The 57671-nt window shown below is 53.3% G+C and carries 47 protein-coding genes (1 of these 47 running past the window's edge); 20 read left to right on the plus strand and 27 right to left on the minus strand.

From position 1 onward, the window contains the following. Positions 1-116: 116 nt before the first annotated feature. The 3 genes from ACKC9G_RS16615 to ACKC9G_RS16625 all read right to left on the minus strand — a co-directional run bounded on the left by ACKC9G_RS16615 (position 117) and on the right by ACKC9G_RS16625 (position 3541). Entirely contained in the window at positions 117-1514 is a 1398-nt protein-coding gene (locus tag ACKC9G_RS16615; protein ID WP_411407451.1) for a GntP family permease, read from the minus strand. Between the two features lie 260 nt (positions 1515-1774). Continuing rightward, positions 1775-2887: an alanine dehydrogenase gene (gene ald / locus ACKC9G_RS16620; protein WP_411407453.1), complete on the minus strand. Its 1113-nt coding sequence runs from the start codon at positions 2885-2887 to the stop codon at positions 1775-1777. A 174-nt stretch (positions 2888-3061) separates the two neighbouring features. Continuing rightward, entirely contained in the window at positions 3062-3541 is a 480-nt protein-coding gene (locus ACKC9G_RS16625; protein WP_411407455.1) for a thioesterase family protein, read from the minus strand. Between the two features lie 164 nt (positions 3542-3705). Here ACKC9G_RS16625 and ACKC9G_RS16630 point away from each other — a divergent pair, with 164 nt between their 5' ends. The 5 genes from ACKC9G_RS16630 (at position 3706) to ACKC9G_RS16650 (ending at position 7687) form a co-directional block, all read left to right on the plus strand. Further along, positions 3706-4662, plus strand: coding sequence for a GlxA family transcriptional regulator (locus ACKC9G_RS16630; RefSeq protein ID WP_411407457.1), 957 nt, complete (start codon positions 3706-3708; stop codon positions 4660-4662). A gap of 27 nt (positions 4663-4689) precedes the next feature. Continuing rightward, entirely contained in the window at positions 4690-5064 is a 375-nt protein-coding gene (locus ACKC9G_RS16635) for a hypothetical protein (RefSeq protein ID WP_411407459.1), read from the plus strand. Between the two features lie 178 nt (positions 5065-5242). Beyond that, the gene (locus ACKC9G_RS16640; protein ID WP_411407461.1) at positions 5243-6142 is read left to right on the plus strand and encodes a 3-keto-5-aminohexanoate cleavage protein; all 900 of its coding nucleotides are present in this window, start codon (positions 5243-5245) and stop codon (positions 6140-6142) included. Beyond that, the gene (locus ACKC9G_RS16645; RefSeq protein ID WP_411407463.1) at positions 6142-7110 is read left to right on the plus strand and encodes a 3-hydroxyacyl-CoA dehydrogenase NAD-binding domain-containing protein; all 969 of its coding nucleotides are present in this window, start codon (positions 6142-6144) and stop codon (positions 7108-7110) included. Before ACKC9G_RS16640 ends, ACKC9G_RS16645 begins: the two co-directional genes overlap by 1 nt. A gap of 115 nt (positions 7111-7225) precedes the next feature. Continuing rightward, entirely contained in the window at positions 7226-7687 is a 462-nt protein-coding gene (locus tag ACKC9G_RS16650) for a hypothetical protein (protein WP_411407465.1), read from the plus strand. A 74-nt stretch (positions 7688-7761) separates the two neighbouring features. Here the strand turns inward: ACKC9G_RS16650 and ACKC9G_RS16655 are convergent, their stop codons facing one another. The 17 genes from ACKC9G_RS16655 to tagH all read right to left on the minus strand — a co-directional run bounded on the left by ACKC9G_RS16655 (position 7762) and on the right by tagH (position 30320). Beyond that, positions 7762-8241: an Hcp family type VI secretion system effector gene (locus ACKC9G_RS16655; RefSeq protein WP_411407467.1), complete on the minus strand. Its 480-nt coding sequence runs from the start codon at positions 8239-8241 to the stop codon at positions 7762-7764. 372 nt (positions 8242-8613) lie between these two features. Beyond that, positions 8614-11229: a type VI secretion system ATPase TssH gene (tssH, locus tag ACKC9G_RS16660; RefSeq protein WP_411407469.1), complete on the minus strand. Its 2616-nt coding sequence runs from the start codon at positions 11227-11229 to the stop codon at positions 8614-8616. Between the two features lie 60 nt (positions 11230-11289). Continuing rightward, the gene (gene tssG / locus ACKC9G_RS16665) at positions 11290-12354 is read right to left on the minus strand and encodes a type VI secretion system baseplate subunit TssG (RefSeq protein WP_411407471.1); all 1065 of its coding nucleotides are present in this window, start codon (positions 12352-12354) and stop codon (positions 11290-11292) included. Next, positions 12351-14180: a type VI secretion system baseplate subunit TssF gene (tssF, locus tag ACKC9G_RS16670; protein ID WP_411407473.1), complete on the minus strand. Its 1830-nt coding sequence runs from the start codon at positions 14178-14180 to the stop codon at positions 12351-12353. Before tssF ends, tssG begins: the two co-directional genes overlap by 4 nt. Positions 14181-14183: 3 nt before the next feature. Beyond that, positions 14184-14672, minus strand: coding sequence for a type VI secretion system baseplate subunit TssE (gene tssE, locus ACKC9G_RS16675; RefSeq protein WP_411407475.1), 489 nt, complete (start codon positions 14670-14672; stop codon positions 14184-14186). Between the two features lie 14 nt (positions 14673-14686). Continuing rightward, on the minus strand, positions 14687-15499 hold the full coding sequence (locus tag ACKC9G_RS16680; RefSeq protein WP_411407477.1) for a type VI secretion system accessory protein TagJ: 813 nt from the start codon (positions 15497-15499) through the stop codon (positions 14687-14689). Positions 15500-15559: 60 nt separating this feature from the next. Beyond that, positions 15560-17107, minus strand: coding sequence for a type VI secretion system contractile sheath large subunit (gene tssC / locus ACKC9G_RS16685; RefSeq protein WP_411407479.1), 1548 nt, complete (start codon positions 17105-17107; stop codon positions 15560-15562). Between the two features lie 113 nt (positions 17108-17220). Continuing rightward, positions 17221-18720, minus strand: coding sequence for a type VI secretion system contractile sheath large subunit (gene tssC / locus ACKC9G_RS16690; RefSeq protein WP_411407481.1), 1500 nt, complete (start codon positions 18718-18720; stop codon positions 17221-17223). Next, entirely contained in the window at positions 18717-19229 is a 513-nt protein-coding gene (gene tssB, locus ACKC9G_RS16695) for a type VI secretion system contractile sheath small subunit (protein ID WP_411407483.1), read from the minus strand. Before tssB ends, tssC (ACKC9G_RS16690) begins: the two co-directional genes overlap by 4 nt. 75 nt (positions 19230-19304) lie before the next feature. Continuing rightward, positions 19305-20399, minus strand: coding sequence for a type VI secretion system protein TssA (gene tssA, locus ACKC9G_RS16700; RefSeq protein ID WP_411407485.1), 1095 nt, complete (start codon positions 20397-20399; stop codon positions 19305-19307). Positions 20400-20429: 30 nt separating this feature from the next. Next, the gene (locus ACKC9G_RS16705) at positions 20430-21188 is read right to left on the minus strand and encodes a Stp1/IreP family PP2C-type Ser/Thr phosphatase (RefSeq protein WP_411407487.1); all 759 of its coding nucleotides are present in this window, start codon (positions 21186-21188) and stop codon (positions 20430-20432) included. 40 nt (positions 21189-21228) lie between these two features. Continuing rightward, complete coding sequence (gene tagF / locus ACKC9G_RS16710; protein WP_411407489.1) at positions 21229-21915, minus strand: type VI secretion system-associated protein TagF; 687 nt, start codon at positions 21913-21915, stop codon at positions 21229-21231. Beyond that, on the minus strand, positions 21897-25451 hold the full coding sequence (tssM, locus tag ACKC9G_RS16715) for a type VI secretion system membrane subunit TssM (protein WP_411407491.1): 3555 nt from the start codon (positions 25449-25451) through the stop codon (positions 21897-21899). The genes tagF and tssM overlap by 19 nt, the downstream gene beginning before the upstream one ends. A gap of 32 nt (positions 25452-25483) precedes the next feature. Next, on the minus strand, positions 25484-26815 hold the full coding sequence (gene tssL, locus ACKC9G_RS16720) for a type VI secretion system protein TssL, long form (RefSeq protein ID WP_411407493.1): 1332 nt from the start codon (positions 26813-26815) through the stop codon (positions 25484-25486). 30 nt (positions 26816-26845) lie between these two features. After that, the gene (gene tssK, locus ACKC9G_RS16725) at positions 26846-28177 is read right to left on the minus strand and encodes a type VI secretion system baseplate subunit TssK (RefSeq protein ID WP_411407495.1); all 1332 of its coding nucleotides are present in this window, start codon (positions 28175-28177) and stop codon (positions 26846-26848) included. 51 nt (positions 28178-28228) lie between these two features. Then, positions 28229-28690 carry a type VI secretion system lipoprotein TssJ gene (gene tssJ / locus ACKC9G_RS16730; RefSeq protein ID WP_411407497.1) on the minus strand — a complete coding sequence of 154 codons (462 nt, stop codon included), beginning with the start codon at positions 28688-28690 and terminating at the stop codon, positions 28229-28231. Positions 28691-28748: 58 nt separating this feature from the next. After that, positions 28749-30320: a type VI secretion system-associated FHA domain protein TagH gene (gene tagH, locus ACKC9G_RS16735; protein ID WP_411407499.1), complete on the minus strand. Its 1572-nt coding sequence runs from the start codon at positions 30318-30320 to the stop codon at positions 28749-28751. Positions 30321-30686: 366 nt separating this feature from the next. Between tagH and ACKC9G_RS16740 the strand changes: the two genes are divergently transcribed. The 11 genes from ACKC9G_RS16740 to ACKC9G_RS16790 all read left to right on the plus strand — a co-directional run bounded on the left by ACKC9G_RS16740 (position 30687) and on the right by ACKC9G_RS16790 (position 45466). Continuing rightward, a complete protein-coding gene (locus tag ACKC9G_RS16740) occupies positions 30687-32849 on the plus strand; it encodes a serine/threonine-protein kinase (protein ID WP_411407501.1) in 2163 nt (720 codons plus the stop codon). 61 nt (positions 32850-32910) lie between these two features. Beyond that, entirely contained in the window at positions 32911-34719 is a 1809-nt protein-coding gene (locus tag ACKC9G_RS16745) for a type VI secretion system Vgr family protein (RefSeq protein ID WP_411407503.1), read from the plus strand. Beyond that, a complete protein-coding gene (locus ACKC9G_RS16750; protein WP_411407505.1) occupies positions 34719-35831 on the plus strand; it encodes a hypothetical protein in 1113 nt (370 codons plus the stop codon). Before ACKC9G_RS16745 ends, ACKC9G_RS16750 begins: the two co-directional genes overlap by 1 nt. Next, a complete protein-coding gene (locus ACKC9G_RS16755) occupies positions 35824-36798 on the plus strand; it encodes a hypothetical protein (protein WP_411407507.1) in 975 nt (324 codons plus the stop codon). The genes ACKC9G_RS16750 and ACKC9G_RS16755 overlap by 8 nt, the downstream gene beginning before the upstream one ends. Further along, complete coding sequence (locus ACKC9G_RS16760) at positions 36791-37225, plus strand: PAAR domain-containing protein (RefSeq protein ID WP_411407509.1); 435 nt, start codon at positions 36791-36793, stop codon at positions 37223-37225. The genes ACKC9G_RS16755 and ACKC9G_RS16760 overlap by 8 nt, the downstream gene beginning before the upstream one ends. 7 nt (positions 37226-37232) lie before the next feature. Then, positions 37233-37850 (plus strand): DUF4123 domain-containing protein, encoded by a 618-nt coding sequence (locus tag ACKC9G_RS16765; RefSeq protein WP_411407511.1) that lies wholly within the window; start codon positions 37233-37235, stop codon positions 37848-37850. Continuing rightward, on the plus strand, positions 37850-41941 hold the full coding sequence (locus tag ACKC9G_RS16770) for a hypothetical protein (RefSeq protein WP_411407513.1): 4092 nt from the start codon (positions 37850-37852) through the stop codon (positions 41939-41941). The genes ACKC9G_RS16765 and ACKC9G_RS16770 overlap by 1 nt, the downstream gene beginning before the upstream one ends. Further along, positions 41932-42954 carry a hypothetical protein gene (locus ACKC9G_RS16775; protein ID WP_411407515.1) on the plus strand — a complete coding sequence of 341 codons (1023 nt, stop codon included), beginning with the start codon at positions 41932-41934 and terminating at the stop codon, positions 42952-42954. Before ACKC9G_RS16770 ends, ACKC9G_RS16775 begins: the two co-directional genes overlap by 10 nt. A 73-nt stretch (positions 42955-43027) precedes the next feature. Further along, positions 43028-44059, plus strand: coding sequence for a hypothetical protein (locus tag ACKC9G_RS16780; RefSeq protein WP_411407517.1), 1032 nt, complete (start codon positions 43028-43030; stop codon positions 44057-44059). A 110-nt stretch (positions 44060-44169) separates the two neighbouring features. Beyond that, positions 44170-45372 (plus strand): MFS transporter, encoded by a 1203-nt coding sequence (locus ACKC9G_RS16785; protein ID WP_411407519.1) that lies wholly within the window; start codon positions 44170-44172, stop codon positions 45370-45372. Beyond that, positions 45335-45466 (plus strand): hypothetical protein, encoded by a 132-nt coding sequence (locus tag ACKC9G_RS16790; protein ID WP_411407521.1) that lies wholly within the window; start codon positions 45335-45337, stop codon positions 45464-45466. The genes ACKC9G_RS16785 and ACKC9G_RS16790 overlap by 38 nt, the downstream gene beginning before the upstream one ends. Positions 45467-45505: 39 nt before the next feature. On the opposite strand, the gene ACKC9G_RS16795 is transcribed toward ACKC9G_RS16790, so the two are convergent. The 7 genes from ACKC9G_RS16795 to ACKC9G_RS16825 all read right to left on the minus strand — a co-directional run bounded on the left by ACKC9G_RS16795 (position 45506) and on the right by ACKC9G_RS16825 (position 53743). Further along, positions 45506-46954 carry an ATP-binding protein gene (locus ACKC9G_RS16795; protein WP_411407524.1) on the minus strand — a complete coding sequence of 483 codons (1449 nt, stop codon included), beginning with the start codon at positions 46952-46954 and terminating at the stop codon, positions 45506-45508. Next, positions 46951-47619, minus strand: coding sequence for a response regulator (locus ACKC9G_RS16800; protein ID WP_411407526.1), 669 nt, complete (start codon positions 47617-47619; stop codon positions 46951-46953). Before ACKC9G_RS16800 ends, ACKC9G_RS16795 begins: the two co-directional genes overlap by 4 nt. Before the next feature lie 236 nt (positions 47620-47855). Next, the gene (locus tag ACKC9G_RS16805; protein WP_411407528.1) at positions 47856-49241 is read right to left on the minus strand and encodes a hypothetical protein; all 1386 of its coding nucleotides are present in this window, start codon (positions 49239-49241) and stop codon (positions 47856-47858) included. A gap of 355 nt (positions 49242-49596) precedes the next feature. Next, complete coding sequence (locus ACKC9G_RS16810) at positions 49597-51141, minus strand: thaumatin family protein (RefSeq protein WP_411407530.1); 1545 nt, start codon at positions 51139-51141, stop codon at positions 49597-49599. 15 nt (positions 51142-51156) lie between these two features. Beyond that, a complete protein-coding gene (locus tag ACKC9G_RS16815; protein WP_411407532.1) occupies positions 51157-51699 on the minus strand; it encodes a hypothetical protein in 543 nt (180 codons plus the stop codon). 236 nt (positions 51700-51935) lie between these two features. Further along, the gene (locus tag ACKC9G_RS16820) at positions 51936-52850 is read right to left on the minus strand and encodes a DMT family transporter (protein ID WP_411407534.1); all 915 of its coding nucleotides are present in this window, start codon (positions 52848-52850) and stop codon (positions 51936-51938) included. A 245-nt stretch (positions 52851-53095) separates the two neighbouring features. Next, the gene (locus ACKC9G_RS16825; protein WP_411407536.1) at positions 53096-53743 is read right to left on the minus strand and encodes a pyridoxamine 5'-phosphate oxidase family protein; all 648 of its coding nucleotides are present in this window, start codon (positions 53741-53743) and stop codon (positions 53096-53098) included. 166 nt (positions 53744-53909) lie between these two features. Between ACKC9G_RS16825 and ACKC9G_RS16830 the strand changes: the two genes are divergently transcribed. From ACKC9G_RS16830 to ACKC9G_RS16845, 4 genes are all read left to right on the plus strand, one after another. Then, on the plus strand, positions 53910-55355 hold the full coding sequence (locus tag ACKC9G_RS16830) for a PLP-dependent aminotransferase family protein (RefSeq protein ID WP_411407538.1): 1446 nt from the start codon (positions 53910-53912) through the stop codon (positions 55353-55355). 246 nt (positions 55356-55601) lie between these two features. Continuing rightward, on the plus strand, positions 55602-55874 hold the full coding sequence (locus ACKC9G_RS16835; RefSeq protein ID WP_411407540.1) for a hypothetical protein: 273 nt from the start codon (positions 55602-55604) through the stop codon (positions 55872-55874). A gap of 336 nt (positions 55875-56210) precedes the next feature. Continuing rightward, on the plus strand, positions 56211-56978 hold the full coding sequence (locus tag ACKC9G_RS16840; protein ID WP_411407542.1) for an amino acid ABC transporter substrate-binding protein: 768 nt from the start codon (positions 56211-56213) through the stop codon (positions 56976-56978). A gap of 105 nt (positions 56979-57083) precedes the next feature. After that, positions 57084-57671, plus strand: the 5' portion of a protein-coding gene (locus ACKC9G_RS16845) for an amino acid ABC transporter permease (protein ID WP_411407544.1). 93 nt of this gene lie beyond the right edge of the window; 588 of the gene's 681 nt are visible here — the first part of the coding sequence; the start codon lies at positions 57084-57086; its stop codon lies off the right edge, out of view.

The raw sequence follows: 57671 nt of genomic DNA on the forward strand, positions 1-57671 counted from the left end.
GAGTGTTTGGTCGCACTCTCATTTTACTCACTTGGACTCAGGCTTTTTCATTGACTGCCATTTATGGGACAGCAGTGCCCCTGGAGGCGCTTTTTTACTCACCGAGACACAGTGCCTTACAGCAGCACCAGACTCATCAGCCAGATCAGCACAATACCGACAATCCCCTGACAAAGGGTCGCCAACGTCTGCGCCCGATAGGCCAGGCCAACGCTCATGCGGCTGAACTGGGACACCACCCAGAAGAAGCTGTCATTGGCATGGGATACCGTCATGGCACCGGCGCCAATCGCCATGACCGTCAGCGCCCGACCCATTTCTGAGTCCAGCCCAAGATCACCCAGCAAAGGGGCGACCAGGGCAGATGTGGTCACCAGAGCCACTGTTGAAGACCCCTGCGCAGACTTCAGTGCCGCTGCCACAATAAAGGGCATCCAGATACCAATCCCCAGTGATGACAGGCTACTGCCGAGAAACTCGCCAATAGGCGTGGCTTTCAGTACCGCCCCAAAGGCACCACCGGCACCGGTGATCAGCAGAATGGGCGCCGCCGCGACGATACCGTCCGAGATACGTGTGCCCAGAGACTCTATCCGCTTGCCCGCAGGCAGCAGTGGCAATGCACTTAAAAGGCCAATCATCAGCGCATTCAGCGGCTGACCCAGAAAGTTAAGCGCGGCGGCCAGCGCGCCTTCACCCAATGGATGGGTGGGGAATGACGCCACCGATCCAAGACAGATCAGGATGATCGGCACCAGAATCGGCGCAAAAGCCGCCAGTGGAGAAGGCAAAGTGCCATAGGCATCGCGCATCTTTTTCCACTGCGCTTCAGGCTCCAGATGCTGTTCATCAGCCCTCAGGTTTTCATCAAGACCGGCACCCGGGACATCACGCTGACTGTCCGGCTCGACGTTATAAAAACGGCGCGCCCAGAACGTTCCTGCCAGTGCGGTGACTGCCGCGACAATCAGCCCCAGTCCCATCACCAGCCCCAGGTTCGACTCAAGACCAAGATTCCCCGCCGCCGCAATCGGGCCGGGAGTGGGTGGCACAAAGGTATGGGTCGCATACAGCCCGGTCGCCAGCGCCACCGACATCGCCACACTGGACACCGCCATACGTTTCGCCATCGACTCCTTCAGGGCATTCAGGATGACAAAGCCGGAATCACAGAACACCGGAATCGACACCAGATAGCCGATGATGGTCATGGTCAGCGTCGGGAAGCGCTTGCCGAGCAGCTTCACCAGCGTATCGGCCAGAGTAATCGCCGCCCCGCTTTTCTCCAGAATGACGCCAATAATGGTGCCGAGCACAATCACCAGACCGATATAACCGAGAATGCCGCCAAAGCCGGTCGAGATGGTCTTGGCGAGGGTATCGAAGGGTAACCCGCACGCCACTGCGGTAATGTAGGCCGCCAGCAGCAGGGTTAAAAAGGGATGGAGCTTGAACCACGTCGTCGCGACCACGATAAACGCGATCACCGCCAGCAGGATCAGTACAAAGGTCATCGTCTTTCCTCTCACTCTGAGGTGATGCCGGACACTGGCAGCGCCAGATAACCGACCAGGCTGTTGTTGTTATGGTGGGGTTCAGCCAGAGCACCTTTCATCAGAAAGGCCATCATCAGGGAAAGGCAATGACACGGCCGAGTCCCTGGCCAACCGTTAAGCCTTATGAGGGTAACACCGGCAGGGCGCAATAGCTGCCAGCCAGTGCTCTTATCCTGCTCTTAGTTACGGCAACGCGTTGATGCGCTCTTCATAACGTCTTACAGCACATTATTCGGGTTTTGAAAGCCGTACCCCAAGGCGCGTGCCACCGCCTGATGGGCCACTTCACCGCGGTGAATATTCAGGCCATTACGTAAATGCGCATCGTCCTGCATGGCCTGTCGATAGCCTTTATTGGCCAGCGCCAGCACAAAGGGCAAAGTGGCGTTGGTGAGCGCCTGAGTAGAGGTTTTCGCCACCGCTCCCGGCATATTCGCTACGCAGTAATGCAGAATGCCTTCTTCCACATAGGTCGGATTGGCATGGGTGGTGGGCCGCGAAGACTCAAAGCACCCGCCCTGATCAATGGCCACATCAACCAGCACGGCGCCGGATTTTAGCGCAGCAAGATGAGCACGTTTCACCAGTTTTGGTGCTGCCGCACCGGGAATCAGGACGGCGCCGATAATCAGATCCGCCCGCGCAAGCTCCTCCTCGAGAATGTCCTGTGTGGAGAAAAGCGCCGGGACCCGCGCACCGAAGCGATCATTGAGGTAGCGAATACGTGACAAGGAAGCATCCAGAATGCGGACTTCGGCGCCAAGGCCCGCCGCCATTTGCGCGGCCTGAGTTCCCACCACACCGCCACCGATAATCAGCACCCGTCCCGGTGCTACGCCCGGCACACCACCAAGCAAAATACCTTCGCCGCCCTGCGCCTTTTCAAGGCAATGGGCACCGGCCTGAATGGATAGCCTGCCCGCGACTTCACTCATTGGTGCCAGTAACGGCAAACCACCGTGGGCATCGGTGACGGTTTCATAGGCAATGGCGACGACACCGGAACGGAGTAATGCCTCGGCCTGTTCGGGGTCTGGCGCCAGATGCAGGTAGGTAAACAGCACCTGTCCTTCGCGCAGCTGCGCGCATTCCTCCGGCTGCGGCTCCTTCACCTTGACGATCATGTCACCGCGAGCGTAAACCTCAGCGGCATCTGCAGCGATGGTGGCGCCTGCTTGCTGATACAGCTCATCACGATAGCCAATGGCCTCGCCCGCGCAGGTTTGTAGCAGCACCTGATGCCCGGCTTGTACCAGCTCACGCACACCAGCCGGAGTCATCCCAACACGATACTCATGGTTTTTGATTTCTTTCGGCACGGCGATCAACATGCAACACCTCCATTGGCAGCGCGATGTGCGCCGCATGCTTGGCAAGACAGTGACTCATCCATAAAAAATCCCTGCATTGAGCCTAGCAGTGAGACTCGCCACAGGGATTCTGTATTTCATCGCCAAACCGAGGTTTTTCCTGTGCGCCTGCAACATGCCGACGCCAGCCATCCTCTACGTCGGCCGCTTCAGCGCAATGCTGCGCCCTGCCAATGCAGGCCACGTCAGCGACTGATGAGACAGCGCCAGTTGTTCCACCTTCTGTTGCACCGCCGGTAAGAAGGGCGCAGCCCGATGAGCCGCCATATCCATGTGCAGCAACAGGGTTTCCATGGCCGCCAGGGTGTCACCTGAATCGCCATGCACCATGGTGAAGAACACCCGCAGTTTTTTGCCGTCATGCTCCAGCAACTGAGCCTCCACCCGCAGTGGTTCGGCCGCCGTTACTTCCTGCAGATAGTGCACCATGCTTTGCAGGGTGTAGATGGACACCTGTTCTTTATCACGGGTCACCGCATCAATGCCCAGATGGTCCATCAAAAGGTCGATTGCCTGACTGAACACCACCACATAGCAGGCATCATTCATATGGCCGTTATAATCGATCCACTGATCCTTTACCGGCCCCTGATACAAACATAGGGTCTCGCTCATGGCTGCCTCCTGTCGGTCAATTCAGCAACAGCGCTGGCAGGGAATCACCAGCAAACAAGGCATTGATGGTAGAGCACTGGTATTCGCGGCTTTGCGCCGATACGCTGATTACTACGCAAAATACGACAGAATGGTCATCTGATAACAGCACCTGAGGACTGCACATGTTTGGCGAGCGTCCGGATACCCTGCCCCAGCGCCTGAGCTTTTTATTGCTGCCGGGCTTTTCCCTCTTTGGCCTCACTGCCATGCTGAACCCGCTTCGTCATGCCAACCGCTATGCCGAGCGTGAGCTTTATCAGTTTGAGCTACTGAGTGAGTCCGGCGGGCTGGTCGCCAGTAGCGACGGGCTGGAAGTCACCACTGCCACCAGCCTTCGACAAGCCAGAACCTGCGAGACCCTAATTATCGTCGCGGGCGCGCATCCCCAGCGGCAGATCACCCCGACAGTACTGGCGTTTATCCGTAAGCAGGCAAGCCTGGGGGCGGATATCGGCAGTCAGGACACTGCCGCCTTTATCACCGCCAGCGCCGGTGTGCTTAATGGCTATCGCAGTACCGTGCACTGGGAGCATCTTGAGAGCACCCGCCAGCAGTTTCCCGAGGTCAGCTGGGTGCAGGAAGTGGTGGTGGTTGACCGCAGCCGCTTCTCCTGCGCAGGCGGGCTCGCCGGGTTGGATCTGATGCTGCATCTGATTGCCAGTCAGCATGGCCAGACCCTGGCCGCCAATGTCGCCGATGAGTTGATCTATACCCAGTTGCGCGCCCAGCACGAACCCCAGCGCCCGACCCTGAACAAGCGTCTGGACAGCCGTAACCCAGCATTGCAGGAAGCCGTTCTGCTGATGGAACGAAACCTTGAAGAGCCGCTTAAAGTCGCGGAAATCGCCCGGCAGGTAGGCATCTCCACCCGTGAGCTGGAGCGGCTGTTCCGCCATTACCAGCACACCAGCCCAGCCCGTTACTACCGCGACTTACGGCTTGATCAGGCGCGCTGGATGCTGCAGCAAACCGCTCACAGTATTACCACCATTGCTGATGCCTGCGGCTTTCCCTCACTGTCGCACTTCAGCCGTTGTTATCAGCAACGCTTCCTGAAATCGCCCAGTAAGGAACGTTAAGGCCTAACACCCAGTCAGGGAGACAGGATGGGAATTATTGATCGCATTAACCAAGCAATCGTGAAGCGTGCAGACCTGAAGACGTGGCGGCTCGAGGCCAACGCGGGCGATCTTGTTATTGAACGAAAAGACGAATCACGTCGTTTAAATGACCTTACCCTGACTAGCGCAGTCTTGGCGTTTCGCGATATCTATGTCGCCGAAACAGTCTGCCTCAGGTTGCAGTTCGCGAGCGGCGAAAACGTCGACGTCTTCGAGGACTCTCCCTTCTGGCCAGCCTTACTGGATTGGTTGACACAAAACCATGCCCTGAGTCAGCCGGCACAGCAGTCCCAGATTGAGCTCATGGCCGAAGGCCCGGACGCTGCACCACGAGAGCTGCTCACCATGACGGCCGGTTAACAGGTCGCTTCTGCCTACGTCATACCCAAAACCGCCATCGCTCATACCATGACGCAAAATCAATAATACCCATCGCAAATACGCAAAATCTCACCTCACTGATCGGTACTGTGGACAGTATTGATCAGCGGCTATCGCTGCTCTTCCATCTTCACTGACTTTGACAGGGGAACACCGGATGAACCGAGACGTCATCATTACCTGCGCCGTAACCGGTGCGGGCGACACCGCAGACCGAAGCCCTCATGTACCCGTCACACCGCGGCAAATCGCCGATGCGGCCATTGAGGCCTGGAATGCCGGCGCGGCCATTGCCCACATGCATGTACGTGATCCCGAAACCAAACAGGGCAGTCGCAGACTTGAGCTTTATGCAGAAGTGGTTGAACACATTCGCGCGGCCAAGTGTGATGTCATCATCAACCTGACCGCTGGCATGGGCGGCGATCTTTACATCGGCCCGGATGACAACCCCACTGACTTTGCCGCAGAAACGGATCTGGTCGGTGCCATGACTCGCCTTGAGCACATCGAGGCGCTGCGCCCGGATATCTGCACCCTCGATTGCGGTTCACTGAACTTTGGCGACCAGAATCTTGTGTACGTCTCCACCCCGGAAATGCTGCGTAAGGGTGCGGCGCGTATTAAAGAGCTGGGCGTTACCGTTGAGCTGGAAATCTTCGATACCGGCAATCTCTGGTTTGCCCTGCAAATGAAGAAAGAAGGCCTGCTGGCTGACAACGCCATGTTTCAGCTCTGCCATGGCATTCCCTGGGGAGCACCGCCCAACCTTGGCGTCATGAAAGGGATGGTCGATATGCTGCCAGAAGGCCATCAGTGGGCGGCATTTGCCCTCGGTCGGGATCAGCTGCCCTTCGCGGCGCAGTCAGTGCTGATGGGCGGCCATATCCGCGTCGGTCTGGAAGACAATCTCTATCTTCGCAAAGGCGTCCTCGCCACCAATGGTCAGCTGGTCGAGAAAGCGACAACTCTGGTCGACACCCTGGGCGGCCGTGTGCTCTCCCCCACCGAAGCCCGCGCCACACTGCAACTTAAACCTGCCGGAGGTAATGCCTGATGAGCCGTCCTGCTGCTACTCACGTTTCCCGCGTCGGTGTGCTCGGTACCGGCACTATTGGCGGTGCCTGGGCGCTGCATTTTCTGCGCATGGGTATGGATGTGGTCGCTTATGACCCCGGCCCCCAGTCCAAAGAAAAGCTGCTCGCCATGGTCGATCATATCTGGCCTACCATGGAGAAGCTGGGGCTGCGCCCCGGTGCCTCCCGTGATCGCCTGAGCTTTGTCGACTCACTGGAAGCGCTGGCGACTCAGGTCGAAGTGATTCAGGAAAGCACGCCCGAAGTACTGGATGCCAAACGTGCGCTGTTCGCCCAACTGGACAAGCTTGCGCCTGCTGAGGTGGTCATCATTTCCAGCACCTCCGGCTTTGCCATGAGCGATATGACCACCGACGTCAGCGGGCATCCCGAGCGTTTTGTGGTGGGGCATCCTTTTAACCCGCCCTACCTTGTGCCCTTCTGTGAAGTATGCGGCGGTAAGCAGACCTCGCAGGACGTGGTGGACTGGACCACTGATTTTTACGAAGCAGTGGAAAAGAAAGTCGCCAAGATGACGCAGGAGCTGCCGGGCTTTATCGGCAACCGCCTGCAGGAAGCCCTCTGGCGCGAAGCCCTGCACATGGTGAAGAACAAGGAATGCTCCGTTGAGGATATCGACAAGGCGATTGCCTACGGCCCCGGCCTGCGCTGGGCGATTATGGGCCACTGCCTGACCTATCATCTGGGCGGCGGTCAGGGCGGCATGGCGCATTTACTTGATCACTTTGAGGAGTCACTGGAAGCCCCCTGGACCCGACTCAAAGCGCCCAAACTCACCCCCGAGCTGAAAAAGGACATGGTCGATGGCTGCCTGAGTCAGGCCAATGGCGCCAGCATTAATGATCTGATTCAGGAGCGCGATGACTGCCTGATCCGCATCATGCAGACGCTGGAAGAGTACCGTCAGGAGCATGGTATCAAGCGTTAGCACCATGACCCCAGAGTCATATCGCCAGCATTGCGATGAAGTGAAGAGTTACGTATAAACACCGCTCTTCTCACCCGCTCAGAATACCTTTCTGCAGCATCGCAAGGATGGCGATATGACCGACTCAAACAGTTCATTCCTGGTCCGGGCGGCTTGCCACACCTTGCTGGGAATGAGCCTTGCCATAACGTCCACTGCCACGCTTGCCGCTAATGGCTGCGTACCCGCTGACTTTCTCGAGCGACCCATTCTTGAAGGAACGGAACTGGCCTCCGGAACGCCCAAACCCGCCTCTGGCTTGAGGGCGGATTATGTGGCTGAGCTGGGAGGGGCTTCCTTGCGTCTGCATCTGGATGTTAACCAACGTGCCATCGAGCGCTCCTATGCCGAGCCGGGCACAGCTTCGTTAAAACACCGTTATTCATTGAACTGCGTGGATGATAGAAGCTTCAGTGGTAATGGCATCCGCGCAAAGCTGACTGAGGAAGGACTGGTCGTAGAGGAACAGCGCATTCAGGATTCGGGTATTCCCCAAGCCATGGGTATTCTGTATCAACCATCGCCCGAGTCAGAGTAACTATCCAGGCAAGAAAAAAATCCAGGCAACAAAAAAGGCTCCCGAGGGAGCCTTTTCTTGTGGCAAATGCCAACTTACAGCTGCTGACCTTTCAGGCCGCTGTAACCGTATACCAGAGGAGCAACAACGTTGTTGTCGTCGTCGGTAGGAGTTACGGTCATCATCATCTCGGTGTAGGAGATGCGGATGGTTTCAACTGGACGGTCGTTCTGGATAGAAACGCTGTAGTGAGAGATCATGGCGTCGGTCAGTTCGATCTTCATGATTTCTTCGATTTTTTCACCCTGCTTGGTGACGTGGAATACAGCAGTTTTACCTTTACCGATGGTCGCTTCTTTGAACAGGTCAGGAGAAGCACGGTCCTGCAGTTTGGTGATAGTGATGTCGCCCAGGCGAGTTGCGCTGGCTTCACGATCCATTGCAGTACCGGTGTGAGCGGTAACAGTACGGTCGATAGACCAGTCCATGGACAGAACGGTGATCAGGTCCTTGAACTGTTCAGCGGTAGTTTCGCCTTTGATACCTTCGTAATTCAGGTAAGTATTAGCTTGCATGCTTTTCTCCTAAGCATCTAGGTTGATAATCGCTTTGATAAGCGAACTTCCTTGATCGACGGAAGGCGTTGAACTTGCCACAGCCAACTGCCAGATAGCAGCCCGTCTTATTATCGCCCTTCCAAGAAAAAACTTACCTTGTATGCCACAAGTGCCTGACCTCTCAGGATCAGGACGCATTCCCTGCGACACTCAGGAGCCTGGCTCCCAGCTGGCAACTTTCACCTTCCTTGGAAGGGGTGAGCACACCCCTCGTGTAGCGCGCCCTAAAGTAAAACTTTTACGACGAAATGTAAATTAATTTAATGCCAGGTAACTTTGCATTACTTGACTTCAAGTACGGAAATACTTGTTACCTGGCTTTTATACGACCTACACCACCTTAACGGTGAAGGCACCTTCGTCGATATCAACCTCCACACGGCCCAGCGCACGACGCTCGGCCACTGCATTCAGCACCTCTACAGACATCTGTGGCAGCAGCTGGTTATGCAGCATGTTGTGGATAGTTCGGGCGCCGGACTGAACTTCCTGACAACCCGCAACGATGTGCGAAAGCACCTCATCGCTATAATTCAGTTCGGCCTGATGATGCTGCGCCAGACGCTTCTGGATACGACCCAGTTGCAGGCGGGCAATCTCACGGATCATGTCTTCATCCAGAGGCACATAAGGCGTGATATTCAGTCGGCCAAGGAAAGCCGGCTTGAACACGGCCAGCAGATCCGGCATCAGCGCCTTGCGCAGGCCTTCAAAGCTTGGTGCAGTATCAGGGTCTTCAAACAGCTGCAGCGTGGTGTCGCTACCGACGTTACAGGTCATGATGATGACGGTGTTTTTGAAGTCGATGTCACGACCTTCACCATCCTTGATCGTGCCCTTGTCAAAGACCTGATAGAAAATGTCCTGTACACCGGGATGGGCTTTTTCCATTTCATCAAGCAGGATGACGCTATAAGGCTTGCGACGGACAGCCTCGGTCAGCACACCACCTTCACCGTAACCCACATAACCGGGAGGAGAGCCCAGCAGCATGCTGACTTTATGCTCTTCCTTGAACTCGGACATGTTAATGACAGTGATTTTGTCCTCACTGCCAAAGACCTGTTCAGCCAGCGCCATGGCCGTTTCTGTTTTACCAACACCACTGGGGCCGGTCAGCAGGAAAATACCGTGGGGACGGTTTTCATCCGCCAGCTGCGCACGGGCAGTCTGTACCGTCTGACTGATCAGACGCAGTGCGTTGGGCTGACCAATAACCCGCTCACCTAAACGATCCTCCAGGCTCAGAATACTGGCCACTTCATCGGCCTGCATGCGGCCCAGAGGAATACCGGTCCAGTCAGAAACAACGGACGCGACCAGCTGCTCATCGACCTGCCAGTGCACCATCGGCTCTTTGGTGTCTTCGTAGTGTGTAAGGAAAGAGCGGAAGGCCTCTTTCTCCTGCGCTTTATCCTCTTCCGACAACGTCTCATCGAAAAGACGCTGATAGTGGCCCATACCCGCTTTCACGGCTTCCTGCTCGGCATTCCAGAGTGAGCGCTCCGTTTCCAGCTGTGCAGAAACCTCATCCAGCCTGGTGTCCAGACCCGCCAGTGCCGCTTCATGCTGGCCTGCCGCCTGATGCTCTTCCAATAGCTGGGTCTGCTCGGCTTTGAGGGCTTCCAGCTGGCGTTGCAGTGACTCAACACGGGAAGGCACGGTTGCCTGGCTCATCGCCACGCGGGCACAGGCCGTATCCAGCAGAGCCACCGCTTTGTCAGGCAGCTGACGACCATTAATGTAACGTTGTGACAGCAGCACGGAGGCTTTGAGCGCCGCATCAGAAATACTGACATGGTGGTGGCGCTGCATGACCGGAAGCAGGCCGCGCAGCATGACGATCGCTTTCTCGGCGCTGGGTTCTTCAACCTTGATCACCTGGAAGCGACGCGTCAGCGCTGCATCTTTCTCGAAGAACTTCTTGTATTCCGCCCAGGTCGTTGCCGCGATGGTACGCAGCTCGCCACGGGCCAGTGCAGGCTTCAGCAGGTTGGCCGCATCATTCTGACCCGCCGCGCCACCACTGCCGATCAGCGTATGGGCTTCGTCAATAAAGAGAATAATCGGTGTCGCGGAAGCCTTAACTTCGCTGATCACACCTTTAAGGCGGTTTTCGAACTCACCCTTCATCCCGGCGCCCGCTTGCAGCAGTGCCAGATCCAGCGTGCGCAGGCTGACGTTTTTCAGCACATCCGGGACATCGCCATTCACGATACGCTGCGCCAGGCCTTCAACCACGGCCGTTTTACCGACACCGGCTTCACCGGTCAGAATCGGGTTGTTTTGGCGACGACGGGTCAGGATGTCAATCATCTGACGGATTTCATCATCACGTCCCAGAATCGGGTCCAGACGGCCTTCACGAGCCTGTCCGGTCAGGTCCTGAGTAAACTGATCCAGCGAAGGAGTCTTGCTGATCTTGGCAGGCTCTCCAGAGCGTGCCGCTTGTGCGCCGGCACCTTCCGTTTCACCCGACTCATTTTTCAGTTCAGGCCAGGCATGCAGCAATTGCGCCGCCTCAATCCGCGACAAAGAGGGCATCTGGCTCTGCCAGATCAGCGCCAGACCTTCGGCGTTGATCAGCGCATAAAGGAGATGCGCAGAGCGGATCTGGTTGTCCTGGAACTCGATGCTGCACGCCACCCAGCTTTCCTGCAGCAGGGTGACCAGCTGTGCAGAAAGACCGGGGACGGAATCATTACCGGTACGCATGCGCTCCAGCGACTGCTGCAGCTCGGCAGCAAACTGGTCCGGATTGATGTCAAAGCTGCGCAGCAGCAGATGCACATCAGACTGCTCATTGTTGACCAGCGGCGTCAGCCAGTGCTGCACTTCAACGCTGAAGTGGCTGCGTGACTGACACAGGGAGGCGGCAGCTTCAAGGGCGCTACGACAGGTGGGGTTCAGCTTCTCCACCAAGTGCTTCAAGCTCATTGAAGACATGTGATGAGATTCCTTTCATTTAATGATTCAAACACACTGAAGACGCTCCCTGTGTTCAGGTTAAAAGCGCAGATCCAGCAATCGGTTACGTTTATTGCGCGGGATAAACAAACAGCCACCCTGCGCCAGGCCCATCGAGGACTTACCCAGCTCCACCATGCTGACATGGTGTGCCGGAATCCTGAGGTGCCAGCGAACACGTGTCGGCGAACCGACATATTCTTGTACCAGCTTGGTCAGACGCTGGTTCAGCGGCCCGGCGGGCATCATTGAACGGCTCAGCGACTGACTGCGAGACTCCATTTCAATCAACACCGTTGAATTGACATCCCAGAAGCGGCTGCCAATGGAGGCATTCACACCCAGTTGAGTGAACTGCCCCTCAAGCCCCTGACGTGATGCCAGTCGGGTCTGCTCTTCCGACGCCAGATTCAACCAGCGACCGGTAAACTGTTTCACCCGCACGGGCACACCTGTGATGCTCGACAGCATTTGCTCAAGGCCGGTCGCCGAGCGGGGTAAAGTGGCAAACAGCCCAGCGTGATAAAGACTCAGCGGCTGCATTGAGCCGGTGGCCGCACCCAGAATATGGCTAAAGGCATCAGTCTTGCGCCGGGCAGGCAAATGCTCGCTTTTACCCGGCATCGGACGGATCTGCTCGGCGATCCTGTACTTCTCCCAGGAGCGGTAATACAGCGAAATCAGGCGATGATTGAAGATATCCAAGAAATCCTTCATCGCATGATCGCGGTTCTTGACGCGACTCATCACCAATTCGGTGTAATGCTGCGGCAAGGTGGCTGAGAGCCCTGTCAGCCCTGCAAACGTCACATGCATAGTGACCTTCACCGGCTTATCCGGCTCCATCGTGACCGGATCAATCTTCTGAATTGCCCGACCGGCAAAACCCAGATGCTGCACCGAGCTAAAACGAACCAACTCACGCTCAGGCCGACCGTCATGACCGATACGCCCCTGATAATCACTGCGCTCCAGCTGCAGCTGAATCAGACGTACCGCCTGATAGAAACTGTGCAGATCCGGCTGGTCGATAACCCGGTAAATCGCGCCTTTCGGAATTCGCCCCTTGCGAACCGCGCGCTCTTTTTTACTCAGCGCGCTCATACCAACGGCACGCCTCCGGCCCGCGCAGGCCACTGATGTACCGGACGCGCCTCATCCAGGATGCTGATGGATAGGCGAGTGAAGCTGTTGACGGAGGCAAACTGCGAGAAGAAATAGTCCAGTACTGAACCCAGGAAGAAGAGGCTGCTACCAGCGGCATCATGCTGGGTAAAAACCAGCTGAATATCGTTGCCATGAGCAAAGGCCACGCGACCATTGCGAATCAAGCGAGATGTCGCCGCCGTGATTTTCACATCGTAAATCGCTTGCAGCAGCACCTTGGTTTCCGGGCTGGCACGGAAGTCATACAGCTTCAACACCTCGCGAACCCGCTGCGCGGCGCCCTCACCGGAGAAGTGATTCAGGGTCAGGTGACTCACCAGTTGCCAGCGGGTGTCTTCGCCCAGAGAAGGACGCACCACGGTGGTCGGCGGAGTCAGGCAACGAATCTCTTCCACAACATCAGCATGGGTGCTGGTTTGCATGAATGGCTGGCCACCACCGTAGGGCAGACGTGCAGGAACATTGCGATTTGAGCAAAGCGCCTTGACCCCAAGCATCCAGCCATCATTCTGCTCAAAGGCAGCGCCGTAGGCCTGACGGTCGACAATGCTTAATACCGCCTCCGTGCCAGGCTCGGCATTACCTCTCGCCCACTGACCGGGTTCACGGCGAACCGTCCAGAACACATCGTCATCATCCAGATAGGCAGGATGCCCTTCGGCATAATAAGGCCGCACATTGCGACGCTGACGGCTGTGGTTAAAGACTTCCACGTCCGTCGGCCGAATAATTTCCCGCGTGTCCGCTTTGGCAAAAGAAGCGGTCAGGCGATACTCATGCTCTGCGGTTTCAAGGCGGATAGGCTCCAGCCGCTCCTCAAAGAGATTAACCATCGGCGTGCAGCCCAGCATCAGCTGGGAGTCCGACACCTGCTGCTCAAGCTCAGTGGAAGACTCCGAAAAATACAGATAGATATCGGCATGAGCGCCAGCCTGCTTCCAGCGCGAGCGCAGATCATCCAGCTCAAAGAACAGGAATTTTTGCGGGAACAGACTTTGTTCAATTAACAGGCGATAACCTGCAAAGCTTTTCGACTGATATGGCACTACCGCGTGTTCAGGCTCAAAACCCACCGCCTTAAGGTGACGCTTTTCAAGATACACCGCCTCCTGATGATTGCCTTCAGGCGTAATCGCCATACCGATGCAATCACGGAACAGATGCTGATAGAGCGCCAGGTTATGGCGCAGCTGTCCGTTCAGATAAAAACGCAGGCTATCCACGCCGATATCGCTCAAATTCACTTTCGGCAGCAGGCTTTTGACGGAGATTTTCAGAATGGACGATGGGCTGTCACGCCAGATCGACTTCGGTGCCCGAAAAGGCGCGTTCTGAAAGCGTACTGAATCAATCTCCACCGGCCAGAGACGGACGTCATAGCAGGTCTGGAACTGGCACTCGGCAAAGCCCGGTACTTCTGTGGTCAGCTCGCAGCCACGGGGAAGTGTCACACCAAAGTCATTCAGGTTTTTTGGCGTCACCTGAGCAATGGACATGGAAGGAATGGGTGCCTGATAGTCCGGATACATGTGACCCAGCAGCGCATCGGTCAGCTCCGGAAAGCTGTCATCGAGTTTCTGGCGAATACGCGCCGTCAGGAAGGAGACCCCTTCCAGCAAGCGGGAGACGTGCGGGTCCTCGATGACCTCATCACTCAGTTTCAGCCGACCGGCCACTTTGGGATAGCGTTCGGCAAACTCACTGCCAAGATGACGCAAGTACGTCAGTTCCTGGTTGTAATACTTCAGCAGTTCATCAGCCATGAATTACATTCTCCCTACCAGGCGAAGCGCCAACGTGGCGGGTTCAAGCTCGGTATCAAAGGACACTTCTTCGGGGCGCGGCACGGCATACATGACCGCACTGATCCGCAATTTCAGGGTCGTACTGACTTCTTCAGTCTCGATCACCGAGACACTGACATCGGCAAAGCGTGGCTCAAACTTGCGAATGGTCTGCTCCACAATTCGGCAAAGGTTCAGTTTGGCATCCTGACTGCTCACCGGGATGGTCGAGAAATCAGGCAGGCCGTAGCTTAGCAGCGACTGCTCCAGCTCTTTGTAGGCCTTGGGCCAGGTCAGATAACTGACCCGGCTGTTCAGTAGGTCCTCAAGATCGCGACGGACACTCGCTCGCATATTGCGCGGGCTGTAAGTGTCATCCGTGGCGACCATGGCCGTTTCTTCCGGGTCAGCATCAATCAGCCGATCCAGAATACTGGGCACAATACGAACCTTTTTGCCTGCCTCGGCCATAAATGAACTCAGCCTTACTCTGCAACAGCAGCTGACTCAACCAGCACCTGCGGTGCCAGCGTGGTCACATCAGCAAGATTCAGCGCTTCGTCGTTCACCAGAATCTGCTTGAAGCCAATACCGGTAAAGACTTCGGCTTCACCGGCCTGATGCCAGTCAGTCTCACGGCCAAGCTTTTGGTGAGGCGTGTTGCTGCCCGCGTAAGTCATGGGGATAAAGACATCGCCATCGGCACCTGCAGTGGTCTGGATAACCGCCGGGCGCCAGATATGCTCGACCAGCGAGGTGGCAGGCTTGATATCCAGATGGATAACATCAGCCCACTTGATGAAATAGAACTTGCCGTCGGTTCCCAACAGCTCCAGAAAACCACAGAGGCTGTCATCCAGATCACGGACATCTTCCGCCGCTTCACCGTTAATCAGCAAAGGACAGGTATTACGCTGTTCTTCCAGTGCGGCCGCCAGCTCAGCCACTTCGGCTTCTTCTTTCACCAGCGCCACCCGCAGTTTCAGCAGAGTTTCCACTTCAGCGTCAGCCTCGCCCAGCAGTGAAGATGTATCCCCACCGTTGTAAAAATCCAGACGCGCCTGAGCGGCATGAATCAGACGACGCAGGTTACTGGCACCAGCAGCAGTTTCAGGGTCCTGACGCACCATCATGTCCAGTTGCTGGTCAGCCTTCTCGAGCTGGCCATCGATGCAGAGCAGCTCAATGTAGCTACCACGCGCAGACAGGTTACGTGGATCATCACGCAGGGCATTCTTGAGTTGCTCAATGGCAGCGGCAATCTCTCCCTGCGCCAGCAATGTCTTGATATCGCTCATCCTTTCTCTCCCTGCTCCGGCGCAACCCCGCCAGAACATCTTTCTTATGACTTATATGTCTTAACGACCGGCAGAAAGTTCCGTTACCAGTCGCACTGAAGACACCATTTGATCCATCTGCAGGTGTGGCCGCAGACGAATCACGGAATAGTAATGACCGGGCTCACCGGCCTTGGCTTTCACCTTGATTTTGGCTTCACCCAGTGGATATCGGGCCCGCACCTCATCAGAAGCAGTATCCGAGGCCGTGGTGTACTGATGCAGCCAGCGCTGCAACTCATTTTCGATGGTACCGGCCGACTCGTATTTACCCACCTTGTCGCGACCCAGATGCTTGATGTAATGAGCAATGCGCGAGACACAGAGGGTGTATTGCAGCATCGAAGACAGCTGCACATTCACGGTGGCCAGATCCGAACTGTAACGTTTGGGCTTCATCAGCGAGGAGTTGCTGAGAAACACCAGATTGTTGGTACGGGGCACCGGCAGGGCAGGAATAAAACCCGTCTCAGACATGGCACGTTCCAGCTTGTCACCGATTTGCAGATTAAGCGGCACCAGCTTCGTGTGCTGATAACGCTCCGTCTCGCAATAGAGTTCAGGCAGATCACACACTAAGCCCTGCCCTTCCTGACCGGGCTTGAAGTTACGCACATGGCTGAACCAGCCGGTTTCGGCGAAGGCACGAATCATCACCGCGCCGAGACAATAGGCTCCGTTGCCCCAGAGATAGTCCTGCTCATCGCGGACATGCTCACGAAAGCGGAAGCTCTCACTACGGGTGCTGTCCGTCTCATAGGGCGCTCGCATCAATACCTGTGGTAACACCAGACCGATATAACGCGCTTCTTCACGCTCACGGAATGCGCGCCACTTGACGTACTCAGGCAGCTCAAACTGCTGATGGAACTGATTCACCGATCCCAGATCACCAAAGGATTCCACTCCCAGAAAGGACGGAGTCACCGAGGCGATAAAGGGAACAAAGGCCGCTTCTGCGGTCCTGGCGATGGAAGAGAGTACGTCCAGATCGTTGGTCGGCAGACCCTTTTGCGGAGTCAGCGCCAACGCGTAATCACCGATAATGAGACCGAAGGGTTCACCACCGGCGTGGTCGAATTCGCTATCGTGGATCAGGCGATGAAAGTCGCTCTGATCAAACTCGATGACGCGAGCAATATCACGACTGAGTTCAGCCCAGCTTAGGCTGATCAGCTTGATTTTTACCCGCTGCTCACGATCCGCTTTTGCGCTTTGCTTCACCAGATAATGAAGACTGCGCCAGCTGGATTCGAGCTGCTTAAATTCAGCATGATGGAGGATCGCATTGACCTGCGCCTCCAGTAACTCATCGATGCCATCAATGGCTTGCCATAGCAGCTGACGGCCATCCTCGGCCCCGCTACCGCGCTCTCCGGTATGGTCAAACCACAGACGCAATGCCGCCTGGGTGTCCTTCTCCCGCAGGAAACGCTCCAGAAATGCCGCATTGAGATGACCAAACGCCTGACCCGATGACTCCTCACCGCTATCGTGCAGCGGCGCCTCGTCAATATCGGCAAAGGCAAAGCCGTACTCACTGGCCTGACTGTAGGCTGAAGTTGTCAATCCTTGACCCCATGCTAGCTGGGTGCACAGAGACGTGCCCCACCATTAAAAAGGTGTAATAACCGAGGTGACAAAGGGCCGCCCGGCGGGCAGCCCTTTTACGGCAGGAAGCCTTAGTTACCCATTTCAGGGATCTTGGCGACCAGACGCAGAGAGGTTGTCAGCTCTTCCATCTGCAACCAGGGGCGCAGATGAGCAATCGCGTGGTAAGCACCAGGCTGGCCAGGGATTTCCTTGACCTTAACGCGGGCATCCGCCAGCGGATACTTGGCGCGAATTTCCTGACCACCGCCCTCAGAGGCGTTGACATAGCCCAGAATCCAGCGGTTCAGCCAGGCTTCAACGTCAGCTGCTTCCATGAAGCTACCGATCTTGTCGCGCGCCATCACTTTCAGGTAATGAGCAAAGCGAGAAGTCGCCATCATGTAAGGCAGACGTGCAGAGATTGCAGCGTTGGCCGTGGCATCAGGGTTATCAAACTTGGCTGGCTTCTGACAGGTCTGGCCACCGAAGAAGACCGCATAATCGGTGTTCTTGTAATGGCACAGAGGCAGGAAGCCCAGTTTGCTCAGTTCCGCTTCACGACGGTCAGTGATGCCGACCTCTGTCGGGCACTTCACATCGGGATCGCCATCATCACTGATAAAGACGTGTGCAGGCAGGTTATCAACACGACCACCACCTTCAGTACCACGGATAGCCGTACAGAAGCCGTACTTGCTGAATGCTTCTGTCATACGTGCACCCAACACATAAGCAGCATTCATCCAGCAGTAGTTATCATGCTCAGCTGTTTTGGAATACTGGGTCTTTTCATCCAGCGGGAATTCCTCGTAGCGGAACTCTTCCACAGGACGAGTCTGCTGACCGTAAGGCAAACGCGCCAGTACACGAGGCATGGTCAGCGTCACAAAACGGCTGTCATCGCTCTCGCGGAATGAGCGCCATTTGGTGTATTCAAAGGACTCAAAAATCTTCTCCAGATCACGCGGTCTGGAAAGCTCACTCCAGTCATCAAATCCAAAGAGAGCAGGGTTTGCTGCTGACAGGAAGGGAGAGAAACCCGCGGCGGCGACATTGGACATCAGGCTCAGTGTCTCGATGTCTTCCGGGTGGCTGGTGAACTCATAATCACCCACGATGGCGCCGTAAGGCTCACCGCCAGGCGTTCCGAACTCGGATTCATACACCTTCTTGAAGATCTGGCTCTGATCAAAATCAACAGCTTTGGTCAGGTCGCGATGCAGATCTTTCTTGGACAGGCTCAGCACACGAATTTTCAGCGTCTGACTGGTTTCAGTGTTCTGAGTCAGGTAGTTCAGACCACGCCAGCTGCCTTCCAGCTTCTGGAACTTTTCATGGTGCATGATTTCTGCCAGCTGGACAGAGATCAGCTCATCCAGCTTGGCGATCGCTTCGTTAAAGGTCACGGACAGGTTTTTATTCCAGGTCACGGTGCCTTTCAGCGCTTCTTCCGCCAGGGTACGAATCAGTTCTTCCGCACGGCTGGCTTCAGTCTGTTTAGTGGCCTGAATGGCCTGATCCAGAATACCCAGAGACGTCTCATTGACGGCTTCCTGGGCAATGCTGCTTTGCTGTTCTACGCCGCTCATGCCTTAGGCTCTCCCTGCTGCAGGTTCAACTGGTCCGCCAGGCGATCCAGTTCGTCGGTGTTGTTCAGTACATTCTCAAGGATGTTTTCCAGTCCTTCGGAACGATCCACTTTGGTCAGCAGGTCACGCAGCTTGTTGCGAGTGTCCATCAGCTTACGCAGAGGCTCGACCTGGTTGACGACAGCGGCCGGCTCAAAGTCTTCCATGGACGAGAATTCCAGGTTGACGGAGAAGGTTTCGTCGTCGTTACCGCTCAGCTTGTTGTTGACACGCATACGCAGCTTGGGATTCATGCGGCGCAATACGGCATCAAAGTTATCGCGGTCGATCTGGATAAAGCGGCGATCTTTCAAAGGCTTCAGGGCTTCAGCGTTATCACCTGCGAAATCGCCCATGACACCAACAACAAAAGGCAGTTCCTTACGAACGGATGCGCCTTCGGTTTCCAGGTCATAGGTGATGTGAACACGTGGTTTTCTCACCCTTTGCAGCTTGCTATGAACACTCACTCTTTCGATCTCCTATCATTAAAATTATCCAGTCACCGCGTCTCTTCGCCCCTTCCAGGCTAACGGCCTTGGATGTCAGGGGTTATCAGAGGGGATACCCGTCAGGCGGAAAAAGCCGTTTCGGGCATCCTTGTCTGCTATCAGTTCCTGCAGGAGCTCCGGCAGGCTGAGTTCGCTCCATCGTACGACCTGATCAATGGCGTACGACATCGGCGAATGGGGTTCGGTTTTACGGAAGAACTCCGAAACCTTCATTAACGTATCAATGGCCTGATCGCGATGCTGCAGCTGGGTCAGAGCAGCAGGTGCGGCAGCCGCCGCTTGCGGATCATCGCCAGCAGCCTCATCAGTGATCTCGGCAGGCGCTTCTTCAACGACCTGTACTTTCAGACGGTCACCGGCCAGAAAACGCATGGCCGCCTGACACTCTTCAAGCCGCTTGCTGATCCGCGAGCTCGGCATCGGGCTGCCTACAGCATTATCAATCGCCTGAACCATCGCTTCATAAGCCACCTGACAGGCTGACAGCTGGGCGTGCAGCTCCTGAAAGAAGGCCGTCGAGGTTTCCTTTCCTGCCTGCTGAATGGTCTCAAGATCAACGCTGCCGGCCTTGATGCGCTGGGCTTTCTTCGCATCATCCAGACGCTCCATATCCTGTGCCTGCTGGTATTCCCAGTAGGCAAAGGCACCTTCTGCTGACATATCGGTCAACGGAATGCTGTTAATGGGCATCAGCAGCGCGCCTTCATTGTCATAGCCATTCAGGCCAATCAGCGGCGCCACTCGCGTTTCCGGGCCATCTTCATCCTCTGACGGATAGAGCCCGTCCCAGAAGCGGGCAATCATCTGCTCGGCCAGACGAAAGCCATGAGTCAGTCCGGCAAAACCGTGCTGACGAGCCATCGCCTCGATCAGCCAGGCAACGAGTTCAAGGTCCTTGCCCTGCTCCATAAGCACCGCTGGCACCTGATCAATAATCGGTTGCCACAGGGAGGCGCAGGATTGCAGAGGCTCATCCTCAATCATGGCATTACGCTCTTCGGCGCGCGCCTGATTACGAACATCTTTCAGCTGGTAGTAAGGTGAAGCAGGCGATACATCCAGACGAGGATCAGTACCTGAAGGCTGCTCTTCACTCACGGGCTGCAATAGGGTTTCAATATCCAGCATATCCGGGCTCTAACCTGCTTCTTAATTCCATTAACGCCGCAACACGGGAACCGTGGCGTCTTCAACCTGTGGGCTTTGCTCAAAAGCCCGCACCAGAACACTGGTCACATTATCCCGACCACCGTTGACCAGTGCTGAGTGCGTCAATGCCATACAGGCATCTACGACACTTGGGGTATTAAGTATCTTGTGGATCTGATCGAAGCTGAGTTCCTTACTTAGGCCATCACTGCACAATAAAAACAGATCACCTGGCTGCAAAGTACCGCTAATCACGTCCACATCGACTTCGGTCTGACCACCGATAGCGCGTGTGACCACGTTCGCCAGCGGGTGGTGCTCGGCCTCTTCCTGGTCCAGCATGCCCTCATCCACCAGATCCTGAACCTGGCTGTGATCACGCGTGATCTGGCGCAGCTGACCTTGCCGGAACAGGTAGCCTCGGCTATCACCGACCCAGCAGTAATGAAATTCGTTGCCATTCACCAGCAATGCCACCACGGTAGAGCCAAGGGTTTTACCCTGCAGAACCCGGGAGGCGTAATCATGAACGCTGCGATTAGCCGCCTTGATCGCATTACTGACATGCTGAGCAGTAAGACTGTTGCGGGGGATGTGGCCAAGCTCCATTTCCAGCGTGTCCACAACCATTTGGCTCGCAACTTCACCAGCAGCATGGCCACCCATGCCATCCGCCACCACCCAGAGTCCTTTTTCCGACATCTCAAGGTAGGCATCTTCATTGTGATCCCGTACCCGACCCACGTGGGTCTGGGCATAGCTCACCATGGGTAACGCTCCGGTATATGAGCCAAGTGCCATCATCTGCTTACCACCCCCAGTGCTCGAACTGGCCATCAATCATGGCAGCAAACTGGCTGACCTGTGGCAAGCCGCTGCTGATCAGCAGAGACTCGGGCACCAGCTCTGAGCCCTGTGTCCACCACAGGCAATAGCGGGGATACTGATGACGCAGCAGCGGATGCAGCAGCTCATCATTGGCGGTCGCAGCGCCTGCCTCCCACGCCAGCTGGCGTTTGCCAAAATCACCACGGGGCTTCAGGGAAGAGCCTTCGACCGCTACCGGCAGTTGCAGACTGTCCAGCCCACCCACCCAGTCAGAAAGCTCCTGGCCATCATCCAGTACACGCAGTAAATGATCACCGGTGAGATCACTCCACTGCCGCTGACTCCAGGCACGCGCCGGAGTGAGAGCCGTGGTGGTCGCCAACATAAACGGGAAATGGCGACCCACCTGATCCACGCTTGGCATCAGACTGCCGATCACAGCATCATCAGCCACAACACCACGGGACAACGCAAAGTGCCAGACAGGGGCCGTCAGATAGGCTTCCATCCAGTTATCCAGTAGCTGTTCCTGACTGACGGCAATGCCCGCCTGGATCCAGTCGTTAAAGCTTTCAATCAGGCCCTGGCCCAGACGATCCGATACAAAGTCCCCGCGAAAGGGTACCTTGCCAAAATAGCCGTAACCCTTTACAGCGTCGTTGGACATTCAAACCCCCTCAGCTCAGCACTCCAAAACGGGTTATACACACTGCTTGGTACCAGTTCGACACTGGCGGTATAGCCCTTGATACTGATATCCAGCTGTTTGTCTCGTACAGTGGCATGACGCTGCGCCGCCAGTGCATCCAGCATGCGATACCAGCCCCAGGCACCGGGATAGTTATCCGTAATAGTCTTGCCAGAGTCAGGCTCAGTGAAGACCAGACGTACTCCTTGCTGACTGCCATCCCCCGGCCAGCTGAACTTGCTCAGGCGCGTCGGGCCGTGTCGATAAGACAGCTGCTGTCCATCAATTTCCAGCAGGAAGCTAATGACATCACGATCCAGCGTGCGCGGCTCCAGTGAGAACTCCACCTTGGGCACCTGAGAGCCTGGCTCGAAGAAGGAGTCGCGAATACGCCGTGCGTTCTCAAACATCTTCAGGCTGCTGTCTGACATGCCAATATCTTTCTCAAAGCTCCAGTGATCACCCGAGGTGTCCACTACAGGTGAGACATACTGCTCGAAGAAGCGATCCATGGTGCCGCCATAACCGAAGAACCGGCCAAAGTCCTTGAGCGTGACATCCTTCTTGCTGGAGCTCTGTAGCGGATAGCGACCTTTCAGCGCCTGACGGAACTCACCGTAGACCTGAGACTTCCAGATATCATTGAGATGAGACTTGGCCCCCTCTTTTGCCAGTTCCTGAGACTGGGTGTTCAGAGGGCCGAGTAAGTTTCCCAGGTCACCAGGCATCTCCCGCTGGATGTCCTTGAAAATGTTGCCCAGCTCTTTACTGGTTTTGCCGTCCATCTGCGACAGGAACGCGGCTTTGTCGCTACCATCAGCATTCGCCAGATTATCGAGGTTGCGGTACATCTGCTGCAGCTGGGCTTCGAGTGAGCTCATCTGCGCATCATCAAAGGCCAGAATTGGCCCAAACGCCTGCTCGACTTCCTTGCCTGGCAATACTTTCATCTGATCAATCGGCGTATCTGGCAGATAGCGTGTCAGACGGTTCGTTCTGGTTTCAGCGACTTTCCCCGCCACTTCCGCCGCCTGTTTATTCACCAGACCGTCAGTATTCACACGGGTAAGTTCAACATTACGCTGTACTGCACGAATAATGCTTTGTAGCGGTTGCTCAGGACCACTTAGCACGCGGGCAATATGAGCCCCTTCGGCAATGGTGTTGAACTTTTTGAGACGAACCTGTGACAGAAGCGACTGCCACTGGAAGATATAGTCGTTGTAGTACTTCTGGCGCACCTGCTCCTGCAGTACATCCGGGTCCATCGCGGCCACATCTGACTGGTTGCCATACACCCATGAATCAGCGGTCAAACGGTTCAGAATACGCTTGCTTTCAACCTGGAACAGACCATGGAAGCCGTTATAGGTAAAGAGGCCAGGAATCTCTTCCTGCAACGGTTTGCCATCAGCCCGCTCAATAATTCCAAGACTCTGAGACGCCAGCACATCGCTCAATCGGAAAGACGGGATATGGCTATCCTGCGTTTCCGTTTTCAGACGCTGGTAGGCGCGCTCCGACAGGGACATGCCTTGCAGGGCGGTTTGGGCATCAGCAACGGCCTGATCATCCATGCCGGAAATCGGCACGTTCATGGCCAGCAGATTGTTCAGATGATTCATCAAGGAGGCGCGCATTTTCTCGTTCTGCTCGCCATCAAACTTGCGACTCAGATAAAGCTCATACCAGCTTTTGATCTGCCCATCGTCACGGTGCTCGGGCTGGTACAACATGAGGTACGTTTTAAGAGTCTCGTACAGGTATTCCAGGTAGTCCTGGTTATCCTGCATCTCACTGACCAGAGCCTGATTCAGATGAGGTACAAACTGGTACTGAAGTGCACGCTGATAAGCCGCTGTCGCTGGCTGATTGAGCTTGTCGCCCTGATACAGACCAAAACCGCGTACCTCATCGCCATCCAGCCCGACGGCATTGACGCCGGCAGGCAGGTTCGCCAGAGAGTCCAGAGATTGGCTAAGCTGGCGAACCCGGTCGCTGATGTCCTTATCGCCCAGTGAATCCATCATGCCCTGATACTGCTGCACAGATGCTTCCGCGGTACGAATCAGGTTAGCGTTCCAGCTATAGCTGCTCCACCACAGATAACCACCACCTGCGAGTAGCGCGACCGATGCCGCCACGGAGCCACGCAACAGCCATTTGCTCTGGCGGTCATGGTACTGGTTCGTTGAAGCAAGGTTCTGCTCAGGGAAAATGGCACCTTCCAGCACCTGACGCACAAAGTAGCTGCGCCCGTCCATACTGTTCTGCTCACGCGTTTGCACATCCTGCAAACCCAGACCTGCAGCCATTTGCGAAACGACGCGTTCGATGGGACGACCTTCCTGTGTGGCGCTGACAATATAGACACCACGCAATAACGGCGCTTCTTCAAAGGTATTCGGAGTGAACACTTCCTTAAGAAAATCATCGGCAGCGGACTGCAGCAGACGCATCTGACGCGGGAACTCAAAAATAGCCGCACGCTTTTCCATGTTGCGCTCAACGCGCAAGCGCTCAGGGACCATTTCATTCAGGCGTTTAAGTAAGGCATGGAATTCTTTATTGAACTCGCCAACCACGCCTTTTTCAGGGTCTTCCGCTTCCATGTTGAAAGTGATACCCCAGACCTGCTCACGCTCATCCGGTGTCAACTCAGCAAAGAATTCAGAGAAACCCGCCACCAGATCCGATTTGGTAAGTAGCACGTAGACCGGGAAATTCATGCCCAGCTGATTTTTAAGCTCCTGAATACGGTGCTTGATCGCACGGGCGTGCAAATTGCGCTCGGTACGCGTTTTGCTGATCAGATCAGCAATACTGATGGCCACTAACACACCATTGACCGGACGGCGCGGACGGAACTTTTTCAGCAGGCCCAAAAAGCCCAGCCACGAACGGGAATCATGTTCAGCATGGCTGTCCTGAGTGGTGTAACGGCCAGCGGTATCAATCAATACGGCCTTGTTGGTAAACCACCAGTCACAGTAACGGGTTCCACCGACACCTTGCAGTGAATCCAGGCCCATTTCCTTTTTCAGCGGAAACTCAAGGCCTGAATGCTGAAGCGCAGTCGTTTTACCGGAGCCGGGAGGTCCAACCAGAATGTACCAGGGCAGATCATAAATGCTGCGGCCTTTGCTGAGCTGAGTCTTTTTCAGCACTTCCATGGCGCGGGAAATACGATCGCGCAGAGTCTCGATTTCTTTGCGAGTGTGCTCATCCTGAGCGGCACCTTCGTCTTCGCCTTCCACCAGGCTTTGCACAACCGCCTGATCACGACGCTTGCGGCTCAGATAGCCGACAATGCTGAAAATGGCCCACAACAGAACAATGGCAGCGATCACCAACGAACGGCTGAGCACACCGGCGAGAGGCTCGCTGCCGGCGATCGCCACTAACGGACCACCAAACCAGATCAGCAGTGCAAGACAGAGAATACCGATCGCGCTAAGAAACACGCGGGAAGTCATTACATTCCACGTAGATCGGCCAAATTGTCGAAGTGTCATAACGGGAGTTTCCTTACACCTTAGCCTGTCGATCAATACAGCAGATCGATTTCGACGCGACGATTTTTCGCCCACTCTTCCGGCGTGTCCGTACCGTAACGCGGCTCGTTAGCGCCGCGGCCTTCAGGCCACAGACGTCCTTGCAGATTCGCACTCTTGGACAACACATTGGACACCTCGGTGGCTCGCGCCAGCGACAGGTGCCAGTTGGAGGGATACTTGCTGGTCGCAATAGGCTGATTATCCGTGTGACCGGTAATCAGAATGCGTCCTTCCGTGCCTTCCAGCACCGTCCCGATCTTACTCAGGATCGGCATGAAGGCTTCCTTGATATCCGCACTGCCAGAGGCAAACATGGCCTCGGAACCGAGGGTAATACGTGTGCGATCAGGCATCGCAGAAATCTCTACTAGGCCACGATCAATCTCGGTTTGCAGACGCTGACGAAGTACATCGATTTCATCACGTTTCTCGGCGACTTCCTCAGCCTGGGCAGGAGTTGCCTCTTTCACTACGGGCGTCGGTACCAGCGAGGCCAAATTGGCATACAAGCCATTGGACTCCTGGCTAAGGCGGTAGCTAAAGGTCATGTAGATGCCCAGCAGAGCCAGAAAGGCAACGGCCAGTACAACCCAGAAAGGAATGCCGGAACGCAGGTTAGACTCGCGCTTCTGTACAGCACTTTCCCAGTTTGGCGTCAGCGCTTTGTCACGCTCTTCGCGCAGGCTTTTCAGCGCCTGATAGGACTGCTCACGATACCGTTCAAGTTTCTCCTGGCCTTGCTGCTCCACTCGCATCTTGCCCATAAAGCCAAGGCTCAGGCAGAGGTATTGAAGTTCCAGCATCTGCGCATGGCCAGCAGGCTGTTTCAGCGCATCATCCAGCAGCGAATAGAAATGCTCACCGCCCCAGGTCTGGCTGTGGAAGGTCGACAGCAAACTGTGGGATGCCCAGCTCGACTGCTCACCCCAAAGGGTATTCAGCACAACCTCATCGATGAAGGAGCACATGCAGTAACGAGCGGCTTCACGCTGTTCTGTAGCGATATCATGCTGGCGCAGCGCTTGCTCGTACTCGCGGATCATATCGATACAACGCAGGCGCAGTGATTCGACATCTGCGTGATGGCTTACTCGGCGAAGGTGGCTCACCAGAGACAGCATCGGACCGGCGTAGTCCACCAGCGGGTTATCTTCGAGGGTCGGTAGTTTCTGAACTCGCGCACTGGCTGCCGGTTTTTGCTGAAGCACCGTGCGATCATCCGACCCCATAGGGGAGGTGAAATCACCACGACGGGCGGCGGTACGCTCGTTGGAAGATAAGCGGCCACCGGGGCGCGGTTTAATGATGGTTGAATCTGACATCCGTGATCTCCTTCTGGTACCGAGCCGGGATTAACCGGAAATGGCCCAGAGTTCCATATCGAGGGCGGGATAGTCGCCGGAAAGGTGAATGGCAAGACCGCCACTGGTCGATAGACGCTCCCAGTACTCTCCAGCCTGTTCTAGCTGGAAGTAGTGATAGCCGGCATGATAAGGCACTTCACGAGGTGCAACAGGCAAGGGGGCCACAGGCACACCTGGGATCTGGTTGTTGACCAGCGTACGGATAAGCTCGACCGGGCCGATCTTGATCTGGGCAGGAAGGCGCTTGCGCAGCTCTTCGACTTTGATGTCGGCGCGCACCGCCAGGACGAAGGAAGAGCCCTGCAGCAATTTTTTGTCGGGCAGTTCTGCCACACGAATACCAAAACGACTGACAGTCATTGTCAACTGAGTAGCGGCCTGCTCAAGCACGGTACTCAGGGACTGGTTCAGCACAACCAGAATATTGCCAAAAATCTCTGTCAGCTGTTCATGCTGATAACGAGGCAATGCAGGCGGACGCTTGTTATCACTGACAAAGGTCGCAAGCTCACCGGCAAGACAGAGTAACTCGTTATAAAGACGCTCAGGATGCAGCAGGCGAAGATGCGACAAATGCGTCAGCGCAGGTTCAAAGCGGTTGAGCAGTTGTAACAGAAGAAAATCCGCTACCGAGCTGGCAGCCGCCTGACCCTGACTAAGACGCGCGGCCAAAACATCGGCGCGCTGCTTGAGCATGCCCATCACTTCTTTGAGCATGCTGGTCAGAATAGGATTGTGGGAAACACTCACATTCGGTGGGATATATCGCTTATCGAGGCGAATAACGCCCTCTTCACTGACTTCACGAATGCGACACACCGGGATCGCGATATAACCACTCAGGTCTTCGCTACCCAGCTTGAAGCTCATGGATAATTTTGCCACCTGCAGGGTGTCATTGGCTTCCTGACCAACAGAATTGTCGATGACATCTTCATCGGCCCAGTGATAACGGGTGATGCTTTCCTGCTTACCACCCATGCCAACGTTCAGACCGTAGGCTTTGTCCGCCGCCACAGCCAGATACACCAGTTCATCACGAACACCAGACTCCACCAGAAAGGGTTCTGGCAACGGATCATTACCGGGCATCCGCACGACAGTGAAATCAGGCAGAATCAGCTCGCCTTCGCGCAGCGCAATCTGCCCAAGGTTGAGCATGCCCTCATCCAGAGTCAGCTGCAGCACACCCCAGCCATAGGAATGAAGAAGGCCCTGCAAGCCGCCTAACTGATCTGCCCAGTAACGCTCCTGCTGCTGGAAATGTTGAGGGCGAAGGAACATCCCTTCACTCCACATTACCTTGCTGTACTGACTCATCCCTGTTTCCCCGAGGTATTACGGTGTACTGATAAAACGTTGACCGTGGAATCAGTCTTTGATGGAGATCGACAGTTTGCCGATTTTTACATCAAAGCTGTCGTAGCCTTCCGGATCGGCCACCACCACATCACGCCAGCGCGAATGCTCAAGATCCCGATAGGCGGCCATTACGGCAATAAAACGCGTTTTACGATCCAGACGCATTTCGTAGGATTTTTCCTCGCCAGGTTCCAAAACCAACTCGTCCTTACTCAACAAATCCTCGCCCAGAGCGGCCTCAGGATTGTCATAAAGGGCAAAAAAGTCTTGTGAATCAAAGACACTACGAGAGTTAAGCTCAAGAACACGCACCACCACCGGAGATGGACGTCCGTTAGGATCAGGGTTCACGTCCTTGGCAACGTTGAACTCAAGATCGGTAGAAGGAGGCACAACGCTATTCATCGTTCCGCAACCGGACAGAACGACAACCGTGGCAATGGCCAACAACATGCTGCGCAGAATGGTCATGATCCCCTGGCTTCCTCTTGGCATTTCCCTGAACTTCATGCGTTTAACTGAAAAGTGATTAATGCCCCTGAGGAGCACGCTCTGCCGTTTCATAGGCCTGAATAAAGTCATCCAGATAGCTTTGCTGGCGACCACGAGAGTCTTCCATCAGGCTCTCATGCAACTCGGTATAGAGCTGCCAGTAATTGGCCTGCTTACGTGCCGGATTGAACTTGTCGAACATACCTTCCTTGAACTGACGCTGACTGATACTTTCAGGGTCCAGCTGGCGAAGCAGACCATTCACCGCACCATCAACCCCCTGCAGCAAGGCCTTTTCGTGGCCTGCGATATCTGCATAGGCATCGGCAATGGCTTTTTCAGCACTCATGAAGGAGCTGGAGCGACGGTTGAAAAGGTTATGCACGGCATCCTCAACACTGGCAGAGAACTTGAGTGGATTGTTCTCGGCAGCACGGAACTGCGTCTGGTTAACACGGAACTCACTCTTGAAGCGTGAACGCTCACGCAGAGCAATCAGCAAGCCTTCCAGCAGCTGACGAGTGGCTCCACCCACGGTTTCCCACCACTGTGGGTCATGGTCCGCCGGCGCCATATCAGGATGAATCCCCAAACCACGAACAAAAGCTTTCAGCGCAGCCAGCTCTGTAGCGGCATCAACTGTCGAGGGTGTTTCAGGTGCAGTTTTAGGAGCGGGCGCTTTCACAGACTGAGGCGCTGGAGCCACCTTGACTTCAGGCTCTGGTGCTTTGGCAGCAGGTTGAGGCTCAACTGGCGGAGCATCCACAGGCACTTCCACAACAGGCAAAGGTTGCTTTTCTGCCACCGGTTCGGGCTGTGCGAAGACTGGCGCCTCAGGCATAGCAGGCTGAGGTTTGACAACCGGTTCAGGAGCAATAACAGGTTCCGGAGCAGCCACCTCTGCAACAGGCGCAGGAGCAGGCGCTTTAACGACCGCAGGTTCAGCCTTTGGCGCTGGCGCAACAGGCTGCGCTGCCACCGGCTCATCACGAAGGAATTCATCAAAACGGTTGGAAACAGGTGCAGGCTCAGGTTCCGCTAACCAGTCCCAGTCTTCAGGGATCTGTGTGCCGTTACCTGCCGCGGGAGCATGCCCCTGAGGCGTGGGGAAGTGATCCTGCAATCCCAACTGGCTCATCCCGCGAATACCTGCAGAAGAGGTTGAAAAAGCCGCGCTTTCCGGCTCTGCCATCTGTGCCGCAACAGGGGCAACCGAAGCCTCTGGCTTGGGTTCAGGTGCTGCAATGGGCGCTGCGACCAGTGGCTCAGCAACACGGGCTTTCTGGCGCAAGGCCACTTCGATGTCGTAATCGTTAAGCTGCAGCATGTCTTTGTCCTGCAGGACATGACGATTGCCTTTACCCAGCGCATCAACGCTACGATTAATAAACAAACCATTGGTGGACATATCAGTGACGACGAAACCGTCACCGTCTTTTTCGATGCTGGCATGAATACCAGAGAGAACACGGGCCGGATCAGGCAGGTACCAGTCCGCCTTTTCGGAACGACCGATGGTGCCGCCCTGCGGACCAAAGACCTTAACGGACTCCTGATCGGGAGTCAGTCGGTGATAGCTCTTAATGGAAAGCTCAAGTTCCATGTCCATGTGCAGGCGCCCCTTCCTTGCATTACAACTTTCAATACGTAACTGGCGTGTCAACTTATCTAGCCGTACGTTACGCCGCCGAATCTGTGCAAAATCAACAATTTAGCAACAAAAAAACGTACCGCAGCGGGATTGAAAAACATCCGCAGGCAGCACGTTCTCAGGTTCGGAGGGGATGTAGCAGTCTGTTTCATCCCTCAATTGGGGCGACAAAGTTACGCAGACCGATGCGCCAAGTCAAGACGGCGAGACAATTAAAGTTACAAAACTTATCCTTGATTTACATAGAGCGTTTTATGTACTTTACGCACTCCACGCCGGAGGGGCCTCCGGTGATTTATCTTTACTGCTATACAGCGAGACGACATGGACAGGGTCATTTCGGAATCTTCCACCGACTCGGAAGCCACTAACCAAGAGACTTCCGCTCAGGTTACTCCTCAGACTGCGACACCTGAAACACAGGAAGCGAAGGTCAAGGCAACCTCCTCAGCTGACACGGCACCACACTCGGCGACTTCCTCAGAAGCCACCGATGATGCCGACATGACCACTGTTTTCTCTGACACAACTCAAGTGCTGGAAACACCAGTGGGCGCTGAAACCGGCAGCCACAATCAGCTGAAAGGCACAACGCTTGAGAACCGTTACCTGCTGGAAGACCAGATTGGCCGTGGTGGTATGTGTGATATCTACCGCGCGCGCGATCTTTTACTAGAAAGTGAAGGTATCAAGGACTGTCATGTTGCCGTTAAGATTCTTCAGCCGCATCTGCTGGAACATCCCCAGGCGCAACACCTGCTGATTGCCGAGGCCCGCAAATCGCAACAGCTGTCTCACCCCAATGTTATCCGCGTATTCAGCGTTGGCCAGGAGCGCCTTGCTAACAGCACTGCACCACGCACCTATCTTGTCATGGAATGGCTGGATGGCGAGACGCTGGATACCGTTATCAAGAGTTCTCGCCCGCGGGGTCTGAACTACGAAGGCGCGATGAAGATTCTGCGCCAGATTTCTGAAGCCCTGGCCTACGCCTCATCCCAGGGAGTTGTCCATGCGGATCTCAAGCCCAGCAATATCATGCTGACTCGTAAGGGCCTGATCAAAGTGCTGGACTTCGGTGTCGCCAGTGATGACCCGCTACACAAAGATATCTACGCGGCACCAGACCCCGAAGCGACGGCTCCGGTACAGGGCTACACCCCTGCCTATGCCAGTCCGCAGCTGCTTGAAGGCGCGATGCCTACCCATCGTGATGATGTCTACTCATTCAGCTGTATCGCTTATGAACTGCTGACCAGCAAGCATCCGTACCAGCGCAAACCTGCAGACAAAGCACGTGCAGAAAAAGTGAAGGCAGAAAAGCCCGCACACCTGAATGGCAAGCAATGGTCTGCACTCAAGGACGGCCTGCAATTCGAGAATAACAAGCGCCCCAAAGAGGTAGCGCAAATTCTTGAAAACATGGACAAAAAGTCCTCTGCGCCCAAGTTTGTCGCTGCTGCGGCAGTGGTCGTGGTATTGGCAGGTGCGGCGTACGCGGGCCAGCAAGCGTATCAGGACTATCAGAACAAACTGGGAACTCTGGATCAGCAAATCGCACAAACCCATAAACTGGATTACCTGAAAGGAGCTGATGCAGCCACGCTGCTGGATGCACTGGAAAGCGCCAATGCGGAAGATCGCACGGAAGTGCTTGGCTATGTACAAAGCCAGCGTCCAGCCATCCTGGACTACTTCGACTCTCAGGTTGAGGCGGCGTTAAAGCAGCAGGACTCCGGTTATCCGGATTATTACGCGGTGACCGATAAGGTCAAAGATGCACTGGGTGTTTTCCCTGACTCTGCTCGTCTGCAGACGTTGGAATCGACACTTGAGCAAAGCTGGCTGAGTAGCACTCAGGCACTGGATGATCAGCTCAACACCATGCTTGAGCAAGGTAAGTATCAGACCGCGCAGGATTACGCAGCATTGATGGATCACCTGAAGGGCCTGCAGCAGCTGAATCGCGATTACAAGCCGCTGCCTTCGACCAAAGCGACGGAAACCTACACCTCAGCGATGCAAACCGCGCTGTCCAAAGGTGAGAATAATGCTGAGCTCGATACGCTGCGCAAAGTCGGGGAAGTCTTCTTCGCCGGTATGCCAGAGGTTGATCAGAGTGTGACCGAGGTTAACGAGGTCCAGCAGGCGAAGCAGACCATGGAGGCCTATAACACGGCCAAGGAATCCGGCCAGAAAGTCGAATTCCCCTACTCGGCTGCCGATGTTGCCCTGCAGGATCGGGTCGATGCCCTCTCGGAAGAGATTGCTTCTGCCGCCGACTCGACTTCCCTGCAAACAGCCAAAATGGCACTGGCAGAGTTGACCCGGGAAGTACCGGAAGACTTCGAACCGGCTCAGGCCCTGTGGCATCAGTTAGCGGAAACCTATCGCCAGCAAGGGAACCAGCTGGTCGATGCCAACCAGTTACGTGATGCACAAAAACTGTTCTCTGAGGCCGACCGCATCGACAGTCAGCACCAGTAACAGAACGCACTTTTGACATTTTCAGGTGGCCGGGGATTGCCACCTTGCAATGGACGCAAGCATGTACGCTACCCAATCGGACAAGAACATCTTCATCACCACGACATTAGGCCAGGACAGCCTGATGCTCGACAAGGTGCATATTCGCGAAGGCCTGTCCAAGCTGTCTCTGATGACGGCCCATGTGCACACCAACTCGATGGAAATTGATCCCAACGAGCTACTGGGCACACCGGTCACCATCAATATTCCCGTTCATGCTGATATCGGCAAGGTAGGCGAACAGGCCTACAACGGTATCGTTATCGAAGTCATCTCCCGTGGTTCGCGAACCCCGGCTGAAGCCCTGGATGAAGTGCACCGTGATTACGATCTGGTGATTCGCCCCCAGGCTTTTTTCCTGACACAACGTCAGCAAAATCGTATTTTCCAGCAGATGACCCCGCTGGAGATCGTCAAGCAGGTGCTGGGTGAGCACAGCGTCAAGTTTGATGACCGCACCAGCGGCAGCTACCCCACCTTCGATTACAAAGTGCAGTATGGCGAGAGCGACTGGAATCTGGTTTGCCGCCTGCTGCAACACGAAGGCATCTACTTCTTCTTTGAGCATACCGATAGCACTCATACGCTAGTCATGGCAGATGACACCACGGTGTATGTTCCCTGTCTGGAAGAAGACGTTGCCTACTTCACCGGCGACCTGGCCGAATCCCACCTGTTTGTCTGGAGCGGTGTTGACCGTATTCCCAGCGGAAAAGTTCGTCAGCAGGGTTATAATTTCCTTGCTCCCGATACACTCCCGCGTGCATTACAGGAAAACCCGGCTCAGGCCGACCAGCAGGGCGTTACGGAAGTCTATAAGTACATCGCCGAGGCTGAGAACATTGCTCGCCCCAGCATCACAGCACAGACTCAACTCGAGGCGCTGCAATATGACCAGCGCAATGGTTCGGGCGAGAGTAACTGTCGCTCTTTCCATCCAGGTGGCATCTTCGGCTTTAAACGCCATGAAGATGAACGCGAAGTGGGCAAGAACTATGTGATCACGGCGATCGACATAACGGCCTCTTCAGCGGATAACATCGGTGAACAGGGACAGGAAGGCGATAATTACAGCAACCGGATCGAAGTGCTGCCCAGCGACGTGATCTATCGCCCTCGTCTGATCAATGGCGATGATTTCCCTAACCATTTACCACGTATTTACGGCTTGCAAACAGCACGCGTGGTTGCCGAAGCCAATAGTGATGGCAGTGAAGAAATCCATATCGACATGTATGGCCGCGTTCATGTTTGCTTCCACTGGGATCTAGAGCAGCGCAGCTCCTGCTGGGTTCGAGTTGCCCAAATCTGGGCGGGAGATAACCGCGGTGTCTTCTTCTTTCCGCGTATTGATGATGAAGTCATCATCCAATACCTGGAGGGGGATCCCGACCAGCCAATGATCATCGGCAGTGTCTATAACCGCATTAATAACCATCCTGTAGCTTTGCCAGAAAGTAAAACCCAGAGCGGAATTATCAGCCGTAGCTCCAAAGGCGGCGGCATGGATAATTACAACGGTCTGGTCTTTGAAGATCTCAAGGACAAAGAGCTCTTCTACACTCAGGCAGAGAAAGATCAGCAGGAGCTGGTCAAAAATAACATGCTGACAGATGTAGGTGTTGATCGTGAAACCAACATTGGTAATAACGATGTACTGAACGTCGGCAAAGTCTTCAAGCTAAAAGCCGGTAGTGAAATCATTCTGGAAGTGGGTGGCTCAAAGTTGACCATGAAAAGTGATGGCACCATCACCCTTGAAGGCAATAACACGACTGAAAAAGCCAGTAAGATCACCAAGATCGCCGGCAAAATTAATCTGAACTGATGATTGGGCTGCTTGGCGACAGGCTGCATTTACGGACGTCCGCAGCCAATAATCGTTTAGTCACGGCACGGGATCTCCGTCACTACGACCAGGAGATCCTGCTGCTTCTCAAAGAGATTGCGACTCCCTACCTTGGTAAGCGCCTCCCTGAAGACTGGCCTGACTGGCTGTCCCATCTTGCCACCAGCATCCCGACTGACTTTATCTCGACACTGACCACACGTGCAGACGCCATGAGTTATGGCGAGCCTGTTTACTGGACAGAGCTTTGGCTGCGACTACACGGCTATGAAAACAGCGTTATTCTGCAAGGGCTTGAAGAGCGGGAGTCTCCCAAACGAGACCGGCTTTTAGCTCACTTACAGGCTGGGCTCGGTGTTCAGCCGGTCGCCTGGCAAGTGGAATCCCTCATGTTCTGCTACGCCTGGTTCCAGAAGATGATTCTGGTGCCCGCACTTAAAAATGAGGAGTGGCGCCAACAGGCAATGCGGGAGCACAGCTATGACAGTCTACTCGCGCGCGTAAACCAGCTGGTTGAAGACCCGTCCTCAATTAATGACTTTGATATCGAAGAGCTGCAGGTTCTCATCGGCGCCAACGCGCTCTCTGAACGTTGTGTAGCACGTTTGAAACAGCGTGATTACAAAGAGGACGACGAGCTTCCCGTCATCAAAAACCCGGAAAGCCTCGAGCACTTTGGGTATTTATCTCTGGATAAAGAGTGGCTATCGCGTTGGGATAATGAGCTGTATGAACTGGAGGAGATTGAAGAATTTATTGGCCTTCAGCATCACATCTGGCTTATGTCTGACAATAGCTCACCACCCGCAGAAGTCCTGTCGTTTTTAATCGATGACGATATGTATGATCAACAAGAGCTGTGGGGAGATACCATGCTCCCCTTTGAACGCTGGCTTAACACACTCAAACGTCGTGATGGCGCCTACCTGCTGGCTGGCCAGAATCTGCTGGACCCTGCGCATCAGGATCAGATATGGCTCCGAGGTTCTCAAGGCCACCGCTTTGCTCTCTCCCATTGCTGGCATCAGCAGGCCAATAGGCTGAAAAAAGAATATTTAGTCAATGCATTTATGGGTGACGACGATGCATGACTCTTCCTTGCCAGCCGTCCACTTGAAAACACTGCATTTTCAGTTAGGTAATCTAAAAAAATTTCCCATCACTGGGGACTTTGCCAGAGAGGCGGAGTCTTCTCAGATTCCTTTTGGCCGTAAGTCGTATCAACTATGCAAAAGCCTGACATCCAGCTCCGCAGAGCAAACGGCACGTCTGAAAGACTTATTAAAGCCTCTCATAGAAATCGCGAACGAGATTTGTGAAAGCAATATACCGGTCTTCGCACTATTACCAGCGACATCTCCCCAGCGATTAACCGAAGGGCTCAGGCCATTCACTGACCAAGAGTTCATCCTGAACTATTCTCGCCTACACGTATACCAACAAGGCAACTGCGCATTTGCTGCTGCTGGCAAGCGTTTGAAAGACTACTTGGACAAAGGACAAAAAGTCTTAGTGATTGCTGCGGACAGCCCTCAACCTAAAGGCAACCGTCCAGTAGACTTCTCGCAGCACTATTGTGAAGGCTCACTGGCAGTCCTATTTGAGCCCTCAACCACTGGTCTGAGGTATATCACCAGCCATCTGGAATACCAGCATGACTCACAAATCGAGGTAAGTGCTCATTCCTTACTCTGTGAGAAAGCTTTTAATTCGATCAGTGAAAATACCTCAAGACGTAGCCTAGTCTATGCAGCGAATAGCATTGGCACTGATGATGAAGAGAAAGGGCAGCTAATTCATAGCGCATGGAGTAATCAGGCCGATCTCCCCGAGATGATCCTACCTTTTAAAACCTTGGGTGAATTAGGCTGTATGGAAGGGCTAGTAAAACTCCTTTGGCAACAGCAGCAAAATCTACAAAACCGGTTACTGAAAAACGCATTACTCATAAATTCGGAAAGCTTCAGTAGCTGGAGGGCCGTACAAGTCTGGGAATATCTCGAAGACACTACAGCTGCTACTTCGCATATGACCAATTCAGGGAATGATCATGGGTAAACCCGCAGCAACCTCATCACACCATCACACCTGCCCAGCCAAACGAGGCAAGACACCTCACAAAGGAGGACCTGTCAGTAGTGGCTCTTCAAATGTCTTTTCCGGTGGTCTGCCCCAAGCACGCGTAGGCGACAAATTGGTCTGCAATGCCCCACCCGATGCTATCGCCGCTGGCTCCGCGACCGTTTTCATCAACGGCAAACCGGCCGCACGAATGGGTGATAGAACAGTACATGGCGGTGTTATCGTCCAAGGTAATGGTAGCGTCATGATTGGCGATAAAACCTATGCCAGTTCAGGGGGCTACCCGTCTGAAGGGGGAAAAATAGTCCAGTTAGCCCGACGTGATTTATCGCGAGTAGAGTATTGCCAGCGAGATGGAAGAATAGAAATGTGTAATGACCCTGTCTGCCCTTGTCGTGCGTAACTGATCTATGGCCGACAATTTTATTATTCATGACTTTCAGCCAATGGGTGATGAGTTCGATCTGAAATTAGATAGCCACTCGAATATCTGTCTCGTTATAGATACCGCTAGGGTTGATCACTGGCTAAATGAAATATCCCAAATTGAAGATCAGCTAAATTGGGAAAATTTATATGAGAACACACAAGCAGAAGAATATAAATCAATAGCTCCTGTAGTTGTCGATTTATATGAAAAAAGCGAATTAATAAGTTTTGTGAACCAAAATGCAATTTGGTCAAGTAGTACAGTACTCATCACATATCATTGCAGTTTTGATGAGATCGTTGATCATTTAAGGTCATTGGTTTTTGTAAGAGATAAAAATAGAAAGAATCTTTTTAGGTTTTACTCACCACAGCTACTCAGCTACTGGATCAGTACACTTCCGGAAGAATCAATACATTCCTTACTTGGCCCTGCAGAGCGTTGGATATGGAAGACCAATAATCATTTAGATCAAGCACAAGTATGGAATTGGATACTTCATAAGCCTGAACAAAAAAGGCAAAAAAATAAGACTGCATGGTTCGAGTTAAGCCAAAAAGATATTGAAATATTAAACGATTTTGATAAGGACAAATAATGACAGGGAACACTAACACATCCAATATGTCTATAGATATGGATAAAGATTTTAGTGAAGTCAATCCTATCGATGCCATTAAAGAACTCGCCGATAAAGTTGGTGTCAGTCTTCAAGATATTTACAACTTTTCCACTGATACACTCCGTGATTTTAATACAGTATTTTTTGATGGTGAGATCAAACCTGACGAAGTAATAGACCTTAAAGATCCGGGAAAGATAAAACTACCAAAGGTCACACCTGTTGATCCTAAAGAGTTAATTTGCTCAAAGCCTGGAGACTATGTTGATCTTGTTTACTTTCCAGGTATCCCTAAAAAATCTGGCGGAGTGAAATCTGCTTGGTTTCTACTCAATGACGAAACCAAGCAAGAGTTTGAGAAAGAAGAAAAGCTTCTAGAAGAAGCAATGAATAGTTATAGAACAGAGCAGTCTGACGAAAATAGGAAGCAAACTTTCCAAAAGCTAGAAGAACTTGGGATACTTGAAATTTTCAAGCCGTTTGAATACGCCTTTCTGATTGACGATAAAAATGAAAGAGAAAAGTATATTCAAAACGAGATTTCATTAAGTCTAGCTTTGGACGACTTTAATAACAATGTTGTTGACCCGCTCAGACCATCAACTTTAGAAAAAGCGTTTAAGCCTAAAGAAGAATGGCTCATCCAACACTATAACTCTGTAGTGAAGGATTCAGTCATTGAAAAAGAAAATATTGAAGAGATCAATAAAAAGAAAGAAGAACAGAAAAAAAATAAAAATATAGTAGTTCCAAAAACTGCTCTTGAACTCAGTCTAGCAAGTGAGCGCAGAAGATTTCTTGCAGTATATGTATCAAAGTTAAAGAAAACTTCTGAAAAATATAAAGAGCTAGCTATTGAGAAGGCTGAGGCCCTTGGCTTAGTTGAGTACCAAGACAAGATAGTTACTAAGGAAGAAAAGAAAAGGCATGTTAGTCTTGGCGAAATCGATGAAGCACGCAGCTCACTTTTTCATAGAATGGAAAATGCGTCCAGCCTAAATAGTGAAAGCTCAGCAATAAAAGAATCCTCTTCAGCTATGGAGTCTTGGCGAGATATCGCTGAAAAATATCAAGGCAGAAATTTTGATAAATTCAAAGAAGAATATATTGAAAAGGTTGCTACGTTATCAGAAAACGTTTTTTTATCATCAATATATTGGAAAAAATTTATCGAGAGCTCTTTTGTATTAAATACCTTAGGAATAATCATTCCCGAGCAAGTAATATCAGTAGAAGAGTACTGGAAAATACCAAAATCTCTTATTGAAACTGACGGCTTTTTTTCAAAGGAAAAAATCATCAGCTATCTTCGAGATGAAGATACCATCTCAAATGAAACCGTTAGAAAAATATTACTCGAGCTAGAAATTATAAGTGATACTGATAGTGAGAAGATTTATAGCGATCAAATAAGTACAGTATCGAAGCTAGCAGAAGAAGAAAGCTGGTCACCGCCTAAAAGTGAAATCATCGGCTATTTTATCTGTATATATCTTATAAAATTTCTAGATAAGAAAATAAAAAAAGACACCGCAGAAATGGAAAGCCTTTATGGTGCCGTATTTAACACCACCGATTTAGAGGCAACCCTGCTTCTTAAACGCATAGCAAAGAGCCGCCTCGAAGAAATTAAAGAAAATGCCACTCGAAAAGTTATTTACAATGCTCTTGATGCAAGATGGATGGGTAGTTCTAAAGACAAAATTGATAATTCTCATAACAGTAAACTACAGCTAGTTTGGAATCAATCTGAGTGGAATATAAGTTCAGCATCTGGCATATCTACAGATGACTCTGGCAAGCTTTATGGGAAAGAGCATGTTACAGTTTTAGAGTGCTATCGCTTAAGCACAAAAGCCAAGATTAACTTTGTGCGAAACAGTATTCTATCCAAATTTAATTTAAATAATGCGACACCGATTGATGATAAAATTCTCGAGATTTCAGCATATGATAATGAGGGGTACTCAGTTCCACCCTCTAAAAGACGTAGAAAAAACCTTCAATACAACTGGAAGGTTAGTTTAAAAGAAACTCTATCTGCTTTAGAAGAAAATAAAGATAACAAACTGCTTCCAAATCAGAAAGCCAATCTTATGTATGATGAAAAATTTGATGAAGTTGTCTGTAAAGAATTAGCCTCATCAGAATATGTCAAAGAGATTATTGGCAGATCTTTTAAGAAGTCACTAGAAGCACAGTTTATACGTTATACCCAAAAAACAACATGGGATAATCTTAGTATTAGTAAAGTAGACGATGCAATTGCGCAAAATAACATTAAAAACGCCTTATTTTCAGGTGCTGTAGATGCTGTAAAAAATCCTGTTGCATACAAACATGAGAAAAAGTGGGAGCCATTGAGGGGGGAGATGACATTAAAAGGTGTATGGCCACCAAAAGGAGAAGAAACGGACTACTGCAGATTTATTATTGTATATGAGGCTGTACGCTGGGAAATGGGGCCTGATAACAAACCAGTTAAGGGCAGAGAAGTAAAAACGTTTGAGATTGGTAATCTCCAATTTTACTTGGAGATTACAGTTGGAGGCTATGCGGGTGCCAGCTTAGCTCTTTCAAGCGGAGTAAGTATAGGTACAGATAGTACCGGCCGAAATGGTATTAGAGGGGAGACTCCTATTAAGGCCGACCAACTAAAGCCAGGTTGGCGCGCAGATCAAGAAGAGAATGTCAGGGTCGCAGGCAAAGTATCTACCCAAAAAGCTCCAGATAGCTTAACGCAAGATGCTCTTGGAGATAAGGCCGCAGATAAAGGACTAGTAGAAGCTAGGATTAATTTATTTGCGGGTATTGAATTTGGAGGAGCTATATCTGGCAAAGTTTTATGGCAGCCCCCAGAAGACTCCACTCAACAGAACCCTGCTGATATTCCGTGGTTAACGCTAGCTGAGTTTAAACACGAACTGAAGTATAACGTTGGCGTTGGTCTTTCCGGTGAATTTGCGATTACTGTTTTTAATGGTAGGTTTATTATTCTATTAGCCGCTAGAGCAGTTTTCGGATTTACCGGCGGCTCTGGAAAACTTCATACAGAAGTCAATCTCAAGCATATTTCAAAGCTTATCAACTTAATATGCAGTATTGTCGCCAGGGCAGACTATACAAGAGTACTTTCTATACAACGCTACTCCATCTACAAACGGGAAGACAAAGAGAAGCTACTTGCAGCAGTTAATAAAGGAGTTGAGGATCCATACCAAGTGGTATGTGATATCGCCACAGCATTTCTCATTACAGGCCTTAGAATCAGCCAAATAGCGCTAATGGGCTTTGATGCTTTAAATATGTTTGTGAAGTATAGATTGAAGCAAGAACATGCACCACAAATTGCACGATTTATCATACAAAAAGCAAATAATGATAATGAGAAATGGTTTAAGAACTTACTTCCAGAAGTTAAAGGTAGAATTATCAATGTGCTTCTTTCTGAACAAGACGTTACTATTAATGACGGAGTGCAAGGAATAAAGCATATTTTCGATGAGAAATATGATTTCACTGCCCGTCAGAAATTAGACAATATCTACCAACGTAATGCCATATGGACTTTGATTAATTGGGTCACAACTGAAACACAAACCGCTGCAGAAAGGCAGTTTTATGAAACTCTAGTTCGCTGCAATGATGATGGAACTAAAAGCGATGATTTTTTTACCCAGCATCAGCAATTTGCAGATAACTGGCAACGTATTTCTGACTTCTTTGAGGCAACACAAGAACTGGATGATACGCAAGTAACCAATCTTTTATTAAGTCTAAATACTGATGCAGAGTTTGGCAGCAAAAGAAAATCACTTATTGAAACTCCTATACCTGGTGAAACTTATGTAGATATCTTTAAAGGCCACACTAGAAGTTACAATAGCTCCTTTAAAGAAGACTACACATACTTTCAATGGGTTGCTTATATTAACCATAAAGATGAAACAATGGTTAAAAGAAAACAACTCCTTTATACAAGCATGAACAAAATTGGCACCGACATATCCGATAGAAAAAGACTAACACTGATACCCGAGTATGCAGAGGAGATAAAATGGCAATGAGATTAATACTCAGCCTTCTTTTACTAGCTTTTTCAAGCAATTTACTTGCAGACAACATAACAATTAAAGAGAAAGTTATCGATGCCTATGTAAGAAATGATCTCGAGAAAGTCGTTCAATTAACGAAAGAAAATAGTATTCACGATCCACTAACGGATTATCTTAATGGGGTAGCCTACCTACTTAAAGAGAATCAGGTAATGTCGGATGCGCGCACATCTTTAGAATATATTAAAGACTCAGCGAAAGCAGGTAACCCCTATGCGATGTGGAGCCTTGGTAGCGATACTTTATGTCAATACTGGGGAAATTGTGATGAGGATAGGAGTGGCTGGAGAGACAAGGCTCGAGCGCAGTGGAAAAAACTCGCTTTTGAAGATAATGATTCACAAGCGATGTACTATTACTCCGTAACGACTAATGATTTATTTTCTTATATTCCCTTTTATGCAGCGGATAAGAAAAGAGAACTGCTATTCAAATCTATTGAAATGGGAAATTCCCAAGCATTATCCATGTGGTTTCTAGCAGTAAAAGATAAAATAGCTGATAGAGATCAAGAAACGATAGCACAAGCTAAGAAGCTATTACAGCCTTATGTAGAAAAAGGAGATCCTTCCGCTCTTATGAATGAGGCTTTTGTACTAGAAAGTCTTGATGAAAATAAATATAAACAAGAAATTATCGACCTCTATAAACTGGCTGAAGCAAATGGCGGTGGTAATATGGGGGGATTTCTATCATACGTAGAGAAGCATACTTCTGGTGATGTGCTAAAGCAGTATGAGTACATGTATATGCTGGAATACTCTATGAAAAAAAATACCGTAAGAGTATCAGATTATATTATGGAGGAGCATCCTGAGAGCTTTGAAGGGGTTGACCTAGAAAATATTCAATCACGAGCTATTGACCACGCTAAGTGGGCAGAGCAGAAACAACTGGAAAGAAGCAGAAAGTTGCAAACAGTAGAAGATATCAACTATTTCCCTGTAGGCTGGTCATTTAAATAATTTTCACACGAGGGCGATGCAGCAATGCATCCCCTGTATTTCAACATTAACAAATGCATAATATCAATATTTCATGATTAAAAAATATAAAATTACCGTTTTTATTATATTGATACTAAGTAATTATTCCTATGCCACCCCTAACAACCCATCCATAAAAAATAAAATTATCGATGCCTATGTAAGAAATGACCTTGAGAAAGTCATTCAATTAACTAAAGAAAACAGTATTCACGGTCCACTAACGGATTATCTTAATGGGGTAGCCTACCTACTTAAAGAGAATCAGGTGATGTCGGATGCGCGCACATCTTTAGAATATATTAAAGACTCAGCAGAAGCAGGAAACCCCTATGCGATGTGGAGCCTTGGTAGCGATATTTTATGTCAATACTGGGGAAATTGTGATGAGGATAGGAGCGAATGGAGAGACAAGGCTCGAGCTCAGTGGAAAAAACTCGCATTTAAAGATAATGATCCACAAGCGATGTACTATTACTCCGTAACGACTAATGATTTATTTTCTTATATTCCCTTTTATGCAGCAGATAAGAAAAGAGAGCTTCTATTTAAATCTATTGAAATGGGAAACTTCCAAGCATTATCTATGTGGTTTCTAGCAGTAAAAGATAAAATAGCTGATGGAGATCAAGAAACGATAGCGCAAGCAAAAAAGATGTTGCAGCCTTATGTTGATAAGGGCAACCCTTCTGCCCTTATAAAAGATGCTTTTGTACTAAAAAGCATTGATGAAAACAAAAACAAGCAAAAAATCTTTGATCTCTATCAATTGGCTGAGAAAAATGGTGGAGGCAATCTGGGCGACTATCTTTTTTTCTTAGAGAAAGACACCAATGGAGACGTCCTAAAGCAATATGAACACTTGTACGCTAAGGAATACACAATGAAAAATAACCCCTTAGGCTTAGCGGATGATATTGCTAATAAAAACCCCGAAAAATTCAAAGGTGTAGATATTGAAAAAATTCGGCGAAGAGCAATTGACCACGCTAAATGGGTAGAGCAGAAGCAACTGGAAAGAAGCAGCAAGTTGCAAACAATAGAAGATATTAATTATTTCCCTGTAGGCTGGTCATTTAAATAATTTCTCTTAAGCGATAACCCCGGATATCGCTTCTCTCTTGATTCCTGGCTCACCGAGCCCCAGCATTAAGGCCTCTCCCCGTTCTTGTCTGCCTTAGCAAAGGAATGCCCATGTCGCGCCTGAGTGAAAAGCTGTATCAGCGTTTGTTTGCCGGTGAGGAGCAGGATGCTGGTCGTGAGATTTCTGCAGAATCCGAGCAACGTGCGCCCGCCAATTTCTTTCGCTTGCTGATCTCACAGAGCTTTACCAAGCTGGGGGATGAGCTGGCGAATGCCAAGACGGTACTGCCCTGGTTAATTACCTATCTTGGGGCGGCCAACGGCTGGGTCGGTTTACTGGTGCCTGTGAGGGAATCGCTGTCGCTGGTTCCTCAGCTACTTGTCGCAGGCTGGATGCGCAAGCAGGCGTATCGCAAACGTGTCTGGCTACTGGGCGCGTGGATGCAATCCGGCGCATTGATTGGCATGGCACTGTGCGCCGTCCTGTTACACGGCAATCCTGGCGCACTTGCGGTGGTTCTGCTGCTGGCCGTTTTTAGTCTTGGGCGCTCTTTCTGCTCGGTATCCTCGAAGGATGTCATGGGCAAAGTGATACCCAAGTCCCGCCGCGGCCGCCTCAACGGTCTGGCCTCCAGCAGCGCAGGCGTGATCACGCTGCTGGTCGGCGGCGCACTGTTGTTCTGGCAGGACCAAAAAGGCCCGGCAGTGTATCTCTCGTTGCTACTCGCCGCCGGTGGTGTCTGGCTACTCTCCGCCCTGCTCTTCTCCCACATTGAAGAGCCCGCCAGCGATACGGAAAACGATGGCAACTCCGTTAAGGCATTGCTTGGTCGCCTGAAATTACTCACTCAGGACGGCATTTTCCTGCGCTATGTCCTCTCCCGTGCGCTCTTTATTTCCTCTGCGCTGGCTGGCCCCTATTACGTGCTGTTGGCGCAACAGGGGCAAAGCAGCCTGTCGGATGCACAGGTGCTCGGTGTGCTGGTGCTGGGTAGTGGTTTTGCCAGCGCGATCAGCAGTTCGATCTGGGGAAAAATGGCCGACCGTTCCAGCCGCCGCGTGATGATTCTGGCGGGCTTGCTGGCCGGAGCCTTAGGGTTGCGCGTCCGTCAGCGGTTGGCTGGAGCAGCAATCCCTGTGGCCCGCCTGTATCGCTTTTGTGGTGGTGTCGATCGCCCATGCGGGCATTCGTGTCGGTCGCAAAACCTATATGGTCGATATGGCCAGCGGCAATCAGCGCACGGATTATGTGGCGGTAAGCAATACGGTGATTGGCGTGTTACTGCTGATCAGCGGTGCCGTCGGTCTGCTTGAGCCTTACATCGGCGCAGCTGGCATTCTGGGTGTGTTATCCCTGACCAGTTTTGGCGGTGTTCTGCTGAGCCTGACGCTACCGGAAGTCGAATAACTCAAGCGTATGCACTAAGCGACTGAACGATGTGCTCACCTATACGTGAGCACTGGACTCGCCCGACACTTTCGACTCTTTCACTACACCCGTTGGCTGCCAGCAAAGTTCCACCTGCAGACCGGGCTGCTGGTCATCCCTGTCCTGCAGTTGCCAGCGAATATCCAGCGCCGTGGCAATGCGCGAAACAATGGCCAGCCCAAGCCCGGCGCCTTCCCGCCCGGTATCCAAACGGACAAAGCGCTTCATCACTTCAGAGCGGCGCTCCGCTGAAATGCCAGGGCCGTTATCCCTCACGCGGCAAATCACCCGGCGCGCCAGCACGATGTCATCCTCAACATCGACGGCCTCATTAGGCATCGTCACTTCGGTTTCATCACTGAGCAATTCCACTTCTACCTGACCGCCCTCGCCACTGTATTTGAGGGCGTTTTCCAGCAGGTTGCGCAGCAGTACGCGCACCAGAATCGGCTCGCTCATCACTGCAGGCGCTTCGCCAATCAGGCTGACATCCTTACCGTTCGCCAGCGGGCTATCAAACAGTTCGCCCAGCAGCTCTTCCAGCATGGGTTGTAAGTCGACCGGTTGCAGATCCAGCGTCGCCAGCCGGTTTTCCAGCCGCGCCAGACTCAACAGCTGATCCACCACTCGCGCCAAACGGCTGACACTGGCTCGCGCCTGCTGCACTTCCGCCGTTTGATGCTCAATTTCGCTCAGTTGCAGCATCAGAGCAGCCAGTGGCGAGCGCAGCTCATGAGCCACATCGGCGGCAAATCCGCGTTCACGCTGCAGGGTTTCATCCAGACGACCAATCCAGCCGTTCAGGCTTTGGGTGAGCTGCTTCAGCTCCGCGCGGGAGGAAACCTCCGGCAACAGGGAAAGGTCACTGGCAGTGCGCAGTTGCAGCCGCTGCGACAGTGTTCCCAGCGGCTTGAGGCCACGATGAATCACATAACCCAACACCAGTAGCAGCACGAGCAGCACCGCCAGATTGGGTAGCAGCATGGCCTCCAGGGTTTCTTCTATGGCGACATCCCGCACATCCAGTGCCTGCCAGAGACGCGCCCGCAGAGGCACACCTTCAAGCACCAGATCAAACGTCCGCCAGTGCACTTCGTTGTAATCAAGGCGGCCAAAGCCAGGCTCAAGAATGGGTTTTTGCGGCAGTTGCTCGGGCCACCAATGGTTGGTTTTCGGGTCCCAGAGCTGTAATCGGGAATTGGTTAAATGATGACGCTCATGCTTGCTAAGCTTGATCGGCATGGCATCCAGCGGGTGTTCCGTAAGTTCCTTGGCGATTTTTTCCGTGTCTTCCACGGGAAGGTTTTTCAGCCAGAGGCTGGTCCAGCCCGCCTGCGAGAGCAGATCGTTATCCAGCACTTCCTCGAGTTCGTACTCGCCCTGTTCAAGAATCCACAGGAAGCTGACGATCTGGCCCACCGCGACCAGACCCAGTACGACAATCAGCAGCAGGCGGCGCAGACTCAACCGGCAATCTCCAGACGGTAGCCCACACCGCGAATCGTACGGATGGCTTCTTTACCCAGCTTTTTACGCAAATGATGCACGTGAACTTCCAGTGAATTGCTTTCGACTTCTTCGCCCCAGCCGTAGAGCTGCTCTTCGAGGCGGCTGCGGGTGACCACCTGGGTATGGCGCTCTGCCAAGGCTTTCAGCAGCATAAACTCGCGGCGGTTCATATCAATTTCACTGTCCTGCCACCAGGCCCGGCACTGGGAAGGGTCAAGGCGCAACGCACCAATACGCCACTCCTCGGAACTTCGACCCTGTTGACGACGAGTCAGCGCCCGCAGACGTGCCTGCAATTCCGCCAGCTCAAAGGGTTTGACCAGATAGTCATCGGCACCGGCATCCAGACCGCTAACGCGATCATCCAGCGAATCACGTGCCGTCAGAATCAGGGTCGGCATGGCATTGCCGGTTTTGCGCACCTGGCGCAGCACATCCAGCCCATCCCCGTCCGGCAAGCCAAGGTCCAGAATCATCAGGTCGAAATACTCCTGTGGCGTTTGCAGTGCCAGCAGGGCCTCTTTGCCACGGCTGACCCAATCCACCACATCACCGCCGCGCTGCAGGCCGCGAACAAGGGCTTCAGCGAGGGCCTGATCATCTTCCACCAGCAGAATTCGCATCGTCTTTCGTTATCCTCTGCCACATCAAGCGTCACGACCAGCGGACTGGTCAGCATCGCGGGAGCATAGTGATTAAAACTTAAGACTACCTGAACAGCGGGGGCAAGCAGAAGGGAAGGATCAGCGGATACTGTCAATCAACGCCGATAATCCTGCACCCATAAAAAAAACCACGCCGACATCGCTGAGGGCGTGGTTTTTTATCAGACAAAGCCGCTGATTAGCTCACTAACAACTTATGCTGCTGCAGCTCGCATTTCTTTAGCGTCTTGCTGCACGTCAGCTGCGTAGTCAATAGGATCAGTAGTACGTTTATAGGAGTCTTGAGCGCCTGGCGTCCAGTTATCACCGCCGTTGTACTTCTGCAGTTTGTTGGTCATGTCACCGCCTTTGTCGGCGAGGATCACGGCGGCCATTTCCACCTGATCAGACTGGCTGCTGTGGTCATAGCTGTGGCCTGCCTGCTGGGCGAACTTGTCAGAGTATGCCTCGCGCGTCGTGCCCTCAACCTGCATCACACCATCACCATTGGTGCCCTGGTCCGCACCCCATTGAGTCTCACGCTTGGCCTGAGCTGCCAGAATGTAGGGGTCAATGTCATGCTTTTCACCGGCGCTGACACAGTCATTCCACAGTTTTTCAGGCATACCCGCCGGGCAACCGCCCACGGCGCCGGTGCTATCCGTACCGCCAGTGCTTTCGGTGCCCGCTGTTTCAGTATTGCCTGCAGGAGCGGAGTCACCCACAGGAGCAGAGTCGCCAGTCGGCTGAGCCACGGCTTTCTGCTGCAGACCGCTGGTGTCGATACCACCACCGCCCTGGCCGCCACCGCCGCCACCTTGACCACCGCCTACTCCCTGACCGCCACCAGCAGTGCTTTTCTGGCTAAAGGGATCAGAGGAACCGCCGGAGGTGGAGCTGTCAGGAGAGTTGCCTTTGAACATGTTCATCAGCATTTCCATGAACTGCTTCAGCATGTCGTTCATGCTGCCGCCTTCAGTGCCCTGGCCGCCACCAGTACCACCGCCGTTACCTTTACCCTGAGAGCTATCAGCGCCATCGCCTTTAGCCATCTTCATCATCATTTCCAGCAGCATTTTCAGCATGTCCTTCATGGACATACCTTCGGTGCTCTGGCCGCCGCCAGTACCGCCACCGACACCATCGCCGCCTTTATTGCCCTGAGTCGAGTCGCTTGCGCCTTCGCCCTTGGCCATCTTCATCATCATTTCGATCAGCAGTTTCAGCATGTCTTTCATGGACATGTTGCCGGTACCTTCGCTACCACCAGTGCCGCCTGCACCGTCAGTTCCTTTGGTACCGTCAGTGCCGCCGCCCTGACCATTCTGAGAGCCAGAAGCGCCTTCGCCCTTGGCCATCTTCATCATCATTTCCAGCATCATTTTCAGCATGTCCTTCATGGACATCTTGTCGCTGCTGGAAAGGGAATCACTACCTGAAGTCGATTGACTGCGCTCATTAGGACCGCTGAAGTCAACCTGGCCACCTCTGCCTGTGGACTCACCGCCACGCATGCCGCCTGCATGCTGACCGTGACATCCACCTTCCGTGGTGGTCGTTGTCGTTGTTGTGGTCGTAGTGACCGAATTTAGTGGCATCATCGTCGCAGCCTCCCAAGCCTTGATGAAAGCAGTTCACACGCCAATGGGTGGATAGGCAGCCCCCACAGGACAGATCCGAGACCGCTCTCACCGATCTGCACCAAAAAGACTACCTGGCATGAATCAAATGAGTGGGCAATTCAGGGGCTGAGTTCCCCCTTTGCACCGCAAGGAGGCAGGAATGTGCAGGGAAATTGCGGCGATTCTGCAGGCTTTGACGTGCTACTACCATCAAATCACTTTAGCCAGACAGAAGTGCGAAAGTGCGAAAGTGCGAAAGTGCGAGCACGCTAAAACAAAAAAGGCAGAGCCGAAGCCCTGCCTTTTTGATCCGGATAACGTCCCTCGCGGGAGATTAGTGGAAGGTAATGTTGAACTGGTTGGAAGTCGTACCCAGAGTGCTAAGGTCATCCTTAGGCACAACGTACGCCTGATCCGGATCCAGCTTGCTGTGCAGGTAATCCGATACCGCAGGATTGTTCTGCTCTGCAACGGTGGTCTTTTTCAGACCGATGACGTTACCGCTCGCATCCTTCGCCAGTGCATCATCAGGTGCACCTTTGGTCAGGTCTTCAGTCATACCGGAAGTTTTACCACCACCGTTAGGTGTAATAGTCATACCGCCGTTGAAGCCTTCGATGGCGGAAACGTCGTAGTAGTTGTTACCGTCAGCGTTGTTCAGCTTGAACTCGCCCAGAGTAGCGATGTCCTGGTCGTTAGAGACCTTACGAACGTTACCACCCCAACCTTCAGGCACTTCGATACCTTTGGTCTCGCCCGCTTTCAGGGTGACGTCAGGAATCTCGGCACAACCGGCGTTAGGCGTGAACTTGACAGTGATGTCCTTGCCCGTGTCGTTGGTCATGTTAAAGCCCTGAGTGCCTTCTGGCAGAGAGCCCGCCTGACCGACCGCATTGGCGCCATCAGTGTTGGCTACGCCTTGGGTATCACCGGCAGGAGCGGCATCACCCACAGGGGCTGCATCGCCAGTCGGCTGAGCAACGGCTTTCTGCTGCAGACCGCTGGTGTCGACACCACCGCCCTCGCCACCGCCGCCACCTTGACCACCGCCTACTCCCTGACCGCCACCGCCACCACCGCCGCCGGCAGTGCTTTTCTGGCTGAAGGGATCAGAGGAACCGCTTGAGGTGGAGCTGTCAGGGGAGTTGCCTTTGAACATGTTCATCAGCATTTCCATGAACTGCTTCAGCATGTCATTCATGCCGCCACCACCACTGCTGTCGGTACCGCCGGTGCTGCCTGTGCCATCACCGCCTTTACCTTGAGTGGAATCGCCAGTGCCTTCGCCCTTGGCCATCTTCATCATCATTTCCAACAGCATTTTCAGCATGTCTTTCATGGACATACCGTCGGTGCTCTGAGTGCCGTCGCCGCCACCCACACCGTTGCCATTGTTAGAGCCCTGAGTATTGCCGCCGGTATTGCTACCCTGAGTAGCATCACCGGTGCCTTCACCCTTGGCCATCTTCATCATCATTTCCAGCAGCATTTTCAGCATGTCTTTCATGGACATGTTGCCGGTACCCTGGCTGCCGCTGGTGCCGTCAGCACCACCCACGCCCTTGGTACCATCGCTGCCGTTGGATTGACCATTCTGAGAGCTATCGGCACCTTCGCCTTTAGCCATCTTCATCATCATTTCCAGCATCATTTTCAGCATGTCCTTCATGGACATCTGATCACTGCTACCCAGGGTATCGCTGCCCGAAGAGGACTGGCTGCTGCTGCGCTCGTTAGGGCCGCTGAAATCCACTGCGCCGGAACGTCCACCTGCCGCTTCGCCACCACGAACACCGCCACCGTGACCACCACCAAAACCGCCGCCTTCGGTCGTGGTCGTAGTAGTGGTTGTGGTAACACTATTGCTTAAAGGCATCATCGCACATTACTCCCGTTAGCCGACCTGGCCACCGCCAGTACCACCACCCGTAGAGCCGCCGCCGGTGCCACCTTTCATGACACTCATCATAGCGTCTACCACCGCAGAGATGATTTCTTTCATAGACATGCTGTCGCCACCCTTTTCACCACCGCTGGATTTTTGGGCACCGTCAACACCGTTATTTTGTCCGCCAGCAGTATTCTGACCCTGTTGACCTGTGCCATCAGTGCCTTCGCCTTTGAACATCTTCATGATCATTTCCATGAACTTCTTGAGCATGTCTTCGCTCATGCCAGTGCCATTGGCGTTGTCACCATTGTTCTGGCCGATGCCATCCGACTTACCGGTCCCGGTACCACTATCCTTACCCTGACCAGTGCCATCAGCGCCTTCGCCTTTAGCCATCTTCATCATCATTTCGACGATCATCTTGACCAGATCCTGCATGGACATCTGATCGCCGGAAGTGCTATCCGTGCCGGAGTTTTGGCCAACACTGGATTTCTCATTAGGACCACTGAAGTCCACCGCCTTGGAGCCACCCAAGTTGGACATAGCAGTATCAGTCACTTTGGATACGAACGAGCTGTCACCGCCAGATGAAAAGCCCGTGTTACCGCCTAAACCTGTAGAAGATCCAACATTCATCAATCTAACCTCCCCTAGAATTGATTCTGTTCTTAAGTGGGAGGTAAGAGTTTCTGGTTCCTCGATCTGCTCATTTTTGCGCCACCCTTCTGCCTTCTATGTGGCGTCAGGGCGGACAAAGGTTCGCCAGTGAGCGGCAGAAGTCAGGCTGTACGGCGGGTAACGACCATGATGCCGGCCAGCACCAGTACGCCGCCGACAATAAAGGTGGTGGAGAGCTGATCGCCCAGAATGGTCGCGCCGAAGATGGCGGCAATGATGGGAGTCATGAAGGAGAACACGGCCAGACGGCTGGCCAGATACTTACGAAGCAGCGCCAACCAGCCAACAAAACTGAGGGTGCTGAGGATGATTGTCTGATACGTCATGCTCAGGGTTGAGCTAAAAGTCACATTCCAGTCGCTGAACTGGCCCATCAGCGCCGCCATCGGAATCAACAGACAGGCAGTAAAGCCAAGCTCATACATCAGCGTCTTGACCGGCGAGGCTTCTGACAGGGAGGTGGCGCGTATGGCCACCGTAGTAATCCCCCAGAAGAACCCGGAAGCCAGGCCAATAAGATCTCCCAGTACGGCTTTGGCATCGACCGGTCCTGCGTTGATTAGCCCTTCGGAAAGGGCAAGGATCAGGCCGATAAAGGCCAGAGACATGCCCAGCCACTGGCGCTTGCTCAGCTGCTCTCCCGGCACCAGAAAATGCAGGCCCAGTGCTGTCCAGAGCGGTGAGGTGTAAAGGAACACGGCGATATGAGTCGCCGAAGTCAGCGTCAGGCCGAAGGTCACGCAGACAAACTCCATGGCAAACAGGAAACCTGCCAGCAGCCCAGGCCACAGACTGCCATCCGCCACGAAAAGCCGCTCCCGGCGCCAGAGCGCATAAGCCCACAGCAGCAGGGTGGCGCCCAGCGAGCGCACTCCCACCTGCGCCACCGTACCGATATCGTCCGCCGCCAGTTTGATAGCGATGGTCTGGGACGCCCAGATCGTACAAAGCACGATCATGATCGCGAAAGCTTTGCCATCAGGCGCTTGGCGTAATACAGGCAATGGGGCTGACATGCCGGCGGTCCTTGGAATCAGTCGATAAGAAAGAATAAAAGCTATCCGAACGGATAAGCCCGCAGAGCATACTCCGCACGGCCCGACGGCACTATAGCCGCAGCGTTAAGCGCCGGAGCAACAACCCGACTATCGGCTGCAACAGCTGCAATAAAAAGCCCCGGCATGCCGACGAGCACCGGGCCAGGGCGGGGACTGCCAAACGGCAAAACCATCAGTGAATGAGATCAGCGCAGAAAGCCACCTTACACAGAGGACGGATAAGGATGCTCCGTGCGCCAGAATCGGGGTAATGACGGAGCCTCGCCATCAGGCCGATCCGCGACGGGCTCACGAGCGCTGAGCTGCAGGGGAATCACCCCACTCCAGACCGGCAGGTTCTGATCCTCGGCATCATCACCCGTGGGCGCATTGCGTACCTTGCACGACCACTCCTCAATCTTGATCCGCAGTACCATCGTCGCCTTCAGCTCAATCTCATTGGCCATGCGCGCTTGGGTCGAGCGACCGGGGCTGATGTGATCGATAAAGGCAATCAGGCTCTCCTCTTTATGATCACCGGTGACTTCTTCCATGACCCCAAAAAGCACCGCCGAACGGTAGTTCATGGAGTGATTAAAAGCGGATTTGGCCATTACCAGACCGTCCAGCAGGGTGAAGCTCAGGCAACAGGTCTGGCCATTCATCAGCTGGCGCATCAGGCCATTACGGCTGTGCCCGTGAATATAGACATACTCACCCATGCGCCAGTGCGCCGTCGGCAGCACCGTGGTGCAATCGCCCGTCTGGCCCGCCACATGACAGATCAGACACTCATCAATAATGGCTTCCAGCTGCTCTCGGTCATCCACCGCGCGCTTGGCGCCACGACGGACTCGGGTACGTTCTGACATGGCGCTTACTCCCGTTGATAGCCACTACACTCAAGGCCCCGTCGCCACCTGAGTGCTCAGGTCTGCGGCGGTTGAATGGCGCCATCATCGGGTAAACATTGGCCCTACCAAAGAGCCATTCTGAAAAATATGATAGAGCCATTGATACTTCACCTTGAGTACCTCCATGCTGGACCTGAACCAAATCCACCTGAGTGCGGATGGCACCCAACCGCGTTTTCGCCAGCTCTATCAGCAACTGCGCGACCAGATTCTGACCGGCGTGTTGCAGGCTGGCACACGGCTACCCAGCTCTCGGGATCTGGCCAAAGCACTGGGCGTCAGTCGTAATACCGTCCTGCAAGCCTTTGAGCAGTTACTGGCCGAGGGTTTTGTCAGTGGAAAAACCGGTGCCGGCACCTTTGTCCAGGCCCAGCCCAGTCAGGTATTACAACAGGCGAACCAACCCGGCCAGAGTCAGGCGGCGCCCGGTTTATCAGCACGGGGCGAACGTTTAACACAGGTCGATCGCGGCAATCCGGCCCGGGTGATTGCCCCGCTGTTTTCTGTTGGCATGCCAGCCCTCGACCTGTTTCCCTGGCTCGAATGGCGACGGCTGATGAACTACCAATGGCAACGCGGCGCGCAGTTGGCCGGGTATGGGGATCCGCAGGGCTATCGTCCTCTTCGTGAAGCGCTGGCAACCTACCTGCGCGACAGCCGTGGTGTACGCTGCGAAGCCGATCAGATTCTGATTACCGCCGGTGCCCAGCAGGGCATCGAGCTGGTCGCCCGCCTCTGTCTTAACCCCGGAGATCCGGTATGGATGGAGGATCCGGGCTATATCGGCGCCCTGGGTGGACTTCGCACTGCGGAGCTGACGTTAGTGCCGCGCACGCTGGATAACGAAGGCCTGTGCCTTGAGGAAAGCGACACGCCGCCGGGGCTGATCTATCTCACCCCATCGCACCAGTACCCTACCGGCGTCACCCTGAGCCTGAACCGTCGCCAGCAGCTGATCGACTATGCCCGCCGTCATGGCTGCTGGGTGCTGGAAGATGACTACGACTCGGAGTTTCGCTACGACAGCCGCCCGCTGGCATCCCTGCAAGGCATTGAGGGCGGCCAGAATGTGATCTACGTCGGCACGCTTTCGAAGGTGATGTTTCCGGCGCTGCGGTTGGGCTATCTGGTGCTGCCCAAATCCCTGGTGGCGCCCTTCTGCCGCTACCGCGCGCTAGTGGACTATCACCCGCCGCTCCATGCTCAGGCGGCAACGGCGGCCTTTATCGAGGAAGGTCTGCTGGCCTCGCATATTCGCAAAATGCGCCACTGCTATCAGCGCCGACGGGATTTTCTCTGGCAGCATCTGGCTGACCGTATGGGTGCGGCCATGCCGCCGCGTCCCCAGGCCGGGATGCACCTGTGCCTGCCGATTCAGGGTGATGATCAGGCGCTGGCACTGTCGGCCAATCAGCATCGGATGAATATCCGCCCCTTGAGCAGCTATTGCCTGAACGCACCGGATCGCGGGCTATTGCTGGGTTATGCCGGCTACAGCGAAGAGACGATGGCCGCAGGCCTGGAGCGACTGTGGCCATTACTGGAACCGGCGCTTAAGACCTCGCTCTAGGGCGCAGCTGCTGCAGACACGCCAGCCGATGGGCAGATCACGCCAGAAATGTTTCGGGGGCTGGTAACCCGGTGGCAAGTTTCTATAATCCGCAGCCTGATCATTTTCTGTTCAGTGCTGAATTGACTCCTGCGGGACAGACTTTCACGGTGCCCCCGGCCGACGGTGTGCTACCTATCCGAAAGTCGCTTAACAGCCGGTGCAGATCTGACCTACGCTTCTTACACGTTGCCATGAGACCGCACCATGTCCCAGATGACAGCTTTCAGCCTGACCGCCCTGCTTATTGCCCTGACCCTTTCCCTCGGCAAGACCCTGCTGCATCTGCATTTACTGCCCGGTTACCCGCTGGCATTGCTGATTAGCTGGCTGATGGTCGGGCATGTGCTCGGTTACTTCCGTCTGGTAAAGGCTGAACCCGGTTTTGCGGGCGAATGGTGCCACTGGTTCTTCAGCCAGCTGCTTGGGCCACTGCATAACTTCAGCCTGCGCCCCTGGGAAAAGTTCGACCGCGACTGAGCATGATCGCGATCTTCCACTGACTTATCCTGCCCTCATCATTGGCTGACTTCGACTCCTTCCCGCTTTTCCCCGCTTTGCTGCCCCTCGTTTTTTCAACGTTTTACCGGGACAAGAGACATTCAATCGTCACCCATTGGGGCATAAGCCACCCCCTTACTTATAACCAAAACAAACACACCACTTAATTTATTATTCTTTTATTTGCTTTGAGACTTTCTGCTAAGCTGGGCGGTATCTCAGCTTGGGTTATCGGCTTTTTGTCCTGCTCCGGCTGAAAACGTTTTTTCCTTTATCGCGCTCAGAACACTGCGAGCCCTCATTACTGGAGTACCTATGAAACCCATTCGTTCCCTGTTGCTGTTAGGTGCCATGGCGTTGAGCAGCGTGACCCACGCCGCTGATGCACTGGAGCAGATCAAGTCTTCCGGCGTGTTCAAGATTGGTACCGAAGGCACCTACGCGCCTTTCACCTACCATGACAAAGAAGGCAAGCTGACCGGCTTTGATGTGGAAATCGGCGCAGCCATCGCCAAGCGTCTGGGTGTTAAGCCTGAGTTTGTTGAAGGCAAGTGGGACGGTCTGATCGCAGGTCTGGACGTCAACCGTTATGACGCGGTGATCAACGAAGTGTCCATCACGGATGCACGCAAAGCGAAGTATGACTTCTCCGAGCCCTACATCACCTCCAAAGCCGTGCTGATCGTGCCTAACAAAAGTGACGACATCAGCTCCTTTGAAGACCTGAAAGGCAAAAAATCCGCCAACACCCTGACCAGCAACTTCGGCAAGCTGGCAGAGAAATACGGTGCAGAAATCGCTCCGGTTCAGGGCTTTAACGACTCCATCGAATTGGTGCTGTCCGGCCGTGCCGATGCCACCATCAACGACAGCCTGTCCTACCTGGACTTCAAAAAGCACAAGCCTGATGCGCCTGTAAAAGTCGTTGCCGAACAGGCCGATGCCGATCACGCCGGTGTCCTGATCCGCAAGGAAAACCCTGAGCTGCTGGCAGCCATCAACAAGGCGCTGGCTGACATGAAAGCAGACGGTACCTACTTAAGCATCGCCAAGAAATACTTCGGTCAGGACGTTTCCCAGTAAGTTCTGGGATTCCCGACCCTCTCAAGTCCCTCGCCTCACGGTGAGGGACTTTTTGCATTTCAGATCTGCCTCCACACCGGCTGATCCCGCTCCGGAGACTGCACCATGCCAGATTGGTTACAGTTGATGATCGACTCCTTTCCGTCGCTGCTTTATGCCGGACTGGTGTTCACCATCCCCCTGACGCTGCTGTCGTTCGCCTTTGGCCTGAGCCTGGGTTTTCTGACCGCCCTGACCCGCCTTTACAGCCCCAAACCCGTGCAAATGATTGCCCGGTTTTACGTGTGGCTGTTCCGCGGCACACCGCTTTTGGTGCAGCTCTTTCTGATTTTCTACGGCCTGCCCAAGGTCGGCATTGTGTTTGACCCCTTCCCGGCGGCACTGATCGGCTTCACCCTGAACATCGGCGCCTACTCCTCTGAAATCATCCGCGCGGTGATTCAGTCAGTACCCAAAGGCCAGTGGGAAGCGTCCTTCTCCATCGGCATGAACTGGAGTCAGGCCCTGCGTCGCATCATCCTGCCGCAGGCAACCCGCATTGCCGTACCGCCGCTTTCCAACACCTTTATTGCCCTGGTGAAAGACACCTCTCTGGCCGCCGTACTGACCGTGCCCGAGCTGTTTCAGGCTGCCCAGCGCATCGCCTCCACCACCTATGAACCGCTGGTGCTCTATACGGAAACCGCGCTGATT

This window comes from Pokkaliibacter sp. CJK22405 (genome assembly GCF_046614695.1).
Taxonomy (GTDB): domain Bacteria; phylum Pseudomonadota; class Gammaproteobacteria; order Pseudomonadales; family Balneatricaceae; genus Pokkaliibacter.

Bases quoted from the DNA above. Each gene is read 5' to 3' on its own strand.
- ACKC9G_RS16745 (WP_411407503.1), top strand. From the start codon at position 32,911: ATGTACGCTACCCAATCGGACAAGAACATCTTCATCACCACGACATTA.
- ACKC9G_RS16780 (WP_411407517.1), top strand. From the start codon at position 43,028: ATGATTAAAAAATATAAAATTACCGTTTTTATTATATTGATACTAAGT.
- ACKC9G_RS16770 (WP_411407513.1), top strand. From the start codon at position 37,850: ATGACAGGGAACACTAACACATCCAATATGTCTATAGATATGGATAAA.
- ACKC9G_RS16760 (WP_411407509.1), top strand. From the start codon at position 36,791: ATGGGTAAACCCGCAGCAACCTCATCACACCATCACACCTGCCCAGCC.
- ACKC9G_RS16750 (WP_411407505.1), top strand. From the start codon at position 34,719: ATGATTGGGCTGCTTGGCGACAGGCTGCATTTACGGACGTCCGCAGCC.
- tssF (WP_411407473.1), bottom strand. From the start codon at position 14,180: ATGGCTGATGAACTGCTGAAGTATTACAACCAGGAACTGACGTACTTG.
- ACKC9G_RS16800 (WP_411407526.1), bottom strand. From the start codon at position 47,619: ATGCGAATTCTGCTGGTGGAAGATGATCAGGCCCTCGCTGAAGCCCTT.
- tssK (WP_411407495.1), bottom strand. From the start codon at position 28,177: ATGAGTCAGTACAGCAAGGTAATGTGGAGTGAAGGGATGTTCCTTCGC.
- ACKC9G_RS16645 (WP_411407463.1), top strand. From the start codon at position 6,142: ATGAGCCGTCCTGCTGCTACTCACGTTTCCCGCGTCGGTGTGCTCGGT.
- ACKC9G_RS16785 (WP_411407519.1), top strand. From the start codon at position 44,170: ATGTCGCGCCTGAGTGAAAAGCTGTATCAGCGTTTGTTTGCCGGTGAG.
- ACKC9G_RS16680 (WP_411407477.1), bottom strand. From the start codon at position 15,499: ATGAGCGATATCAAGACATTGCTGGCGCAGGGAGAGATTGCCGCTGCC.
- ACKC9G_RS16815 (WP_411407532.1), bottom strand. From the start codon at position 51,699: ATGTCCAACTTGGGTGGCTCCAAGGCGGTGGACTTCAGTGGTCCTAAT.
- tssG (WP_411407471.1), bottom strand. From the start codon at position 12,354: ATGAGCGCGCTGAGTAAAAAAGAGCGCGCGGTTCGCAAGGGGCGAATT.
- ACKC9G_RS16625 (WP_411407455.1), bottom strand. From the start codon at position 3,541: ATGAGCGAGACCCTATGTTTGTATCAGGGGCCGGTAAAGGATCAGTGG.
- tssL (WP_411407493.1), bottom strand. From the start codon at position 26,815: ATGTCAGATTCAACCATCATTAAACCGCGCCCCGGTGGCCGCTTATCT.
- ACKC9G_RS16655 (WP_411407467.1), bottom strand. From the start codon at position 8,241: ATGCAAGCTAATACTTACCTGAATTACGAAGGTATCAAAGGCGAAACT.
- ACKC9G_RS16740 (WP_411407501.1), top strand. From the start codon at position 30,687: ATGGACAGGGTCATTTCGGAATCTTCCACCGACTCGGAAGCCACTAAC.
- ACKC9G_RS16775 (WP_411407515.1), top strand. From the start codon at position 41,932: ATGGCAATGAGATTAATACTCAGCCTTCTTTTACTAGCTTTTTCAAGC.
- ACKC9G_RS16835 (WP_411407540.1), top strand. From the start codon at position 55,602: ATGTCCCAGATGACAGCTTTCAGCCTGACCGCCCTGCTTATTGCCCTG.
- tssC (WP_411407481.1), bottom strand. From the start codon at position 18,720: ATGAGCGGCGTAGAACAGCAAAGCAGCATTGCCCAGGAAGCCGTCAAT.
- ACKC9G_RS16615 (WP_411407451.1), bottom strand. From the start codon at position 1,514: ATGACCTTTGTACTGATCCTGCTGGCGGTGATCGCGTTTATCGTGGTC.
- ACKC9G_RS16630 (WP_411407457.1), top strand. From the start codon at position 3,706: ATGTTTGGCGAGCGTCCGGATACCCTGCCCCAGCGCCTGAGCTTTTTA.
- ACKC9G_RS16765 (WP_411407511.1), top strand. From the start codon at position 37,233: ATGGCCGACAATTTTATTATTCATGACTTTCAGCCAATGGGTGATGAG.
- tssJ (WP_411407497.1), bottom strand. From the start codon at position 28,690: ATGACCATTCTGCGCAGCATGTTGTTGGCCATTGCCACGGTTGTCGTT.
- ACKC9G_RS16810 (WP_411407530.1), bottom strand. From the start codon at position 51,141: ATGATGCCTTTAAGCAATAGTGTTACCACAACCACTACTACGACCACG.
- ACKC9G_RS16635 (WP_411407459.1), top strand. From the start codon at position 4,690: ATGGGAATTATTGATCGCATTAACCAAGCAATCGTGAAGCGTGCAGAC.
- tssH (WP_411407469.1), bottom strand. From the start codon at position 11,229: ATGTCTTCAATGAGCTTGAAGCACTTGGTGGAGAAGCTGAACCCCACC.
- ACKC9G_RS16650 (WP_411407465.1), top strand. From the start codon at position 7,226: ATGACCGACTCAAACAGTTCATTCCTGGTCCGGGCGGCTTGCCACACC.
- ACKC9G_RS16705 (WP_411407487.1), bottom strand. From the start codon at position 21,188: ATGGTGAGCTATGCCCAGACCCACGTGGGTCGGGTACGGGATCACAAT.
- tssE (WP_411407475.1), bottom strand. From the start codon at position 14,672: ATGGCCGAGGCAGGCAAAAAGGTTCGTATTGTGCCCAGTATTCTGGAT.
- ACKC9G_RS16820 (WP_411407534.1), bottom strand. From the start codon at position 52,850: ATGTCAGCCCCATTGCCTGTATTACGCCAAGCGCCTGATGGCAAAGCT.
- tagH (WP_411407499.1), bottom strand. From the start codon at position 30,320: ATGGACATGGAACTTGAGCTTTCCATTAAGAGCTATCACCGACTGACT.
- ald (WP_411407453.1), bottom strand. From the start codon at position 2,887: ATGTTGATCGCCGTGCCGAAAGAAATCAAAAACCATGAGTATCGTGTT.
- tssA (WP_411407485.1), bottom strand. From the start codon at position 20,399: ATGCTGGATATTGAAACCCTATTGCAGCCCGTGAGTGAAGAGCAGCCT.
- ACKC9G_RS16805 (WP_411407528.1), bottom strand. From the start codon at position 49,241: ATGATGCCACTAAATTCGGTCACTACGACCACAACAACGACAACGACC.
- ACKC9G_RS16825 (WP_411407536.1), bottom strand. From the start codon at position 53,743: ATGTCAGAACGTACCCGAGTCCGTCGTGGCGCCAAGCGCGCGGTGGAT.
- ACKC9G_RS16840 (WP_411407542.1), top strand. From the start codon at position 56,211: ATGAAACCCATTCGTTCCCTGTTGCTGTTAGGTGCCATGGCGTTGAGC.
- tssM (WP_411407491.1), bottom strand. From the start codon at position 25,451: ATGACACTTCGACAATTTGGCCGATCTACGTGGAATGTAATGACTTCC.
- ACKC9G_RS16830 (WP_411407538.1), top strand. From the start codon at position 53,910: ATGCTGGACCTGAACCAAATCCACCTGAGTGCGGATGGCACCCAACCG.
- tagF (WP_411407489.1), bottom strand. From the start codon at position 21,915: ATGTCCAACGACGCTGTAAAGGGTTACGGCTATTTTGGCAAGGTACCC.
- ACKC9G_RS16755 (WP_411407507.1), top strand. From the start codon at position 35,824: ATGCATGACTCTTCCTTGCCAGCCGTCCACTTGAAAACACTGCATTTT.
- ACKC9G_RS16640 (WP_411407461.1), top strand. From the start codon at position 5,243: ATGAACCGAGACGTCATCATTACCTGCGCCGTAACCGGTGCGGGCGAC.